50 protein-coding genes and 1 riboswitch (1 of these 51 running past the window's edge) are annotated in these 57671 nt (G+C 50.5%); of the genes, 26 read left to right on the top strand and 24 right to left on the bottom strand.

All coding sequences use genetic code 11. From position 1 onward, the window contains the following. Positions 1-646 carry the start of an envelope stress sensor histidine kinase CpxA gene (gene cpxA, locus GC128_RS17565; protein WP_151995375.1) on the bottom strand. 725 nt of this gene lie to the left of the window's left edge, so the window shows 646 of its 1371 coding nt (coding positions 1-646); the start codon lies at positions 644-646; its stop codon lies off the left edge, out of view. Next, complete coding sequence (cpxR, locus tag GC128_RS17560; protein ID WP_034461436.1) at positions 643-1341, bottom strand: envelope stress response regulator transcription factor CpxR; 699 nt, start codon at positions 1339-1341, stop codon at positions 643-645. The genes cpxA and cpxR overlap by 4 nt, the downstream gene beginning before the upstream one ends. Before the next feature lie 150 nt (positions 1342-1491). On the opposite strand from cpxR, the gene cpxP reads away from it, so the two are divergent. From cpxP to GC128_RS17535, 5 genes are all read left to right on the top strand, one after another. Continuing rightward, the gene (gene cpxP, locus GC128_RS17555) at positions 1492-2004 is read left to right on the top strand and encodes a cell-envelope stress modulator CpxP (protein ID WP_151995374.1); all 513 of its coding nucleotides are present in this window, start codon (positions 1492-1494) and stop codon (positions 2002-2004) included. Between the two features lie 124 nt (positions 2005-2128). After that, positions 2129-3031, top strand: coding sequence for a CDF family cation-efflux transporter FieF (gene fieF, locus GC128_RS17550; protein ID WP_151995373.1), 903 nt, complete (start codon positions 2129-2131; stop codon positions 3029-3031). A 183-nt stretch (positions 3032-3214) separates the two neighbouring features. Next, the gene (pfkA, locus tag GC128_RS17545) at positions 3215-4177 is read left to right on the top strand and encodes a 6-phosphofructokinase (RefSeq protein ID WP_064515054.1); all 963 of its coding nucleotides are present in this window, start codon (positions 3215-3217) and stop codon (positions 4175-4177) included. A 152-nt stretch (positions 4178-4329) separates the two neighbouring features. Beyond that, positions 4330-5319, top strand: coding sequence for a sulfate/thiosulfate ABC transporter substrate-binding protein Sbp (sbp, locus tag GC128_RS17540; RefSeq protein ID WP_151995372.1), 990 nt, complete (start codon positions 4330-4332; stop codon positions 5317-5319). A gap of 93 nt (positions 5320-5412) precedes the next feature. Continuing rightward, positions 5413-6174, top strand: a complete 762-nt coding sequence (locus GC128_RS17535) for a CDP-diacylglycerol diphosphatase (RefSeq protein WP_193216277.1) — start codon at positions 5413-5415, stop codon at positions 6172-6174. Positions 6175-6218: 44 nt separating this feature from the next. Here the strand turns inward: GC128_RS17535 and tpiA are convergent, their stop codons facing one another. Then, positions 6219-6986: a triose-phosphate isomerase gene (gene tpiA / locus GC128_RS17530; RefSeq protein ID WP_151995371.1), complete on the bottom strand. Its 768-nt coding sequence runs from the start codon at positions 6984-6986 to the stop codon at positions 6219-6221. Between the two features lie 109 nt (positions 6987-7095). Beyond that, positions 7096-7662, bottom strand: a complete 567-nt coding sequence (locus GC128_RS17525) for a DUF1454 family protein (protein ID WP_151995423.1) — start codon at positions 7660-7662, stop codon at positions 7096-7098. A 147-nt stretch (positions 7663-7809) separates the two neighbouring features. On the opposite strand from GC128_RS17525, the gene GC128_RS17520 reads away from it, so the two are divergent. Continuing rightward, positions 7810-8229, top strand: a complete 420-nt coding sequence (locus GC128_RS17520; RefSeq protein ID WP_034461428.1) for a DUF805 domain-containing protein — start codon at positions 7810-7812, stop codon at positions 8227-8229. A 2-nt stretch (positions 8230-8231) separates the two neighbouring features. Here GC128_RS17520 and fpr read toward each other — a convergent pair whose 3' ends face one another. The 4 genes from fpr to GC128_RS17500 all read right to left on the bottom strand — a co-directional run bounded on the left by fpr (position 8232) and on the right by GC128_RS17500 (position 12575). Continuing rightward, entirely contained in the window at positions 8232-8978 is a 747-nt protein-coding gene (fpr, locus tag GC128_RS17515; RefSeq protein WP_151995370.1) for a ferredoxin--NADP(+) reductase, read from the bottom strand. A gap of 101 nt (positions 8979-9079) precedes the next feature. Continuing rightward, a complete protein-coding gene (glpX, locus tag GC128_RS17510) occupies positions 9080-10090 on the bottom strand; it encodes a class II fructose-bisphosphatase (RefSeq protein ID WP_151995369.1) in 1011 nt (336 codons plus the stop codon). A gap of 94 nt (positions 10091-10184) precedes the next feature. Then, on the bottom strand, positions 10185-11699 hold the full coding sequence (gene glpK, locus GC128_RS17505; protein WP_151995368.1) for a glycerol kinase GlpK: 1515 nt from the start codon (positions 11697-11699) through the stop codon (positions 10185-10187). 21 nt (positions 11700-11720) lie between these two features. After that, positions 11721-12575 (bottom strand): MIP/aquaporin family protein, encoded by an 855-nt coding sequence (locus GC128_RS17500; protein WP_151995367.1) that lies wholly within the window; start codon positions 12573-12575, stop codon positions 11721-11723. Positions 12576-13019: 444 nt separating this feature from the next. Here GC128_RS17500 and zapB point away from each other — a divergent pair, with 444 nt between their 5' ends. Continuing rightward, a complete protein-coding gene (gene zapB / locus GC128_RS17495) occupies positions 13020-13259 on the top strand; it encodes a septal ring assembly protein ZapB (RefSeq protein WP_034461423.1) in 240 nt (79 codons plus the stop codon). Positions 13260-13509: 250 nt separating this feature from the next. Here zapB and rraA read toward each other — a convergent pair whose 3' ends face one another. The 7 genes from rraA to priA form a co-directional block, all read right to left on the bottom strand. Beyond that, positions 13510-13995 (bottom strand): ribonuclease E activity regulator RraA, encoded by a 486-nt coding sequence (gene rraA, locus GC128_RS17490; RefSeq protein WP_034500052.1) that lies wholly within the window; start codon positions 13993-13995, stop codon positions 13510-13512. A gap of 92 nt (positions 13996-14087) precedes the next feature. Beyond that, the gene (gene menA, locus GC128_RS17485; RefSeq protein ID WP_151995366.1) at positions 14088-15017 is read right to left on the bottom strand and encodes a 1,4-dihydroxy-2-naphthoate polyprenyltransferase; all 930 of its coding nucleotides are present in this window, start codon (positions 15015-15017) and stop codon (positions 14088-14090) included. A gap of 76 nt (positions 15018-15093) precedes the next feature. Next, complete coding sequence (gene hslU, locus GC128_RS17480) at positions 15094-16428, bottom strand: HslU--HslV peptidase ATPase subunit (protein ID WP_151995365.1); 1335 nt, start codon at positions 16426-16428, stop codon at positions 15094-15096. Between the two features lie 9 nt (positions 16429-16437). Beyond that, positions 16438-16968, bottom strand: coding sequence for an ATP-dependent protease subunit HslV (hslV, locus tag GC128_RS17475; protein WP_034461419.1), 531 nt, complete (start codon positions 16966-16968; stop codon positions 16438-16440). A gap of 90 nt (positions 16969-17058) precedes the next feature. Then, positions 17059-18042 (bottom strand): cell division protein FtsN, encoded by a 984-nt coding sequence (ftsN, locus tag GC128_RS17470; RefSeq protein ID WP_151995364.1) that lies wholly within the window; start codon positions 18040-18042, stop codon positions 17059-17061. 89 nt (positions 18043-18131) lie between these two features. After that, positions 18132-19166 (bottom strand): DNA-binding transcriptional regulator CytR, encoded by a 1035-nt coding sequence (gene cytR / locus GC128_RS17465; RefSeq protein WP_151995363.1) that lies wholly within the window; start codon positions 19164-19166, stop codon positions 18132-18134. A gap of 165 nt (positions 19167-19331) precedes the next feature. Further along, positions 19332-21527, bottom strand: a complete 2196-nt coding sequence (priA, locus tag GC128_RS17460) for a primosomal protein N' (RefSeq protein WP_151995362.1) — start codon at positions 21525-21527, stop codon at positions 19332-19334. 208 nt (positions 21528-21735) lie between these two features. Between priA and rpmE the strand changes: the two genes are divergently transcribed. Further along, entirely contained in the window at positions 21736-21951 is a 216-nt protein-coding gene (rpmE, locus tag GC128_RS17455; protein ID WP_124022232.1) for a 50S ribosomal protein L31, read from the top strand. A gap of 190 nt (positions 21952-22141) precedes the next feature. Here rpmE and metJ read toward each other — a convergent pair whose 3' ends face one another. Then, positions 22142-22459, bottom strand: coding sequence for a met regulon transcriptional regulator MetJ (gene metJ / locus GC128_RS17450; protein WP_034461414.1), 318 nt, complete (start codon positions 22457-22459; stop codon positions 22142-22144). A gap of 263 nt (positions 22460-22722) precedes the next feature. On the opposite strand from metJ, the gene metB reads away from it, so the two are divergent. The 4 genes from metB (at position 22723) to katG (ending at position 29863) form a co-directional block, all read left to right on the top strand. Next, complete coding sequence (metB, locus tag GC128_RS17445) at positions 22723-23883, top strand: cystathionine gamma-synthase (protein ID WP_134187637.1); 1161 nt, start codon at positions 22723-22725, stop codon at positions 23881-23883. A gap of 2 nt (positions 23884-23885) precedes the next feature. Continuing rightward, a complete protein-coding gene (locus GC128_RS17440; RefSeq protein WP_151995361.1) occupies positions 23886-26318 on the top strand; it encodes a bifunctional aspartate kinase/homoserine dehydrogenase II in 2433 nt (810 codons plus the stop codon). Positions 26319-26546: 228 nt separating this feature from the next. Beyond that, positions 26547-27437, top strand: a complete 891-nt coding sequence (gene metF, locus GC128_RS17435) for a methylenetetrahydrofolate reductase (RefSeq protein ID WP_134187633.1) — start codon at positions 26547-26549, stop codon at positions 27435-27437. A 245-nt stretch (positions 27438-27682) separates the two neighbouring features. Next, the gene (gene katG, locus GC128_RS17430; RefSeq protein ID WP_151995360.1) at positions 27683-29863 is read left to right on the top strand and encodes a catalase/peroxidase HPI; all 2181 of its coding nucleotides are present in this window, start codon (positions 27683-27685) and stop codon (positions 29861-29863) included. A 52-nt stretch (positions 29864-29915) separates the two neighbouring features. Here katG and gldA read toward each other — a convergent pair whose 3' ends face one another. From gldA to ptsP, 3 genes are read right to left on the bottom strand one after another with little or no spacing between them, the layout of a single operon-like run. Beyond that, complete coding sequence (gene gldA / locus GC128_RS17425; protein ID WP_151995359.1) at positions 29916-31019, bottom strand: bifunctional L-1,2-propanediol dehydrogenase/glycerol dehydrogenase; 1104 nt, start codon at positions 31017-31019, stop codon at positions 29916-29918. A gap of 22 nt (positions 31020-31041) precedes the next feature. After that, a complete protein-coding gene (gene fsa / locus GC128_RS17420; protein WP_151995358.1) occupies positions 31042-31704 on the bottom strand; it encodes a fructose-6-phosphate aldolase in 663 nt (220 codons plus the stop codon). Positions 31705-31725: 21 nt separating this feature from the next. Beyond that, the gene (gene ptsP / locus GC128_RS17415) at positions 31726-34227 is read right to left on the bottom strand and encodes a phosphoenolpyruvate--protein phosphotransferase (protein ID WP_151995357.1); all 2502 of its coding nucleotides are present in this window, start codon (positions 34225-34227) and stop codon (positions 31726-31728) included. 308 nt (positions 34228-34535) lie between these two features. On the opposite strand from ptsP, the gene GC128_RS17410 reads away from it, so the two are divergent. Genes GC128_RS17410 through GC128_RS17390 form a run of 5 tightly spaced genes read left to right on the top strand, consistent with a single transcriptional unit; the run spans position 34536 to position 39495 of the window. After that, a complete protein-coding gene (locus tag GC128_RS17410; protein WP_151995356.1) occupies positions 34536-35618 on the top strand; it encodes a PTS fructose transporter subunit EIIC in 1083 nt (360 codons plus the stop codon). Positions 35619-35640: 22 nt separating this feature from the next. Continuing rightward, positions 35641-35961, top strand: coding sequence for a PTS fructose-like transporter subunit IIB (locus GC128_RS17405; RefSeq protein ID WP_151995355.1), 321 nt, complete (start codon positions 35641-35643; stop codon positions 35959-35961). A 29-nt stretch (positions 35962-35990) separates the two neighbouring features. Next, entirely contained in the window at positions 35991-38288 is a 2298-nt protein-coding gene (locus tag GC128_RS17400; RefSeq protein WP_151995354.1) for a formate C-acetyltransferase, read from the top strand. Continuing rightward, the gene (locus tag GC128_RS17395; RefSeq protein WP_151995353.1) at positions 38254-39129 is read left to right on the top strand and encodes a [formate-C-acetyltransferase]-activating enzyme; all 876 of its coding nucleotides are present in this window, start codon (positions 38254-38256) and stop codon (positions 39127-39129) included. Before GC128_RS17400 ends, GC128_RS17395 begins: the two co-directional genes overlap by 35 nt. A gap of 21 nt (positions 39130-39150) precedes the next feature. Then, a complete protein-coding gene (locus GC128_RS17390) occupies positions 39151-39495 on the top strand; it encodes a PTS fructose-like transporter subunit IIB (RefSeq protein ID WP_151995352.1) in 345 nt (114 codons plus the stop codon). On the opposite strand, the gene GC128_RS17385 is transcribed toward GC128_RS17390, so the two are convergent. The 3 genes from GC128_RS17385 to argE form a co-directional block, all read right to left on the bottom strand. Then, on the bottom strand, positions 39482-40342 hold the full coding sequence (locus GC128_RS17385; protein WP_151995351.1) for an AraC family transcriptional regulator: 861 nt from the start codon (positions 40340-40342) through the stop codon (positions 39482-39484). The two genes, GC128_RS17390 and GC128_RS17385, sit on opposite strands and share 14 nt — an antisense overlap. 115 nt (positions 40343-40457) lie before the next feature. Further along, positions 40458-43109, bottom strand: a complete 2652-nt coding sequence (gene ppc / locus GC128_RS17380) for a phosphoenolpyruvate carboxylase (RefSeq protein ID WP_151995350.1) — start codon at positions 43107-43109, stop codon at positions 40458-40460. 241 nt (positions 43110-43350) lie between these two features. Beyond that, the gene (argE, locus tag GC128_RS17375) at positions 43351-44502 is read right to left on the bottom strand and encodes an acetylornithine deacetylase (RefSeq protein WP_151995349.1); all 1152 of its coding nucleotides are present in this window, start codon (positions 44500-44502) and stop codon (positions 43351-43353) included. A gap of 184 nt (positions 44503-44686) precedes the next feature. On the opposite strand from argE, the gene argC reads away from it, so the two are divergent. The 5 genes from argC to oxyR all read left to right on the top strand — a co-directional run bounded on the left by argC (position 44687) and on the right by oxyR (position 50458). Next, complete coding sequence (gene argC, locus GC128_RS17370; protein ID WP_151995348.1) at positions 44687-45691, top strand: N-acetyl-gamma-glutamyl-phosphate reductase; 1005 nt, start codon at positions 44687-44689, stop codon at positions 45689-45691. A gap of 15 nt (positions 45692-45706) precedes the next feature. Next, positions 45707-46483 (top strand): acetylglutamate kinase, encoded by a 777-nt coding sequence (gene argB / locus GC128_RS17365; RefSeq protein ID WP_120066756.1) that lies wholly within the window; start codon positions 45707-45709, stop codon positions 46481-46483. 30 nt (positions 46484-46513) lie between these two features. After that, positions 46514-47731 (top strand): argininosuccinate synthase, encoded by a 1218-nt coding sequence (locus GC128_RS17360; protein WP_064515111.1) that lies wholly within the window; start codon positions 46514-46516, stop codon positions 47729-47731. Between the two features lie 155 nt (positions 47732-47886). Beyond that, on the top strand, positions 47887-49260 hold the full coding sequence (argH, locus tag GC128_RS17355; protein WP_151995347.1) for an argininosuccinate lyase: 1374 nt from the start codon (positions 47887-47889) through the stop codon (positions 49258-49260). Positions 49261-49531: 271 nt separating this feature from the next. After that, complete coding sequence (gene oxyR, locus GC128_RS17350) at positions 49532-50458, top strand: DNA-binding transcriptional regulator OxyR (protein WP_151995346.1); 927 nt, start codon at positions 49532-49534, stop codon at positions 50456-50458. Here the strand turns inward: oxyR and sthA are convergent. Beyond that, entirely contained in the window at positions 50432-51832 is a 1401-nt protein-coding gene (sthA, locus tag GC128_RS17345) for a Si-specific NAD(P)(+) transhydrogenase (protein WP_034461384.1), read from the bottom strand. The genes oxyR and sthA overlap by 27 nt on opposite strands. A 192-nt stretch (positions 51833-52024) precedes the next feature. On the opposite strand from sthA, the gene fabR reads away from it, so the two are divergent. Together fabR and GC128_RS17335 are read left to right on the top strand one after the other, a co-directional pair. Next, positions 52025-52669, top strand: coding sequence for an HTH-type transcriptional repressor FabR (gene fabR / locus GC128_RS17340; RefSeq protein WP_151995345.1), 645 nt, complete (start codon positions 52025-52027; stop codon positions 52667-52669). Positions 52670-52683: 14 nt separating this feature from the next. After that, positions 52684-53040 (top strand): YijD family membrane protein, encoded by a 357-nt coding sequence (locus tag GC128_RS17335; RefSeq protein WP_151995344.1) that lies wholly within the window; start codon positions 52684-52686, stop codon positions 53038-53040. 45 nt (positions 53041-53085) lie between these two features. On the opposite strand, the gene trmA is transcribed toward GC128_RS17335, so the two are convergent. Further along, on the bottom strand, positions 53086-54186 hold the full coding sequence (trmA, locus tag GC128_RS17330; RefSeq protein WP_151995343.1) for a tRNA (uridine(54)-C5)-methyltransferase TrmA: 1101 nt from the start codon (positions 54184-54186) through the stop codon (positions 53086-53088). Positions 54187-54431: 245 nt separating this feature from the next. Then, positions 54432-54607: riboswitch (cobalamin riboswitch) on the top strand. A 67-nt stretch (positions 54608-54674) separates the two neighbouring features. Here trmA and btuB point away from each other — a divergent pair. After that, on the top strand, positions 54675-56540 hold the full coding sequence (btuB, locus tag GC128_RS17325) for a TonB-dependent vitamin B12 receptor BtuB (RefSeq protein ID WP_151995342.1): 1866 nt from the start codon (positions 54675-54677) through the stop codon (positions 56538-56540). Then, complete coding sequence (gene murI / locus GC128_RS17320) at positions 56485-57351, top strand: glutamate racemase (protein WP_151995341.1); 867 nt, start codon at positions 56485-56487, stop codon at positions 57349-57351. The genes btuB and murI overlap by 56 nt, the downstream gene beginning before the upstream one ends. Positions 57352-57671: the final 320 nt, after the last annotated feature.

The raw sequence follows: 57671 nt of genomic DNA, 5'->3' as shown, positions 1-57671 counted from the left end.
GCGGCCCGGATTCAAGTTCAGGATGCTGACGCAAATTCCCCTGAGCCACTTCATCCGCCGCGTTTTTCAACTTACGTGCCGGTTTTGCCAGGCTCCACGCCAGCCATAACAGCAGCGGCGAACTGACCAACATCGTGACAATGAGTAACAGTAAAGGTCTATCAAACAGCAGGTTAATAAAATCAGACTGGGAATTACTTGCAGGGCGAATCAGGTAGAGCTGGTAGTTATCCTCACCATCACGCACAGCGAATGGCCCCACCAATTCTACACGACCGTATTTTTTCTTTTGCGGATGATCGGCGTTATCAGACTGGCCGATAAAGTTACGAATGATCTGCATTTCATTGCGCTGGGCGCCAATAACTCGCCCTTCGCTGGTCACGAGTAACAAACGCTGACCCGGCGGTGCCCATTTATCAATGGCCCGGAACAAGCGACGCCACCACATCAAGTCATTTGGGGGATCGTTTTCAAGTTCCGCTTCGACATGCTGTTCAATCATGATGCCTTGACGTTGCTCATTCTCCATCAATTCGGTCATTTGACGCGAATCCAGTTTAGGCAGCATCAGCACTAGCATCAGCACTAACGCCAACGTCAACCAGAAGATGGCAAAAATACGCGCGGTAAGGCTACTTATCATGAAGCAGACACCATCAGGTAGCCGCGGCCACGTAATGTTTTAAACCACGGATGACCGTCTTTGCGGTCCGGCAATTTACGACGCAAATTGGAAATATGCATGTCGATTGCGCGGTCGAAAGGTGTCAGGCGTTTACCCAGAACTTCCTGGCTTAAATGTTCGCGTGAAACTACCTGGCCCAGATGCTGCGCCAGCAAATAGAGCAGGGTGAATTCGGTACCGGTCAAATCCAGCGCTTGTCCATCAAAGCTGGCTTCCTGGCGGCCTGGGTTAAGGCTTAAACCGTCAACTTCGACAGTCGGTGAGCCACTGTCACTGTTTTGTTGCTGCTCACTCCAGTGTGAACGACGTAAAATAGCGCGTATACGAGCCACCAGCTCACGATCGTTGAATGGTTTCGGCAGATAGTCATCGGCACCCAGCTCGAGGCCGAGAACGCGATCCAACTCACTTCCTCGCGCTGTTAGCATAATGACTGGGGTCTGGTGTGACTGGCGCAACTCTTTCAATGTATCAATGCCATTTTTCTTTGGCATCATCACGTCGAGCAATAAAAGGTCAATGGTGTCATCAAGAAGTTCCAACGCTTGTTCGCCGTCGTGGGCAACAATTACGTTAAAACCTTCCATGTCGAGCAGTTCCTTTAACAGGGAAGTAAGCTCTCGGTCATCATCAACTAGCAGAATTTTATTCATTGTTAAATTACCTCCGAGGCAGAAATTACGTCATCAAGGCGCGCTAATCTATGACTTTACGTTGTTTTACACCCCCTGACGCTAGTTTGCAGCGGGAATCGTAGACTGAATCTCGTTGAATCGCAGCACAGATGATTTCAGGAGCAAGTGATGCGCAATGTTACCGCTGCCGTCATGGCCTCTACATTGACTCTGATAACCCTGGCGAGCCAAGCCAAAGAGTTACCGGCCAGCGATAACTGGTACCAGGGCGGTGAAGGTTTAGTAAAGCGTAATCACCTCCAGAGCCATATGTTCGATGGGATAAACCTTACCGAACAACAGCGCCAACAAATGCGCGATCTTATGCAACGGGCACGGCATGATAGCCCACCCGTGAATGTAAGCGAAATGGAGACCATGCATAATCTGGTCACCGCAGACAATTTTGATGAAACGGCAGTGCGTGTCCAGGCTGAAAAAATGGCACAAGAACAAGTGACTCGCCAGGTTGAAATGGCGAAAGTACGCAATCAAATGTACCGCTTGTTAAGTCCTGAGCAACAGGCCGTTTTAAATAACAAACACCAACAGCGCATGGATCAATTCCGTGAACTGGCGGACCTGCAACAGATGTCTTCGATGCAGGCACTGAGTAGTAGCAGTAAGCATAGTAACCAGTAACAAACCCTGTTTTCCTTGCCATAGACACCATCCCTGTCTTCCCCGCCTTAACAGGCGGGTTTTTTTTGCCTGAAGGTTCAGATGAATCCGCTATACTAGCCAGCAATCATTTGCTGGAGCCCCTATGAATCAACAATATGGGAAACTGGTCAGCCGTGCAGCAATCGCGGCAACGGTAATGGCATCATTGTTACTTTTGATCAAGATTTTCGCCTGGTGGTATACCGGTTCGGTCAGTATTCTGGCGGCATTGGTGGATTCGCTGGTGGACATTGCTGCGTCGCTGACTAACCTTCTTGTCGTACGTTACTCACTGCAACCGGCGGATGAAGAGCATACCTTTGGCCATGGCAAAGCGGAATCGCTGGCAGCACTCGCGCAAAGTATGTTTATTTCAGGTTCTGCACTATTCCTGTTTTTGACGGGGATCCAACATTTAGCTGAACCGTCACAGATGAAACAACCTTTAGTTGGTGTCGTAGTCACGGTCATTGCATTATTCAGCACGTTAATACTTGTGACCTTCCAGCGCTGGGTCGTGAGAAAGACGCAAAGTCAGGCCGTTCGGGCAGATATGCTTCATTATCAGTCTGATGTTATGATGAACGGAGCAATTCTCGTTGCATTGGCGCTGTCCTGGTATGGCTGGCACCGTGCGGATTCGATCTTTGCTTTAGGTATTGGCGTCTATATTTTATATAACGCGATTCGAATGGGGCATGAAGCCGTACAATCTCTTTTGGACCGTGCATTACCGGATGATGAACGTCAGGCAATTATTGATATCATCAATGCATGGCCAGGGGTCAAAGGGGCGCATGACTTACGTACGCGGCAGTCAGGGCCGACCCGCTTTATTCAAGTCCATATTGAAATGGAAGACAATCTACCACTGGTTCAGGCGCATGTTATCGCCGAACAAGTGGAGCAAGCGATATTGCGTCGCTTCCCTGGGTCAGATGTGATTATTCACCAAGACCCCTGCTCGGTTGTTCCGACGCAGCAACAAGGGCATTTTGAGCTTTAATTTTTCGTTGTAAGGTCAGGCTGAACCGACGTTTTGTGGTTAAGATACCGGCATATGGCCTGACCTGAATCAATTCAGCAAGAAGCGGTTGTTATACTATTTGTAGCAGAGTCGACGCCTCGGCATGCCGCAGGCCGTTTCCGGCAACAGGATTAATTTGCATTCAAAAGTTCAGAGGTAGTCATGATCAAAAAAATTGGTGTGTTGACGAGTGGCGGTGATGCGCCGGGTATGAACGCCGCGATTCGTGGTGTGGTGCGCGCAGCATTGTCGGAAGGTCTGGAAGTCGTAGGTGTTTATGATGGCTATCTCGGCTTGTACGAAGATCGCATGGTGAATCTGGACCGTTATAGCGTGTCCGATATGATTAACCGCGGCGGTACATTCCTGGGTTCCGCTCGTTTCCCGGAGTTTCGTGATGAAAAAATCCGTGAAGTGGCTATCGAGAATCTGAAAAAACGCGGGATTGATGCGCTGGTTGTTATCGGCGGCGATGGTTCCTATATGGGTGCTATGCGTCTGACCGAAATGGGCTTCCCATGCATCGGCCTGCCAGGCACCATTGATAACGACATCAAAGGCACTGATTACACCATCGGTTTCTTCACCGCACTGGAAACAGTCGTAGAAGCCATCGACCGTCTGCGTGACACTTCTTCCTCCCACCAGCGTATTTCTATCGTGGAAGTGATGGGCCGTTACTGTGGCGATCTGACCTTAGCTGCGTCAATTGCGGGTGGCTGTGAGTTTGTTGTCCTGCCAGAAGTTGAGTTCAATCGCGAAGACCTGGTTGAAGAAATCAAAGCGGGTATCGCTAAAGGTAAAAAGCACGCAATCGTGGCGATTACCGAGCACATCTGCGATATCGACGAGCTGGCTCAATATATCGAGACAGAAACCAAACGCGAAACTCGCGCCACCGTTCTGGGCCACATTCAGCGCGGCGGTTCACCGGTTGCTTACGACCGTATTCTGGCTTCCCGCATGGGCGCTTACTCCATCGAACTGCTGCTGCAAGGCCACGGCGGCCGTTGCGTAGGCATTCAGAATGAGAAACTGGTTCACCACGACATCATCGACGCTATCGAAAGTATGAAGCGTCCGTTCAAAGGTGACTGGCTGGATTGCGCAAAGAAACTCTACTAATTCACTATCAGTGAAAATTGAAGCCGGGGAAACCCGGCTTTTTATCGTTTGTTATATGCTCAATAGTTATAGCCAATCTTTTTTTATTCTTTAATGAATGGTTAAAAATCTGGCACGCTGCTTTCATCAAATCTGATTAAAGAGAGCGAACGATGAATAAGTGGGGAGTTGGACTTACATTGCTGTTGGCGTCAACCAGCGTACTGGCAAAAGATATTCAGTTACTTAACGTTTCATACGATCCCACTCGCGAACTTTATGACGAGTACAACAAGGCATTCAGTGCACACTGGAAACAACAAACCGGCGATAACGTCGTTATCCGCCAGTCTCATGGTGGTTCCGGTAAACAAGCCACATCGGTAATCAATGGTATTGAAGCTGATGTCGTAACCTTGGCGCTGGCATATGATGTTGATGCAATTGCTGAGCGTGGCCGTATCGATAAAAACTGGATCAAGCGCCTGCCGGATAACTCCGCGCCTTACACTTCAACCATCGTTTTCCTGGTGCGCAAAGGTAACCCGAAACAAATTCATGACTGGAACGATCTGATTAAACCGGGCGTTTCAGTTATTACCCCGAACCCGAAAAGCTCCGGTGGTGCACGTTGGAACTATCTTGCTGCATGGGGATATGCCCTGCATCACAACAACAACGACCAGGCCAAAGCTCAGGATTTCGTTAAGGCACTGTATAAGAACGTTGAAGTGCTGGATTCTGGCGCGCGTGGTTCAACCAATACCTTCGTTGAGCGTAATATTGGTGATGTGTTGATTGCCTGGGAAAACGAAGCACTGCTGGCAACCAAAGAGCTGGGGAAAGATAAGTTTGAAATTATCACTCCGAGTGAGTCTATTCTGGCTGAACCGACCGTATCAGTAGTCGATAAAGTCGTGGATAAAAAAGGCACTCAGGAAGTGGCAGCGGCTTACCTGAAATACCTCTACTCGCCGGAAGGCCAGGAAATTGCAGCGAAGAATTACTACCGCCCACGTAATGCGGATGTTGCAAAGAAATATGAAAACGCCTTCCCTAAACTGAAGTTGTACACCATTGATGAAGAGTTTGGCGGCTGGACAAAAGCGCAGAAAGAACACTTCTCGAATGGCGGAACCTTCGATCAGATTAGTCAGCGTTAAGTTTAAAGACGGCCCCGTTTGGGGCCGTCTTGCTTTTGAGTTCCCGCCGTTTGCGTTACGCTGAGCAACTCTCTCCAGTCCCCTGAGGTTTCAATGCTGCGGTGTCGACGCACGGTAGTTGTCACTATATTCCTGTTGATTGTTGCCGCTATCGCCTGGTTTAGTCTGCGGCAATACCTGCATCACCCGGATGCGCTCTGGCGTATCGTCAGCCAGCAATGCGTACCCAATCAGCAAAAAAATCAAAACCCCGAACCGTGCGCCAAAGTGAATTTGCCATCGGGATTCGTGCTCCTGAAAGATATTCATGGCCCGCTTCAATACCTGCTGATGCCCACAGCGAAAATGAAAGGGATGGAAAGCCCTGAGCTATTGCAGGCGCAAACCCCCAATTTCTTCTGGCTGGCGTGGCAGCAGCGCGAAATGATGAGTGTTCGCCGTGGGTCGCATGTACCTGATGATGTGGTTTCGCTGACGATAAACTCCACGTCAGGCCGCACTCAAAACCAGCTTCATATTCATATTTCTTGTCTGCGGGCAGATGTGCGTGGGCAGTTGAATCAGTATGCAAATACGCTGAGCAACCAATGGCAGGCATTCCCGGAATCACTAGTCGGAAATCAGTACATCGCCAGAAAAGTCAGCGCCGCTGAATTTTCACAACGTAGCCCGTTTATTATGTTGGCATCTCAGCTTTCACAAGCTCGTGAGCATATGGGCCGTTACAGTCTGGCGATGGCGAAATTGCCAAATGGGGAATGGATAACGTTGGCGACGGAGCGGAATTTACTGCGTCTGAATCTGGCTTCTGCCGAACAGCTACAAGATCACGATTGCGGATTGTTGAAAAAATAAAGGCCCTGCCGGAGCAGAGCCTTAATATTTCTAAGCGAGAATACTTACGCTTGTTTCGCTTCAGCCGCAGCTTTAACGATAACGGCGAAAGCGTCAGCTTTCAGAGATGCGCCGCCAACCAAGGCACCATCGATGTCCGGCTGAGCAAACAGCTCTGCAGCATTTTTGTCGTTTACGGAACCGCCGTACTGGATGATCACTTGTTCAGCAACTTTCGCATCAGCTTTAGCAATGTGGTCACGAATGAATTTGTGAACTGCCTGAGCCTGCGCTGGAGTTGCAGATTTGCCAGTACCGATTGCCCATACTGGTTCGTAAGCGATTACAACGCCTTCGAATGCCGCAGCACCTTGAGTTTTCAGAACTGCGTCAATTTGACGTGCGCAAACTTCTTCAGTTTTGCCAGCTTCGTTTTCTGCTTCAGTTTCACCGATGCACAGTACTGGGATCAGGCCAACTTCTTTCAAAATAGCGAATTTTTTAGCGATCAATTCGTCAGACTCTGCGTGGTATGTACGACGCTCTGAGTGACCGATGATGATGTATTTAGCACCAACATCTTTCAGCATTTCTGCGGAAACTTCGCCAGTGAATGCGCCAGACAGGTTCAGGTCAACGTTCTGAGCACCAAGAATGATGTGGCTGCCAGAAGCGGCGTGTTTAGCCAGATCCAGGTACATTGTTGGAGGAGCGATAGCAACGCCACAGCCAGCAACGCCAGCCAGTTCTTTGCGTAAGCCAGCAATCAGCTCGTGTACCATGTGCTTGCTGCCGTTCAGTTTCCAGTTACCCATCACCAAAGGATGTCGCATCTTAATTCTCCACAAGGTCAAACTAATAAAAGAATCGCTGCCGTTCAGGCAGCATGGTCTGTGAAACAGTATAGAGACTCAACAAGGGAAAGGCTTTGCTTTTTGTCATTTATTCGCCGTTGTTAAGCGTTTCAGATAGCGTCAGCTTAATCGGTTCAACTGCGAAGGTAAGCCCCTTTTCACCGTTATCCGCAACAACATAGCGAATAGCGCCATCAGTTTGCGCGTAATAACGTTTGTTCTTTCCATCGCTGAGTAATTTGGTGAGTTTTGCCACGCTTTGCGGTTTTGAAAGCGACGGGGTAAAAGTGCGAATCAGCGCTGACATGTATTCAGAAGCTTTCGCTCGCGCCGCTTTTTGCTCCGGGCCCTGAATCGGCAACCACGTTATCTGCATCGACTTTATTTTCAACGTACCGCGCTCAAGTGCAGTAGATGCGTAAAGATTTTCGTTTATTTTGCTGGCAGCACGCATCAGGTTTACTTCATCGGCGCTGGAGTCGATAGCGCGGAATTCATTGATCGGCAAAGACGGGTTTTCTGCGGTGAATTTTTCCCGAAACTGCGTAATGTTCATATCAAATGTTGGTGCACCCGCCAGTAAATATGGAGCGGCTTGCAGTGGTGAGGCGGAATCTGAAGGCGGGTCGGCCCAAACCACCGCAGCGGGTAGCATCAGTATAGCCAGAGCTGCAAACAGATGTCTCATTGACAAATTCTCCTGTGAATTCTGCTTCCCGATTAAATCGGCATTCCGTTGGCTTGTCAAAACCCGGCATAGCCAGGGTACACTACGGCGCTAAACAATAAAATGGACCTTACCATGACCATACAGCAATGGCTGTTCTCTTTTAACGGACGTATTGGACGCCGTGACTTCTGGATTTGGATTGGCGTTTGGTTAGTCGCGCTGATCATTCTCTTCACCCTCGCGGGTGCTGAAATTATGCCTTATTCCACCGCCGGTTTCTTCTTATCGGGTTCTTTGATCCCGACTGCTGCTGTGATTGTGAAACGTCTGCACGATCGCAATAAGAAAGGCTGGTGGGCGCTACTGTTTATTCCGGCATGGCTGTTGCTTGCCGGAAATTGGGAAACATTCGGCACATTAGCGCAGTGGGGACTTGGGCGTTTTATCCCAACCTTGATTCTGGTGATGGTCATTATGGACCTGGGTGCATTTGTTGGCACCCAGGGCGAGAATCGCTTTGGTAAAGATACAAGCGAAGTGAAGTACCGCTAACACTACCAGTAGTGTTCAGCTGTCATATGGCCCGGTCGGCGGCGCAAATGTTTGGTCATCTGCCGGGTATCTTTAAGCAGCTGCTGCGTATCACGTACCATCTGCGGGTTGCCGCACAACATCACATGGCTGGTTTCGGTATTCATCGGCAGACCTACAGCCGCTTCCAGTTCACCGCTCTCGATAAGCGCAGGCACGCGTCCGGTCAATGAACCCGGAATTGATTCCCGGCTCACCACGGTCTGAATCCGTAATTTCCCTTCGTATTGCTGCTGAAGTTTTTGCATCAATGGCAAATAACTCAAATCCTGCGCATAACGCACGGCATGCAGCAAAACGATATTCTCGAAACGATCCAGGTCTTTGCCTTCCTGCAAAATCGAAAGATAGGGGCCTAATGCGGTACCTGTCGCCAACATCCATAAAGTCTGACAATCCGGGACTTCATCCAGGACAAAGAACCCTGCCGCTTCGCTGACCAGCGAAATCTCGTCGCCGGGTTGCAATGCGTGTAAACGTGGGCTGAGTTTGCCTTCAGGAACGGTAACCAGGTAAAACTCAAGATTAGGGTCGCTCGGCGCGTTCACGTAGGAATAGGCGCGCTGCACGCGTTCGCCATCAATTTCCATTCCAAGCTTGGTGAATTGCCCTGCGGTGAAAGGGGCGACAGGCGCATGCACAGTGAGACTAAATAGAGCGTCCGTCCAGTTTTCAATCTGGATGACTTTACCTTTGACCCATTCCGCCATGATCTTTCCTCCCCTATGTGTCTATTGCCCTATCTTCACCAGAAAACTGTGAGATTTCCAGCCGGTTAAAGCTGGAAAGCTCATTCAGACAAACGGCAGTCTTAAAGAATATGCGTTTGTACGTCTGGATCTTTGCGGTCGAGATAGTGAATAGATTTGATACGGCGAATAGTGCGCGATTTACCACGAATCAGCAGCGTTTCAGTGGTCGCCATATTCCCTTTACGGGTAATGCCGTCCAGCAAATCACCTTTGGTGATACCGGTCGCGGAGAAAATCACGTTGTCGTTACGCGCCATATCGTCGAGTTTCAATACCACACCCGCTTCAATGCCCATCGCTTTGCAGCGCTCAAGCTCTTTCTGGCCCATCACACGGTTTTCTTCGCTATCGCCTTTGACGTGGTGGCGGGCCAACAGGCGGCCTTGCATGTCGCCATCCAACGCGCGAATAACTGCTGCGGAAATCACGCCCTCAGGTGCGCCGCCGATACCGTACATCACATCGACTTCGCTATCTGGCATGCAGGTCAGAATGGATGCCGCAACATCACCATCAGGGATGGCGAAAACACGCACGCCAAGTTTTTGCAGTTCAGCAATGGTGGCGTCGTGGCGCGGTTTGGCGAGAATGGTCACAGTGAGTTCACTCAGCGGTTTGTTGAGTGCAACAGCAATGTTATAGAGGTTTTCAGCCAACGGCAGATTGAGGTCGATAATGCCTTTAGCACCAGGGCCAACAATCAGTTTTTCCATGTACATGTCAGGTGCGTTCAGGAAACTGCCTTTATCGCCAACTGCTAAAACGGCCAGCGCGTTGGCCTGGCCCATTGCCGTCATGCGCGTGCCTTCAATCGGGTCAACGGCGATATCTACAGCGTCGCCCTGTCCGGTCCCGACTTTTTCGCCAATGTAGAGCATCGGTGCTTCGTCGATTTCCCCTTCACCAATCACAATCTGGCCGTCAATATTGACCTGATTAAGCATGATACGCATGGCGTGAACGGCTGCGCCATCCGCCGTATTTTTATCGCCACGGCCCAACCATTTATAACCAGCCAGTGCTGCAGCTTCGGTTACGCGGGAAAATTCAATCGCAAGTTCTCGTCTCATCACACACTCATTTAAGAAGCAGAATTGCGACCGAGTTTAGCACAGGCGGGAGGGGGGATCCCCTCTCGGCATGGAGAGGGGAAGGGTGAGGCAATTAACTTTCGTCGTGGTCTTCCCACGCAAGCGCACGCTTAACGGCTTTTTTCCAGCCAGCGTAACGGACGTTACGTTCGGTTGTTTCGATACCCGGACGGAACTCTTTCTCGATAACTGCTTTCTCGCTTACTTCATCCAGATTCTGCCAGAAACCAACGGCCAGGCCTGCAAGATAAGCAGCACCTAACGCTGTGACCTCACGCACTTCCGGGCGCTCAACGCGGGTGCCTAAAATATCCGCCTGGAATTGCATCAGGAAGTTATTTGCGACAGCTCCGCCGTCTACGCGCAGAGCGTGCAGGCGAATATCAGCGTCAGCCTGCATCGCTTCCAGCACATCACGCGTTTGGTAAGCGATGGATTCAAGTGTTGCGCGGATAATATGGTTTGCATTGACGCCACGAGTCAGACCGAAGATTGCGCCACGGGCATACGGGTCCCAGTAAGGAGCGCCCAGACCGGTAAACGCAGGGACGACATATACTCCGTTGGTGTCTTTCACTTTCGTTGCAAAGTACTCGGAATCAGTCGCGTCGCTAATCAGTTTCATCTCATCGCGTAGCCACTGGATAGACGCGCCGCCCATGAATACCGCACCTTCCAGCGCATAGTTAACTTCACCGCGTGGGCCGCAAGCAATAGTCGTCAGCAAGCCATGAGTAGATTTAACCGCCTGAGTACCGGTGTTCATCAACATAAAGCAGCCGGTGCCGTAGGTGTTTTTCGCCATCCCTTCTTTTACACACAGCTGGCCGAAGAGTGCCGCCTGCTGGTCACCGGCGATCCCAGCGATAGGAATACGCGTACCGCCTTTACCACCGATGTTAGTCTGGCCGTAAACTTCGGAGGATTTACGCACTTCTGGCAGCATCGCACGTGGGATATCCAGCGCTTCGAGCATGCGGTCATCCCAGGTGAGATCGTGGATGTTAAACAACATGGTACGGGAGGCGTTGGTGTAGTCAGTAACGTGCACGCGCCCTTGAGTCATTTTCCAGATAAGCCAGGTATCGACCGTACCAAACAGCAATTCGCCACGGCGAGCCCGCTCACGTGAGCCTTCAACGTGGTCAAGAATCCACTTCACTTTGGTACCAGAGAAATACGGGTCAACGACCAGGCCGGTTGCTGATTTGATGTACTCTTCCAGGCCGTCGCGTTTGAGTTGTTCGCAGATCTCTGCGGTACGACGGCACTGCCAGACGATGGCGTTATAAATTGGTTTGCCGGTCTCTTTTTCCCAGACAATCGCAGTTTCACGCTGGTTGGTGATACCAATCGCGGCAATTTGGTCTGAATTAATATCGGCTTTAGCCAGCACTTCGACAAGCGTGGAACTTTGTGTTGCCCAAATCTCCATTGGGTCGTGCTCTACCCATCCTGCTTTTGGGTAAATTTGCTGAAATTCGCGCTGTGAAACGCTGACTACGTTGGCATCGTGATCCAGGATGACGGCGCGGGAACTGGTTGTACCCTGGTCAAGTGCGACGATATATTTTTTTTCGTGAGTCATAATCTTGTCCTGAAGTCAGTCTTACAAAGAAGCATTTTGCTGTGTGGAAGCCTCGGATTTTTTATCCTCTTCAACAACACAAACATCACAAGGTAAATGGTGGCCAATCAACTTACGGTAGCCAAACGCGCCAAGGGCTGCACCGACTATCGGGCCAAATACAGGCACCATGAAGTAAGGAATATCGCGGCCACCGGTGAAAGCGACGTCGCCCCAGCCAGCTAACCAGGCGAAAAGTTTCGGGCCAAAGTCACGTGCTGGATTCATCGCAAATCCGGTCAACGGCCCCATTGAAGCACCGATTACCGCAATCAGTAAGCCAATCAGCAATGGTGCTAACGGGCCACGCGGGATGCCATTGCCATCGTCAGTCAGCGCCAGAATAACGCCCATCAGAATGGCTGTGATCACCATCTCTACGGCAAACGCCTGCACCAGATTGATGTGTGGGTTAGGGTAGGTTGAGAAGATACCTGCCAAATCCAGGCTTTCCACGCTGCCGCGTACCATGTGGTGCGTCTGCTCGTAATCGAGGAATAAATTGTAATACAGGCCATAGACCAAAGCTGCGGCACAGAACGCACCTGCAACTTGCGAAAGAATAAACGGCACCACTTTACGTTTATCGAAGCAGGCGAACAGGCAAAGTGCGATAGTCACCGCCGGGTTAAGATGTGCGCCGGAAACTCCTGCAGTCAGGTAGATAGCCATCGCTACTCCCAAACCCCAGATGATACTGATTTCCCACTGCCCGAAGCTTGCGCCCGCGACTTTTAAGGCGGCGACACATCCGACACCAAAGAAAATCAACAACGCGGTACCCATGAACTCGGCGATGCACTGACCTTTCAAGGTTGATGGAGCTGTCTGACTCATAGTAGGGTCCTGAAGGCAAAATTAATGATTATTGTTTGTTCGGGCTTCCCTGCCGCGCAGGTGCCATGTAGGCATAGTGTTAATTTATCGTTAACGAACATAAACGAGAAATATCGAACTTTAAATTTGTGTTGTTCGTCATAAAAATGAGCGGTTTCGCGCTGAAATGTGCGCATTATCACCCAGAAAAGACAACGCAAACGCTCATGGAAGTATTCAATGGGTTAACAAATAGTGATTTTAGCGCTCATGGTCATTCGGCATATGCTGAAAAACGTTATGTTATGCAAAGAGCGCTTGAACTCGCTGGACACGGCTACTCACGCTACTTACAATCGAGACACGCTGCGTGGAGCGCATATATTCATAAGGTGTCATCGGGGAACATCCGGGACGGGGATTTAGAAATCCATCAACGCCTTGCAATTCAGAAGAGGTTCAGAAATGTCATTTGAAGTGTTTGAGAAACTGGAAGCAAAAGTACAGCAGGCGATTGATACCATTACCCTGCTGCAAATGGAAATTGAAGAGCTGAAAGAGACCAACAATAATTTGTCTCAGCAAGTTCAGCAGTCTCAGAGCAACCATGAAGAACTAGTGCGCGAAAACAATTCTCTGAAAGAACAGCAGCACGTTTGGCAGGATCGTCTGCATGCGCTGCTGGGTAAGATGGAAGAAGTGTAATACCCGTCATACTCAAGCTGCAGGGGCGTTGGCTGCTTTCGTTCACCCCAGTTACTTACTTTAGTAAGCTCCTGGGGATTCACTCAATTGCCGCGTTACTCGGCAGAGCCTCGCCCCGGTGGGGCCAGCGCAAGCGCTGTTCAAAAGGCTGAAGCCTTTTGTCCTGCAACTTGAATTATTTAGGGTATTGATTTATTCGACCAGAAAAAGAACGGGCGCCTTAGGGCGCCCGTTTTGTTATTCGATTGGGTTATTCAATATCGAGGGGATCTTCGGAAAGGATGATGCCGGTGTTATCTGCATAAAGATGGTCACCGGAGAAGAAGGTCACGCCACCAAAGTTAACGCGCACATCACTTTCGCCAACGCCAACTCCTGCTGAACCTACCGGAATGGCGGCAATTGCCTGAATACCAATATCCAGTTCTTCCAGGTCATCGACCTGGCGTACAGCACCGTATACGACGATGCCTTCCCACTCATTTTGAGTCGCCAGACGGGCAAGTTCTGCATCAATCAAAGCACGGCGAACAGAGCCGCCACCATCGATTACCAGCACTCGGCCACGGCCATTTTGTTCGAGCAGATCATACAACAATCCGTTGTCCTCGAAACATTTCACCGTGATGATTTGCCCGCCAAAGGACGACCGCCCACCGAAGTTGGAAAACAGCGGTTCAACGACGTTGACATCTTCCTGATAGATGTCGCAAAGCTCGGAAGTATCATATTTCATAGGATTAAGGTTCTGTTGCTGCATGAGTTGTCAGTATATCGCTTAATCTCAACTGTTGGCAAAATCATCAATTGTTAATTGATATTTGTCAGCTAAAACGACACCGTACTGAGCACAACTCCTACCGCAAACAACAAGTTAGTCAGCAATGCAGCTTTAACGGTTCGTTCGAGCATTGGGCGCATGGCGACTGGCTCCATCTCGCGCAGTACGAAACGCGCCTGCTTAATCAGTAGTGGTGCTGCAAGCACAAACAGCCATCCCCAGAGGCTTTGCAGCCACACCAGGTTAAATACCGCCAGGCACGCCAGCGCCCCCATTAACAGGCAAGCATGATAGCGACGGGCAAGCACTGGGCCCAGGCGCACAGCCAGCGTGTTCTTACCGTTCTCACGGTCACTGTCGATATCGCGTAAATTATTGATGTTCAGCACAGCTGTTGCCAGTAATCCGCAAGCTGTCGCGGGTAAAAACACTAACGGCGCGAGAGCATGAGCCTGCAGATACCAGGTACCAGCCACACTTAACCAACCAAAGAAGACCAGTACTGAAATGTCCCCAAGCCCCATGTAACCATACGGACGAGTTCCCACGGTGTAGGTAATAGCCGCGATGATAGCCAGCAAACCGAGCACCAGGAATCCGAGAAAATCTGCCAGCGTACGGCAAGCAACCGCGACCAGCGCCAGGCCAGAAACGCAGATTAATACCACTGTGATAATCAGCGCCTTTTTCATCTGCGCTTGGGTAATCACGCCTTTTTGCATTCCGCGCAATGGCCCGATTCTGTCTTCTTTGTCGCTGCCTTTTACCGCATCACCGTAGTCATTCGCCAGGTTTGAGAGGATTTGCAGTAACCCGGCAGTCAGCAGTGCCAGCAATGCAATAGCGGGGTTGAACACGCCTTGCCAGAAAGCCAGCGCGGATCCACAGACGATAGAGGCAAATGCCAGTGGTAATGTGCGTGGGCGCAAGCTTTCAAGCCAGGCTTGAGTCGTGCTTACAGAGTGCGATTCGCTCATAGTTCTCTCTGTTAGATATAAAAAAATGGAGGGCATAAGCCCTCCATTTCAAATGAAGAAAATACGTTGAGCGGGATTATAGGATAAAACGGCTCAAGTCTTCATCTGCTACCAACTCATCCAGATGTTTGCTGACATATTCGCCGTCAATCAGGATGGATTGGCCGTTCATTTCGCTGGCATCGTAAGAGATATCTTCAACCAGGCGTTCTAACACAGTGTGCAGACGACGCGCCCCGATGTTTTCGGTGGACTCGTTCACTTGCCATGCGGCCTGAGCAATGCGGCGAATACCGTCTTCGGTAAAGTCGATATTCACGCCTTCGGTGCCTAGCAGCGCTTTGTACTGCACGGTGATAGACGCGTTTGGCTCAGTCAGAATGCGTTCGAAATCTTCAACAGTCAGTGCCTGAAGTTCCACACGAATTGGCAGACGACCCTGCAATTCTGGGATCAGATCTGACGGACTTGCGACCTGGAAGGCACCAGATGCGATAAACAGAATGTGGTCAGTTTTGACCATACCGTGTTTAGTCGAAACGGTACAGCCTTCAACCAGCGGCAGTAAGTCACGCTGAACGCCTTCGCGGGAAACGTCCGGACCGGAACTGTTGCCACCGCGCTTACAGATTTTGTCGATCTCATCAATAAACACGATGCCGTGTTGCTCGACGGCATCAATGGCGTCTTGCTTTAGCTCTTCTGGGTTCACAAGCTTCGCGGCTTCTTCTTCAATCAGAAGTTTCATCGCCTCTTTGATTTTCAGCTTGCGTGGTTTTTGCTTCTGGCCGCCCAGGTTCTGGAACATAGACTGCAACTGGCTGGTCATTTCTTCCATGCCAGGAGGAGCCATGATTTCAACGCCCATCGGTGCTGCTGCCAGATCGATTTCAATTTCTTTATCGTCTAACTGGCCTTCACGCAATTTTTTACGGAAAGACTGACGCGCTGTAGATGGCTCAGGTGCCGTTTCGTTTTGACCCCAGTTATTCTTAGCTGGTGGAATCAGCACATCAAGAATGCGCTCTTCGGCCATTTCTTCGGCACGGTAGCGGTTTTTCTCGATCGATTGCAGGCGAACCATTTTCATCGCGGAATCGGTCAGATCGCGGATGATAGAATCCACTTCTTTACCAACATAGCCAACTTCGGTGAATTTAGTCGCTTCAACTTTGATAAACGGTGCGTTAGCAAGTTTTGCCAGGCGGCGGGCGATTTCGGTTTTACCCACGCCAGTTGGGCCGATCATCAAAATGTTTTTTGGCGTAACTTCATGACGCAGCTCTTCATCAAGCTGCATACGGCGCCAGCGGTTACGCAGCGCAATCGCCACGGAACGCTTGGCATTGTCCTGGCCAATGATGTGTTTGTTCAGTTCGCTGACAATTTCGCGTGGAGTCATTTCAGACATGGGGATTCCTTACGCCTTAGACGCTAATTCTTCAATAGTATGGAAATGGTTGGTGTAGATGCAGATATCACCGGCAATCCCCAGCGATTTCTCTACGATGTCACGAGCACCCAGTTCGGTATTTTCAAGAAGGGCGCGTGCCGCTGCCTGGGCATACGGGCCACCGGAACCAATTGCAATCAGGTCATCTTCTGGCTGAATGACATCACCATTGCCGGTAATGATAAGAGATGCATTTTCATCGGCGACGGCAAGCAACGCTTCGAGTTTGCGCAGCATGCGATCGGTACGCCAGTCTTTTGCCAGTTCAACCGCAGCTTTAACCAGGTGGCCCTGATGCATTTCTAGCTTGCGCTCAAACAGTTCGAATAGGGTAAAGGCATCTGCAGTACCGCCAGCAAAACCGGCAATCACTTTATCGTTATACAAACGACGTACTTTTTTTACGTTGCCTTTCATTACGGTGTTGCCGAGCGTGGCCTGACCATCACCACCGATTACGACATGGCCGTTACGGCGCACACTTACTATTGTTGTCACGAGCAGACCCCTTATTACATAAACTGAATAAGTACCCCGATATTATATCGGGGTCGAATGCAATTATAGATGGGGGGGATTTTGGGGGTTTCAACCCCCAGCGCCAAGACGAATACAGTTAGAGTGGCCTGCCATCTTCAACTGACTAATCGTACCGTCAGCTTTCTCTTTGCCCTTGATTGGGCCAATGACGACTCGGTTCCAGCCATTGTTGGTGGTAATGCGTGAATCAAAACCTTCGAAAGCAAGTTGCGCCCGGACAGTTTCTGCCTGTTCGGCACCCTTGAAGGAGCCACACTGTACCATCCAGCGTTTTTCGTCTTTTGGCTTGTCTTGAGTGGTCGGTGCCGCTTTCGCTACTTCTTCACGCGTGACCGGCGCTGCTTTCGGCTGCGTCTCAGGCTGTGCTGCACGCTGCTGAGTATTATGCGGCGGCGTTTGCAACAAATCCTGATAAGGCTGCGCGTTTGATGTCGTTGTACGCGGTTGCTGCTGCACGGTACGTGGCTGTGTTACAGGCTGCGACTGCTGCTGAACGGCACGCGGTTGTGGGGCAACTTGTTGAGCGGTGAACTGCTGCTGTTGCGTTTGCTGCTGAATAATTTTTTGGCGCTGTAAGGTGCTCTGACGCTGTTCCGGCGTTTGCTCATTCCACGGTACTTCGTTCAACTGAGTAGGTTGCTGGCGCATATCGGCCTGCATCTGTTCCAGTAACTGGCGCTGTTCGCTGGTGAGCTGATCTTTATTCTGCACTTCACCCCCGGCAGAAGGTTCGGTTGGGGCACGCACACCCGTCTGGCGATTTTCCAGTTCTTTGATATAACGCCAGCGCTCTTCCGGTTTAGGTGGCAGACCATTTCCTGCGACTTTGTGGCCAGGCAGGGTTTCGCTTTCATCTTTTTTATGATGAGTAATGAAGTAGAGAGCACCAATAAAGGTCACCAGAACGGCGGCCGCAATTGCGACCATTGTCGGCGAGACAGATGGTAGACTGCGTTGCTTGCTGCGGGTGTTACTTTTCTTACGCCGCGTACCTGCCGATTGCCCGCGGCGTACATAATCTCGTTGTGCCACTATTGATTCGCTATATTTTATTCGTTTATCAGCCCGCCATGTTACTTAATGGATATCCCTTTGACCAGAATCCAGTGTCCTAAAGCGGGTCATTTTCTACTGCCAGGTGCGCTGGTGGAGCCTCGTTCAATGAGTTCACAGTCCAGCAAACGCGAACCACTACTCACGGTGTGCCCGTTAAGTTGATCCAATAACAACAGCATAGCTTCCCTCCCGATATCAAAACGGGGTTGCGCTACGGTGGTGAGCGGTGGGTCACAGAACTGAGAAAGTGCGATGTCATCAAAGCCCATAATCGATAAGTCTTCCGGCACGCGTAAGCCATTTCGCTTGGCCTGAGACAGTGCGCCCAGCGCCATCACATCGCTATGGCAGAACACCGCAGTCGGCGGATTGGGCAGGGCCATCAGCTGCGACAATGCAGCGGCACCGGCTTCATAAGTGAAGTTACCACGCGCAATGTAGTGCGGATCGATTACTGCCCCCGTACGACGTAATGCCTGGACATACCCCTGCAAGCGATAGTGACAAAGCGGCATCTCTTCCGGGCCAGCAATACAGGCAATTTTTTGATGGCCGAGCTGCTGTAAATAATAAACGGCGTTAAATGCGGCCGTAAGATTATCAATATGAACCGTAGGCAATTCCAGCTCAGGAGCAAATTCGTTTGCCATTACCATCGGCGGCAAATTGCGTTGTTCTTCAATACTGGCATCAAAGGGAAGGCGTGAGCCGAGCAACAACATGCCATCAATCTGCTTGGTGATAATCAGATTAATGAAGGTTTTTTCTTGCTGATTTTGGTGGGCGCAATCGCCAATCAGCACCAGGTAGCCTTGGTCTGCCGCCGTCACTTCGATACCGCGGATGATTTCGCTAAAGAAGGGGTCGCAGATATCCGGAACAATAACCAGAATGGTGCGTGACTCATTACGCTTTAAATTTCGCCCCAGAGAATGGGGTAAATAACCTACGGCGATGGCCGCTTGTTCTACACGATTACGAGTGCTTTGCGATACTTTGTCCGGGTTCATTAACGCCCTGGACACTGTTGCCGTTGAGACTTTCGCCTGAACAGCAACATCTTTCATAGTTGCATTGGCAACCTGATTCTTCGGCTTCAACTTCTTCTCCTCGCGTGCACTGTACAGGTGCTGACAACGTCCGTGGTGTCTGACCATGTCCACATTCTTAGCAGAAATTGATGTTCGTTGGTTACAGTTATTTCATTAAAAGTGTGATGGTTGTTGAAATTTTCGATCCGCTTCGCATAACCACAGGGCTTTGTGCTAGCCGTCAATTGGATCAACATCCAGCGTCCACTTCACTTTGCGTGATTCCGGTAAAGTATTGACCAGCTTCAACGAATGACTGACCAGGCGTTGCAGGCGTGCGCGCGAAGGGTGTTGCAGCAGAATTTGCCAACGGAAACGCCCACCGCGTTTAGGCTGTAAGCATGGCACCGGACCCATAACCCAGAGCTGATCATCTCGTAACGGGCTGGACTCAAGAAGGTTTCGTAACTGCTGCAAGAAGAGCGGCGCCTGATGGTTATTTTGGTCTTCTGCGCGGAACATGATGTGGCTGGTAAACGGCGGCAAGAACACCGTCTGGCGCTCTTTCAGTGCCTGGCTTGCGAAATCGTCATAACCTTTGGTGAGCAGCGTTTGTAATAAAGGGTGCTCAGGATGGTGAGTTTGCAGCATGACTTCGCCTTGTTTACCGGCGCGCCCTGCGCGGCCAGACACCTGGACATAAAGCTGTGCAAAACGCTCCGCTGCGCGAAAGTCAGCCGAAAACAGTGCGCCATCAACATCCAGCAAAGCCACCAGAGTCACATCCGGGAAGTGGTGGCCTTTTGCGAGCATCTGCGTACCAATCAGAATCCGAGCACCGCCGCGATGGACTTCCGCCAGTTGCTGCTCAAGCGCGCCTTTGCGGCTGGTGGTGTCGCGGTCAATACGCGAAATCGGTACACCCGGAAATGCAGGCTCAAGGCTGTGCTCAAGCTGCTCTGTTCCCATACCAACCGGAACCAGGTTGGTGGAACCACAATGCGGACATTGCTGGGGAATCGCTCTTTGGCTGTCGCAATGGTGGCAACGTAAATGACGCTGGCCCTGATGATAGGTGTAGTAGTGGTCGCAGCGCGGGCACTCCGCTATCCAGCCGCATTCATGGCACAGCAGAGCGGGAGCAAACCCGCGGCGGTTAAGAAACAGGATCACCTGGTTGTCAGCTTTAAGATGCTGGCCAATTTTTTTGATAAGCGCAGGCGCCAGGCCGGATTTCAGTTGCTGGCCTTTTAAGTCAACCACTTGCTGTGTTGCCGGGCGCGCATTACCGGCGCGTTTTGTCAGTCGTAGCTGGCGATATTTCCCCAGTTGAACATTGTGCAATGTTTCAAGGGCGGGGGTTGCTGAGCCGAGGATGATGGGAATATCTTCCGCATGTGCGCGGTACACGGCTAAATCACGAGCGTGATAACGCCAGCCTTCATGCTGCTTGTAAGAGCTGTCGTGCTCTTCATCTATAACAATGACGCCAAGTCGGCAAAACGGTGTGAACAGAGACGAGCGGGTGCCAATCACAATCGCGGCTTCGCCGCTGCGGGCTTTTAACCACACAGCAAGACGTTCACTGTCATTAAGTCCGGAGTGCAGCACTTCGACCGGCGCGTTAAAACGCTCACGGAAACGGGCGATGGTTTGCGGCGTCAGGCCAATTTCAGGTACCAGAACCAGCGCTTGTTTGCCTTGTGCCAGCACGTTTTCCAACACGCTAAGATAAACTTCCGTTTTACCCGAGCCGGTAATCCCCGCCAGCAGCCAGACGGCGAAATTGTCGACAGAACTATGAATGGCCCCAATGGCGGTGGCCTGCTCGGTGTTCAGGCGTAAACGCTCGCCTTCAACGGAATAGCTATCGCGCCAGTCCGTCGTCGCAGGGGCGGCACTTTTCAGGTCACATAAACCTTTGGCCCGCAGCGCTTGTAACCCAGGCTCGCTGATTTCCATTTCGCTCACCTGGTGACGCCAGATGATATTTTGCCGTACCGCTGCCAGCGCTTGTTGTTGTTTAGGGGCGCGTTTCAGGCTGTTAAGGTCAACCGCTTTACCTTCTTCGGTGGCAAACCAGTACCACAACGGCGCGTGGTGCGCGGGTTTTCCTTCGCGCAGCAACCCAGGGAGCGCATGGAAAAGCACATCGCCGATGGGATGATGATAATACTCGGCGGCCCACAGCAGAACGCGCCATAGCGAATCTGGAAACAACGACGCGCCATCCAGAACTTCTGCTACCGGTTTTAGCTCATTGAGAGGTAATTCACTTTGTTCGCTAACCGCGACAACAATGCCAACTGCCTGGCGTTTACCGAACGGCACCATGACGCGACAGCCTGATGCCACCTGCATTCCAGCGGGAACGAGGTAGTCAAAAGTACGGGCGAGAGGAACGGGTAAAGCGACATGGGCGACAGGCATTAATACATCCAGGCTGATAAAAATGACGAGATAGTGTACACTGTGTGTTCCAGAAAATGCGGATCAGTTTGCATACTCTGGCGGGGTTCTGTATGATTCGCCGCCTTTGATGCGCAGTTTTTGGTATCAAAAAACCTAATTTATCAACTTCGCGTGGTGTCTGGCGTTAGGGCTGGAAGAGCGACGCGGCCTTATACAGAGGTTTTCCATGAAAAAGAATATTCACCCGAACTACGCAGAAGTTACTGCAAACTGCTCATGCGGTAATTCTATCAAGATTCGCTCTACCGTGGGTCATGATCTGAACCTGGACGTATGTGGCGAATGCCACCCGTTCTACACTGGCAAGCAGCGTGATGTTGCTACCGGTGGCCGCGTTGACCGCTTCAACAAGCGTTTCAGCGTTCCAGGCGCGAAGAAGTAATTCGCTGCACGGTAGTAAGAAAAAGGCGCCTAACGGCGCCTTTTTTGTATCTGTTACTTTCTTATAACCGCTAGCATTCGAGTTTCTGCAAGGCGGCAAATGAAAGAGTCCCCAGGAGCTTACACTAGTAAGTGACTGGGGCGATTGAGTGCAGCCAACGCCGCAGCAACTTGAAGGATAACGGTTAGAGCTAGTATTCCCACGTCTCTGGATCAATCCCCAACTCGCGCATAATCACTTTCGCCGCTTCAGGAATCTCATCGCTACGCTCTTTGCGCAGATCTGCATCATTTGGCAGTGGTTGGCCGGTAAACGCATGCAGGAATGCTTCGCACAGGAGCTCACTGTTTGTTGCGTGACGCAGGTTATTCACCTGGCGACGGGTACGCTCATCGGTGAGGATTTTTAACACCTTCAGAGGAATGGACACCGTAATTTTTTTTACTTGCTCACTCTTCTTCCCGTGCTCAGCGTAAGGGCTGATATATTCGCCGCTCCATTCAGCCATGAGATACTTAATCCTCTTAATCAATGTATTTAGGCCTCCACCGGTAATATGCGCGGCAGAAGCGATTATCTGGTCGTAGTGTAAGCGTTTATTGATTCGCGGTCTGCGACGCTATCACCCTAAAGCGTATAATTTTAACGGCTATTGCGTGTTTGCTCAATCTATACGCAAAGAAGTTTAGATGTCCAGATGTATTGACGTCTAACTCGGCAGTGTTTACTCTGGTACCTGACCTTTATTCGACCAGCAAGGATTCGAGAGCCATGACGCGCAAACAGGCAACTATCGCAGTACGTAGCGGTTTGAACGATGACGAGCAATACGGCTGCGTTGTACCGCCAATCCATCTCTCCAGTACTTATAATTTCACCGGGTTTAACGAACCGCGCGCGCATGACTATTCGCGTCGTGGCAATCCTACGCGTGATGTTGTTCAGCGCGCACTGGCAGAGCTGGAAGGCGGAGCGGGCGCAGTGCTGACGAATACCGGTATGTCGGCAATCCATCTGGTAACCACCGTTTACCTTAAGCCTGGAGACCTGTTAGTGGCTCCGCATGACTGTTACGGCGGTAGCTACCGTTTGTTTGATAGCCTGGCAAAGCGCGGCGCATATCGCGTTTTGTTTGTCGATCAAGGAGATGAAGCGGCTTTAACTGCGGCACTTAACGAAAAACCAAAACTCGTGCTGGTCGAAAGCCCAAGTAATCCCTTGTTACGAGTGGTAGATATTGCGAAAATCTGCGCCGCCGCGCGTGAAGTAGGGGCAATTAGTGTGGTGGATAACACCTTCTTGAGCCCGGCTTTGCAAAACCCGCTGGCATTGGGTGCGGATTTAGTTCTGCACTCATGTACCAAATACCTGAATGGTCACTCAGATGTTGTTGCGGGTGTCGTGATTGCGAAAGATGCCGAAACTGTCACTGAGCTTGCCTGGTGGGCAAATAACATTGGCGTGACTGGCGGTGCTTTCGATAGTTATTTGCTATTGCGCGGTTTGCGCACGCTTTCACCACGTATGGAAGTGGCGCAACGTAATGCACAGGCGATTGTTGATTTCCTGCAAACTCAACCGCTGGTGAAAAAGCTGTATCATCCTTCGTTGCCTGAAAACCAGGGCCATGAAATTGCTGCTCGTCAGCAAAAAGGTTTTGGCGCGATGCTAAGTTTTGAATTTAATGGCGACGAGCAAACGCTGCGTCGATTCCTGAGTAGCCTGACTCTCTTCACCCTGGCGGAATCGCTGGGTGGAGTAGAAAGTTTGATTTCACACGCGGCGACGATGACCCACGCGGGCATGGCGCCAGAAGCGCGTGCTGCAGCGGGGATCTCTGAAACCTTGTTGCGTATTTCGACTGGCATTGAAGATAGCGAAGATTTAATTGCTGACCTGGAAAATGCGTTCCGGGTTGCAGCCGAGGGGTAAGCATGAGTGTTTCAGCACCAGCAGGGGCGTCGGGTCGTCAGCTGCATAAATTTGGTGGCAGTAGTCTGGCAGATGTGAAGTGCTATTTGCGCGTTGCGGGGATCATGGCCGAGTATTCAAAACCCGGCGACATGATGGTTGTTTCCGCTGCGGGTAGCACAACTAACCAGTTGATTAACTGGTTAAAATTAAGCCAAAGCGATCGCCTTTCTGCCCATCAGGTTCAGCAAGCACTGCGCCGTTATCAGAGCGAGCTGATTAGTGGCCTTGTTACGCCTGATGTTGCTGATGCTTTAATCGGTCAATTTATTCACGATCTTGAGCGTCTGGCGGGTTTGCTGGATGGCAAAATGACCGACGCAGTGTATTCCGAAGTTGTAGGCCATGGTGAAATTTGGTCTGCACGCCTGATGTCTGCGGTGCTGAATCAGTTAGGTCACCCGGCTGCATGGTTGGATGCACGCGAGTTTATGCGTGCAGAACGTGCAGCCCAGCCACAAGTTAATGAAGGTTTATCCTGGCCACTGCTGCAAGAGCTGATGGCGCAGCACCCGAACAAACGCCTCGTGGTTACCGGTTTTATCTGCCGTAACGACGCGGGCGAAACGGTTCTGCTGGGCCGTAACGGTTCTGACTATTCCGCAACTCAAATTGGTGCACTGGCTGGGGTTTCCCGCGTGACCATCTGGAGTGACGTTGCCGGGGTTTACAGCGCTGACCCACGTAAAGTGAAAGATGCTTGCTTGTTGCCGCTGCTGCGCCTGGATGAAGCCAGTGAACTGGCCCGTCTTGCCGCCCCAGTGCTGCACGCTCGTACTTTGCAGCCTGTTTCCGGTAGCGATATCGATCTGCAATTACGCTGTAGCTATTCACCAGAACAAGGGTCAACTCGTATCGAACGAGTGTTGGCTTCTGGTACTGGTGCACGAATCGTTACCAGCCACGATGATGTTTGCCTGATCGAACTTCAGGTTGCTCCACAGCAAGATTTCAAGCTGGCTCACAAAGAGCTGGATACCCTGCTAAACCGCGCCCAGATTCGCCCTTTGTCGATTGGCGTTCATCCTGACCGTAATCTGCTTCAGCTTTGCTACACCTCTGAAGTTGCTGGCAGCGCACTACAAACTCTCCAGGAAGCAACTCTCCCGGGCGAATTACGTCTGCGTGAAGGTTTAGCTCTGGTGGCAATGGTTGGTGCGGGCGTTTGCCGTAACCCACTACACAGCCATCGTTTTTGGCAGCAACTGAAAGATCAGCCTGTTGAGTTTATCTGGCAGTCCGAAGATGGTATCAGCCTGGTTGCGGTACTACGTGTTGGACCAACAGAAAACCTCATTAAGGGTCTGCATAAGTCACTGTTCCGTGCTGAAAAACGTATTGGTCTGGTTCTGTTCGGCAAAGGGAACATTGGTTCACGCTGGCTGGAGCTGTTTGCCCGCGAGCAAGAAACTATCTCTGCACGAACCGGTTTTGAATTCGTGCTTGCAGGCGTAGTAGATAGCAGCCGCAGCTTGTTGAATTATGAAGGTCTGGATGCCAGCCGGGCTCTCGCTTTCTTCAATGACGAAGCGGTAGAACAGGATGAAGAATCACTATTCCAGTGGATGCGTGCGCATCCCTATGATGATTTGGTGGTTCTGGATGTGACTGCGAGTGAACAACTGGCCGATCAATACCTCGATTTTGCCAGCCACGGTTTCCACGTTATCAGCGCCAATAAACTTGCGGGCGCCAGTAATAGTCAGAAATACCGTGAAATTCGTAATGCTTTTACCAAAACAGGTCGCCACTGGCTGTATAACGCCACCGTGGGCGCCGGCTTGCCGGTAAACCATACCGTTCGTGATTTACGCGAAAGCGGCGACTCCATTCTGGCTATCAGCGGTATTTTCTCCGGTACGCTTTCATGGTTGTTCCTGCAATTCGATGGCACCGTACCATTTACCGAGTTGGTGGACCAGGCCTGGCAGCAAGGGCTAACGGAACCCGATCCACGCGTCGATCTCTCCGGAAAAGACGTGATGCGCAAGCTGGTGATCCTGGCTCGTGAAGCAGGCTACGACATCGAGCCGGATCAGGTTCGTGTTGAGTCGCTGGTAACAAACGGCAGTGAAACGGGCTCAATTGACCATTTCTTTGAAAATGGTGACGAACTGAATGACCAAATGCTTCAGCGTTTTGAAGCGGCTCAGGAAATGGGTCTGGTTCTGCGTTATGTCGCGCGTTTCGATGCGAATGGTAAAGCGCGTGTCGGTGTGGAAGCTGTGCGCACCGAGCATCCACTGGCTTCGCTGCTACCGTGCGACAACGTGTTCGCTATCGAAAGCCGTTGGTATCGCGATAACCCGCTGGTTATCCGTGGGCCAGGTGCTGGTCGTGACGTAACAGCTGGCGCTATCCAGTCGGATCTCAATCGCCTGGCGCAATTGCTATAACTCGCTGAAACACAAAAATATCGAGGCCAGCTATTGCTGGCCTTTTTTTATTCTTTTTAATCGAACATGAGGAAAATTCAATTTGGGTGAGAATTCCTCATTTATTGTGTTGAATTTTCAGTTGACGGAATCATGCTTTTCCTTCATCTTGCTATCTGGACGTCTAAACGTCTGGATAGCAACAAAACACAACATCACATAATAAAATGCGATTAATGAGGTAAGGGTATGAGCTTTTTTCACGCCAACCAGCGGGAAGCACTAAATCAGAGTCTGGCCGAAGTCGCCGGGCAAATTAACGTTTCCTTTGAGTTTTTCCCGCCGCGCACCAGTGAAATGGAACAGACCCTGTGGAGCTCAATTGATCGACTGAGTAGCCTGAAACCTAAATTTGTCTCCGTAACTTACGGCGCAAACTCCGGTGAGCGTGACCGTACCCATAGCATCATCAAAGGTATTAAAGACCGTACAGGTCTGGAAGCTGCGCCGCATCTGACTTGTATTGATGCCACTCCCGACGAGTTACGTACTATTGCGCAGGATTACTGGAATAGCGGTATCCGTCATATCGTCGCTCTGCGCGGTGACTTACCTCCAGGTGGTGGCAAGCCAGATATGTATGCTTCTGATCTGGTCACACTGCTTAAAGATGTCGGTGACTTTGATATTTCCGTCGCGGCTTACCCGGAAGTTCACCCGGAAGCGAAAAGTGCACAGGCTGATTTGATTAACCTGAAGCGCAAGATTGATGCTGGTGCAAACCGCGCAATCACACAGTTCTTCTTCGATGTGGAAAGTTACCTGCGCTTCCGTGACCGTTGCGCCGCTGCGGGTATCGACGTCGAAATCGTGCCAGGTATTTTGCCAGTGAGTAACTACAAACAGGCGCATAAGTTCGCGACCATGACCAACGTGCGTGTTCCACACTGGATGGCACAAATGTTTGAAGGGCTGGATAACGACGCAGAAACTCGCAAAATGGTCGGTGCCAATATTGCGATGGATATGGTGAAAATCCTCAGCCGCGAAGGCGTGAAAGACTTCCATTTCTATACGCTTAACCGTGCTGAAATGAGCTATGCAATTTGTCACACGCTGGGTGTTCGCCCGGCGGTATGATTCAGAAAATGGCCCGCAAGGGCCATAATTTCCCCGCAGTTCAGTCACTTCTTCTTGCAATTATCCCCTTATTTTAAATGGTTATTTAGTAAAATTTACGCCGCTATCAACGTTTCTACACAAAACCTTTGTTACCTTGCTTAAAGACCGGAAGGAAATAACTATCAAATCTGTAGTTTTTTTCATCTATAACTTATCTGCAGAGCTGTATATCCTGGTATTAAAATAGTGAAGGGAGCAGGAAGATGAGCACAAACGAAAACGATCATAATACGTTGTCCGCAGGGAAGTGCCCGTTTCATCAGGGCAGTCATGATGTGAGTGCAGGAGCCGGAACAAGCACGCGGGACTGGTGGCCGAAACAACTCCGTGTTGATCTCCTCAATCAGCATTCAAACCGCTCTAACCCCCTCGGCGAAGATTTTGATTACCGCAAAGAATTCAGCAAACTCGATTATTCTGCGCTGAAAGGCGACCTAAAAGCATTACTAACTGATTCCCAGCCATGGTGGCCTGCCGATTGGGGCAGCTACGCCGGGCTATTTATTCGTATGGCCTGGCATGGTGCCGGCACTTACCGTTCCCTGGACGGACGTGGTGGCGCAGGTCGTGGTCAGCAACGCTTTGCTCCACTTAACTCCTGGCCAGATAACGTAAGCCTTGATAAAGCTCGCCGCCTGCTGTGGCCTATCAAACAGAAATACGGCCAGAAAATATCCTGGGCTGACCTGTTTATACTGGCGGGTAACGTAGCGCTGGAAAACTCCGGCTTCCGCACCTTTGGTTTTGGTGCCGGACGTGAAGATGTTTGGGAGCCAGATCTGGATGTGAACTGGGGTAATGAAAAAGCCTGGTTGGAACATCGCGACCCGGAGACACTTGCTAAACGTCCATTGGCCGCGACCGAGATGGGGCTGATTTATGTTAACCCTGAAGGGCCAAACGCCAGCGGTGAACCACTCTCTGCCGCTGCTGCCATTCGTGCTACTTTCGGCAATATGGGGATGAACGACGAAGAGACTGTAGCGCTTATCGCTGGCGGTCATACGTTGGGCAAAACTCACGGTGCAGCAGAAGCAACCCATGTGGGTGTTGACCCGGAAGCGGCACCGATTGAAGCGCAAGGCTTAGGTTGGACGAGCAGCTACGGCAGTGGTGCCGGTGCTGATGCAATTACATCTGGTCTGGAAGTCGTCTGGTCACAAACACCAACCCAGTGGAGTAACTATTTCTTCGAGAACCTGTTCAAATTTGAATGGGTACAGACACGCAGCCCTGCTGGTGCAATTCAGTTTGAAGCGGTCGATGCACCTGAAATTATTCCTGATCCGTTTGATCCATCGAAAAAACGTAAACCGACAATGTTGGTCACCGACCTGACGCTGCGTTTCGATCCGGAATTCGAGAAAATTTCCCGTCGCTTCCTCAATGATCCACAAGCTTTCAATGAAGCTTTTGCTCGCGCATGGTTCAAATTGACCCACCGCGATATGGGGCCAATTGCGCGTTACATCGGCCCGGAAGTGCCAAAAGAAGAACTGATTTGGCAGGACCCGTTGCCGAAAGCGACATTCAGCCCAACGCCTGCTGATATCGATCACCTGAAAGCAGAAATTGCCCATTCTGGCCTTTCTGTCAGTGAATTGATTTCTGTAGCCTGGGCGTCGGCGTCGACTTTCCGTGGCGGCGATAAACGTGGCGGAGCCAATGGCGCACGCCTGGCACTGGTACCTCAGCGCAACTGGGATGTGAATGCTTTAGCTGTTCGTGCATTGCCTGCATTAGAAGCAATTCAGAAAGCGTCTGGTAAAGCGTCACTGGCCGATATCATCGTGCTGGCGGGTGTTGTGGGTGTTGAACAGGCGGCGGAAGCTGCTGGTATCAGCGTTCGCGTGCCGTTTATTCCTGGGCGTGTTGATGCTAGCCAGGATCAGACCGATGTCGAGATGTTCAACCTGATGGAGCCTGTAGCCGATGGGTTCCGTAACTACCGCGCTCGTGTGGATGCGGCGACAACAGAATCCCTGCTGATTGATAAAGCACAGCAACTTACGCTGACTGCACCGGAACTCACCGTTTTGGTTGGTGGTATGCGTGTGCTGGGTGCGAATTTTGATGGCGGCAAGCATGGCGTATTCACCGAGCGTTTAGGTGTGCTCAGTAACGATTTCTTTGTCAACCTGCTGGATATGGGCACGGAATGGAAGGCGACTGATGACTCTTCAGAACTGTTTGAAGGCCGCTGCCGTCAAACTGGCGAAGTGAAGCAGACAGCGACACGCGCGGATCTGGTCTTCGGTTCCAACTCTGTGCTGCGTGCACTGGCGGAAGTTTATGCCTGCGGTGACGCTAAAGAGAAGTTTGTGAAAGACTTCGTTGCGGCATGGGTGAAAGTGATGAATCTGGATCGCTTCGACCTGAAGTAAGGCGTTATCTGACGTAAAAATCCCCGCAGATGCGGGGATTTTTTTAACTACGTTATTCCCACTCTTGCAAGAAGCGCTGGCCGTACTGGTCGGCAACTAAAAGCGCCGCATAAACCTCATCCGGCGTTGCACCGCCAGGCATGTTATGGATAGTTTCGCCTTCTGCACAAGATGCCTGAGCCACAATGCGCATTTTTGCTGGAACGTCTTGTTTGATATCAAGTTGTGCCAGGGTGATTGGGAGCCCGACGGAGTGACACAGCGCCGCTACGGTTTCAATCTCTTCTAGTGGCGCGTTTTCCAGAACTAACTGGGTCAGCGTACCGAAAGCGACTTTTTCACCGTGATAATAGTGATGTGCGTCTGGAATTGCCGTCAGACCGTTATGCACTGCGTGTGCAGCGGCCAGGCCTCCACTTTCAAAGCCGACACCGCTCAAGTAAGTGTTGGCTTCAATGACGCACTCAAGAGCAGAAGTGACTACATGCTGCTCTGCGGCCAGCATCGCTTTTTCACCCTGTTCAATTAACGTGTTAAAGCAAAGTTCAGCCAGCGCTAGCGCTGCCTGGGTGCATTTTCCCCCGGCCATAGTGGTAGCACCGCTACGTGAACAGGCACGCGCCTCAAACCAGGTTGCCAATGCGTCGCCGATTCCGGCAGCTAACAGGCGTGCAGGTGCACCTGCGACGATTTTAGTATCAACAATCACTATATTTGGGTTGTTCGGCAACATCAGGTAACGATCAAACTCACCTTCATCGGTATAAATAACAGAGAGCGCGCTGCATGGCGCATCGGTAGAGGCGATAGTGGGTGCGATGGCAACAGGCAAACCCATAAAATGCGCCAGTGCTTTGGCGGTATCGAGCGTTTTACCGCCCCCGATACCGAGCACTGCACCACACTGTGTTTGTTCTGCAATACTGCGCAGCCGGTCGATCTCATTTTGCGAGCATTCGCCGCCAAAAGGTGCAATTTCGAATCCCAGTCCGGCATCTTTAAAGCTTGTTACTATTGCGGACTCGGCAAATCCTAAGACAAATTTGTCTCCGACGACTAGCCAGCGCTCAGCCAGTGGTTTGATATAGTGGCCGAGGCGGGAAATAACCTCAGCGCCCTGAATGTACTTACCCGGTGACTGTATTATGCGATCCATTCACTGCCTCCTTTTGTGTCCGTTACAGGCTCAGGCGACCGAACGCCTTCTGCCAGTCTTCTTCAAACTTCACCACAGCCGATTCTACCGCTGGCGCAGCCAAAAATTGCTGGGCGACATCAAGGGGAAGCGTGATGGATTCGCATCCTGCCAGTAAACAATCCAGTGCCTGACGCGGTGTTTTAAAGCTGGCGGCCAGAACTTTGCTGTCAGGAGTGTGAAGCTCAAGCAAAGCTTGCAGCTCCTGAACCATGCGAATGCCATCCCCACCTTGCGCATCAACGCGGTTAACATATGGAGCAACGTACTCAGCTCCGGCGAGAGCAGCTAACAATCCCTGAGCAGCGCTATAAACAGCTGTTCCCAGCGTAGGAATACCCAAAGCAGTTAGCTGCTTAATCGCCGCCAGACCCTCAAAAGTAACGGGAATTTTTACCACCAGACCCGGAACGCACTCTCTGAGTTTCTGCGCCTCTGCAACCATTCCATCTGCGCTGCGGCTCATCACCTGTGCAAACAGACGGCCTTCTTTACCCACTGCATTTTGCAGACGCGGCAGTACGTCCCATATAGATTCGCCATTGGCGGCGATAATACTCGGATTGGTTGTCACTCCCTGTAATGGGAAGATTCGCGCCAGACGTTCTACTTCCGCAACGTTTGCTGTATCGAGATAAAGCTCCATCAATTTTTCCTCTTGGGTGGGTTACAGTTCCAGTTCACGGGCTAGCAGAACCGCGATGGCTTCGCCATTTGTGGCATTTACCAAGGAGTCACGGAATTCTGCATGCATGATGCGGCGCGCAAGGCGGGAGAAAATTCGCATATGCTGGTCGCCTGCCGCATGCTTATTTAGCGTCAACATAATGATAAATTGTGCCTCATCGTCTCCCCACTGAACGGGGGCAGGGAGCCGAGCGACGCTAATCGTCGATTGTTCGATATGTTCTGATTTACTGTGCGGAATAGCGAAGCTAAAGCCCAGACCTGTCGAAAACACGGCTTCCCGCGCCCATAAATCGGCCTCAAGTTTGCGTGGGTAACGACAGCGCCCAGCGATAAGTAGGTTATCGGTCATTCCCTTAATGACCTCTTCTTTGCTGCCCCAGTTGTTATCAAGGGAGATGCACTGAGTTGTGATCAACGGTGCATCCTGCTGAGTCATACGGAATTGCGCCAATAAGTGTTCGACTTCAAGAGAAGTGCGACACGCCATCGCCTGATTAAGCAACTGGCGACAGGCTCGGCTGTCGAGCTGGGCCAGACGTGCCTTTGTTGCGGGTATGGATGGTGCACTCATGCTGATTTCATCAAGTCCCAGACCCACAAGCAGAGGCAAAACTGAGCCTTTTGCTCCCAGCTCGCCACATAGCCCAATCCATTTCCCCTGGCGATGCACTGCCTGCACGGCGTAATCCAGAGCACGTAAGAAAGCAGGGTTCAGGCTGTTGTAATGACGGGTGACCTTCGCATTGTCACGGTCAACGGCCAGTAGATATTGCGTCAGGTCGTTGCTGCCAATACTAAAGAAATCAATTTCTTCGCAGCATTGGTCGATGATGAACATCACCGATGGCACTTCAAGCATGATGCCTAAGGAGATTTTTTCATCAAATGGGATATGTTTGCTGCGTAGTGACTGCTTCACTTCCGCGAGTTGATCTTTAACCCACAAGATCTCTTCCATTGAGGAGATCATCGGGATCATGATTTTTAACGATCCATGTGCAGATGCCCGCAAAATTGAGCGCAACTGAATGTGGAAAAGTGACAGGTATTCCTGATAAATACGTACGGCGCGATAGCCGAGGAATGGATTGTTTTCTGCAGGGATATTCAGGTAATCCACCGGCTTGTCGCCGCCGATATCTATTGTGCGCACAATAATGCTGCGCCCGTTTGCCCCTTCCAACGCCTGACAATAAATGTTGTAAAGCTCATCCTCGGAAGGGGCATGAGCGCGGTCCATGTATAGCATTTCAGTCCGAAACAGGCCCACAGCCTCTGCTCCGTTATTAAATGCCGGAGCCGACTCAACGCAATGAGCAATGTTTGCTGCCACTTCCAGACGAAGACCATCAGCAGTACGTCCTTGTTGGTTGAGCCAGACTTTTTGCTGACTGCGTAGGACTTGCTGCACATAAGCTTCTTGCTGGTAATAGCGTTTTACCGCTTCGCTAAGATTTACCACGACCAAACCAAGATCACCGTCAATCTGCACTGTTTGTTGCAACCACGGCGTGAGTGCGTCGATATCAACGCCCACCAAAGTTGGAATATTAAATGATCGAGCAAGAATGACCGTGTGAGAGGTGGTTCCGCCACTACGTAACAGGAGACCTTTGAGTAGGGTTTTATCCAGCTCAAGAAACTGGCTCGGCGTAATTTCATCAGCTAAACAGATAGCGGCTTGCTGAAGCTTGCCAGGTGCTGGGAAGCGCTGTTCCCCATAGATATGTTGCAGTAGTTGGAAACAGACATCCCGAACATCAAGCACACGCTCTTCCAGATAAGCACTGCCTGACTGGGAAAATTGATTACAAAAGTGTTCTGCTGTTTTTACCACAGCAGCGGCACAGCTGGCACCATTATGGATATGTTCCAGAAGCAGAGTGCGCAATGAAGCATCGCTTGCCAAAGAACGGTGAGCTTCAAGAATAGCGCTCGCTGTGCCGTCATTTCCTAGTAACTGGAGATTAATGGTTTTCAGTAATTTTTCGAGCCCACTCTCAAGTTTCTCCTGCTCTTCATCAATATTTCCTGCCGCCGGTAACTCTCCCAGTTTGTTTAAATCGAGGGAAGCGAGTTGTATCAGTGTGCCACTGGCACTTCCGCCACAAACCGGATTTGCATGAAACAGCGTGGGATTCAGGCGTGCGAGGGATTCAGGAATCGGTGCAGTTTCACTATTGTGCGTTTCTGGTAGAGGAGCATCACAGTGAGGGAATTCGTCCTGCATGAAAACGGAAAGCCTGTTGAAGGCTCCTTCTTCATCACTGCCTGCGATCAGTAACTGGCAGTCGTCTCCTTTTAACGTCCCCGTACCAATAAGTGCCAATGCACTCTTGGCATTTCCACGGCGCTCTGTGCGCAAGTTAATCCATTCAACAGTCGAAGAAAACTGATTGCACAGTGTTTCAACATGACTGGCTGGGCGGGCATGTACCCCGTTGGGTAAGTCACAACGGAAATTTATAACCAGTGCCATAGACGTTCTCCTGAGCTAACTCTCAACAATGGCTACAGGATAAGAGCCCTTCATCGGGAGTCGCCACGGGACAAAACTGTCAAAAGCTGGACAAATGTATTGTCTGGTTTTATTTGCGAGATATCTCACAAAACCAGCCTTAGTTAATAGTGAGGCCATTAACTCTAACTTTTGAGACGGATCTCATTTTTCCTTAAGCATTACAAAAATCCAGTAAATGGCATTTTTGTCCACTGTCTGCCAACGACGGGATTGCCTATTGTGTCCCCAATATTCAGGACATGAGCCGCTTAGGCCAGGAGTGCTTTATGAAAGAGTTGGTCCAGATCCTCAAAAATACGCGGCAGCATCTAATGACAGGCGTGTCGCATATGATTCCATTCGTGGTTGCAGGCGGTATTTTGCTGGCTGTTTCCGTCATGCTGTATGGCAAAGGCGCGGTACCAGATGCGTTCAACGATCCCAACCTGAAAAAACTATTCGATATTGGCGTGGCTGGTTTAACGCTGATGGTGCCTTTCCTTGCGGCTTACATCGGTTATTCCATTGCAGAACGCGCGGCGCTGGCGCCTTGTGCGATTGGTGCCTGGGTCGGTAACAGTTTTGGTGCTGGTTTCTTCGGGGCGATTATTGCGGGGATCATCGGTGGCATTGTTGTCTTCTACCTCAAGAGAATCCCCGTACCAAAAATACTGCGCTCGGTGATGCCTATCTTTGTCATTCCTATTATTGGCACTTTTATTACTGCGGGCATCATGATGTGGGGTCTGGGCGAACCTGTCGGTACATTAACCAGCAATCTAACCCATTGGTTACAAGGGATGCAGCAAGGCAGCATCGTTGTTCTGGCGGTGATTATGGGGCTGATGTTGGCGTTTGATATGGGCGGCCCGGTTAACAAAGTTGCTTATGCTTTTATGCTGATTTGCGTAGCACAGGGCGTGTATAGCGTAGTGGCTATTGCTGCTGTCGGTATTGCTGTTCCACCTCTGGGTCTTGGCCTGGCAACGCTCATGAACCGTAAAAACTTTACCGGAGAAGAGCGTGAAGCGGGTAAAGCGGCGGTGGTTATGGGCTGTGTTGGTGTGACTGAAGGGGCTATTCCATTCGCTGCTGCGGACCCGTTACGCGTTATTCCTTCCATCATGCTGGGTTCTGTATGCGGAACGGTTACCGCTGCGTTGATGGGAGCACAATGCTACGCAGGTTGGGGTGGGTTAATCGTGCTACCGGTTGTTGAAGGCAAGTTTGGTTTTATCGTGGCGTTATTGGTAGGCGCGGTTGTTACGGCAGTTAGCGTGAACCTGTTGAAAACCTTTGCCCGTAAAAAACAACCTGATATGCCAGCGAAAGCGGAAGATGATTTGGATCTGGATTTTGAAATTAACTGATTGAGCCGAAAAGGAATTAACCATGACTAAGATTATTGCTGTTACCGCTTGCCCATCAGGTGTTGCACATACTTATATGGCTGCCGAAGCACTGGAAAGTGCAGCCAAAGCAAAAGGCTGGGAAGTGAAGGTGGAAACCCAGGGTTCTATTGGTCTTGAAAATGAACTGAGTGCCGCAGATGTTGCCAGTGCTGATATGGTGATTTTGACCAAAGATATTGGCATCAAAATGGAAGAGCGCTTTGCCGGCAAAACCATTGTGCGTGTCAACATTAGCGATGCGGTGAAACGTGCTGACGCCATCATGAGCAAAATTGAAGCTCATCTGGCGCAAATCGCCTGAGCCTTTGAATGACCAGTAAGGAACACATCATGACTCATCGTATCGAACGCCTGAAATTAGCACTGTTTGCCCAGCCGCGAGAAATTTCGCTGGAACGCGCCATGTTGTATACCGCTAGCCACCGTACAACAGAAGGTGAACATATGTTGTTACGCCGCGCTAAGGCAACAGCATCCATTCTGGATAATGTGCAGATAGCGATTCGTGATGATGAGTTGATCGCGGGTAATCGAACCGTGAAACCGCGTGCCGGGATTATGTCACCGGAGATGGACCCTTACTGGCTGCTTAAAGAGTTGGAGCAGTTTTCGACTCGCCCACAAGACCGTTTTGAGATTAGTGAGAAGGATAAAGAGCTATACCGCGAACAGCTTTATCCTTACTGGGAAAAACGCTCAATGAAAGACTTCATCAATAGCCAGATGACGGATGAAGTCAAAGCGGCAGTAAAAACGCAAATTTTTAGCGTCAACCAGACCGATAAAGGGCAGGGGCATATCATTATTGATTACCCGCGTCTGCTGCAAAATGGGTTGGGTAAGTTGGTGGTGGAATTGCGTGAGCATTGCCAGCAAGCACCAGGAAATCACTTCTATCAAGCGGCATTGATATTACTGGAAGCTTCACAGCGACATATCTTGCGCTATGCCGAGCTGGCTGAGACGTTGGCTACAGAATGCACAGACACCTGTCGTCGCGATGAGTTACAGAAAATCGCCGAGATTTCTCGCCACAACGCAGTTTCCGGACCAGAAGATTTCTGGCAGGCATGTCAGCTGTTTTGGTACATGAATATCATTTTGCAGTATGAATCCAACGCCAGTTCACTATCGCTTGGCCGATTTGATCAGTACATGCTGCCATTTTATCAGGCCTCGCTTAATCGCGGCGAAAGTCCGGCATTCCTACGCGAACTGTTGGAATCGCTGTGGGTGAAATGTAACGACATCGTCCTGCTGCGTTCCACCAGTAGCGCCCGTTATTTCGCCGGCTTCCCAACGGGATACACCATTTTGCTTGGTGGTCTTACGGAAAATGGGCGTAGCGCGGTAAATGTACTCTCCTTCTTGTGTCTGGATGCCTACCAGAGTATTCAACTGCCGCAGCCGAATCTTGGGGTGCGCGTGAATGAACTGATTGACCGCCCCTTCTTGCTAAAAACAGCTGAAACTGTGCGGCTGGGAACCGGGATTCCACAAATTTTTAATGACGAAGTTGTGGTGCCTGCTTTCCTTAATCGGGGAGTGTCGCTTGAGGATGCTCGTGATTACGCCGTTGTTGGATGTGTGGAGCTATCAATTCCTGGGAGAACCTACGGTTTGCATGATATTGCCATGTTCAATCTTTTGAAGGTCATGGAAATTGTGCTGCTGGAGAACGAAGGGAACAGCGAACTGGATTATCAGAATTTGTTGCAGCAAATCCGTGACAAAATCCGCCACTACATCAAGCTGATGGTTGAGGGCAGTAACATTTGTGATATCGGCCACCGTGATTGGGCGCCTGTTCCGCTGCTTTCATCGTTTATCGATGATTGTCTTTCCCATGGTAAAGACATTACTGAGGGTGGTGCCCGTTATAATTTCTCTGGTGTTCAAGGGATAGGTATCGCTAACTTGAGTGATTCGCTATATGCCCTAAATGGCATGGTGTTTGAACAGCAACGCTTAAGTTTTGATGAGCTTCTGGCGGTATTGAAAGAGAATTTTGCTACCCCTGAAGGGGAAAAAATACGCGCACGGTTGATGAACCGTTTCGAGAAGTACGGCAACGATATTGATGAAGTAGACAACATTAGTGCTGATCTGCTGCGTTTCTACTGTAAAGAGATAGAGAAGTATCGTAATCCACGCGGCGGATATTTTACTCCAGGCTCTTACACCGTTTCAGCCCATGTGCCATTGGGAGCCGTCGTCGGCGCCACTCCTGACGGGCGTTATGCGGGTGAGCAATTGGCTGATGGTGGTTTATCTCCAATGCTGGGCCAGGACTGTCAGGGGCCAACGGCGGTGCTGAAATCGGTCAGTAAATTGGATAATTATTTACTCTCCAACGGTACGTTGTTGAACGTCAAATTCACTCCCAGCACGCTGGAAGGTGATGCTGGGCTTCATAAACTGGCAGATTTCATTGGCGCGTTCACGAAGCTTAAATTGCAGCATATTCAATTCAACGTCGTGAATGCCGAAACCCTTCGTGAGGCTCAACTACGCCCGCAGGATTTCGCTGGATTGGTAGTTCGGGTTGCGGGATACAGCGCCTTCTTTGTTGAGCTGTCGAAGGAGATTCAGGATGACATTATCCGCCGTACAGCGCATCAACTGTGAAGTTATTGAAGACGATGCAATAAAAGCACGGATCTTCAATATTCAGCGCTACTCTCTAAATGATGGTCATGGAATCCGTACAGTAGTTTTTTTTAAAGGTTGCCCACATTACTGTCCATGGTGCGCTAACCCGGAGTCTATCTCCGGGAAAATTGAAACCGTAAGACGATTGTCAAAGTGTCTGCATTGCTCAGCCTGTCTGAATGATGCAGATGAATGCCCTTCTGGCGCCATGGAAAGAATCGGTCACGATTACTCTCTGGCTCAGCTGGAAAAAGAGGTGCTTAAAGACGACGTTTTCTTCCGTTCTTCAGGTGGTGGAGTAACGCTTTCTGGCGGGGAAGTTTTGATGCAGGCCGCTTTTGCTACGCGATTTTTAGAACGTCTAAAATTGTTAGGTATTCATACCGCTATTGAGACGGCCGGTGATGCCGCTCCTGAGAAACTTCTTGCTCTGGCAAAGCAGTGTGATGAAGTGTTGTTCGATGTGAAGATTATGGACAGTGAAAAGGCAAAATCAGTGCTGAACATCAACCAGCCCAGGGTTCTGAAGAACCTAAAGATGCTGGTGGAGTCTGGAATTCATGTGATTCCACGGGTTCCGCTGATACCCGGCTACACTCTTGAAAGAGGTAATATGTTGGAGATCTTGAAGTTCCTGGCTCCATTAAAACTTACCGATCTTCATTTACTTCCATTCCATCAGTACGGTGAGCCGAAATATCAGTTACTGGGTCGGTCATGGAATATGAAGGGTATTGCGCCACCTGGCGTATCAGATATCGCCCCGTTGCAACAGATGGCAGAAAATGCCGGTTTCCGTGTGACAATGGGTGGCTAGCCTTAATGGAGGAGCGTGAGGATGACTCGACATCTGGTTGCAGTAACGGCATGTGTCAGCGGTGTCGCTCACACCTATATGGCTGCCGAACGGCTCGAAAAACTCTGCCAGCAAGAAAAATGGTCAGTAAAAATAGAGACTCAGGGAGCGCTGGGAATTGAAAACGAACTGACCCAAATGGATATTGAGCAAGCCGATGTAGTATTGCTAATTACTGATATTGAACTGGCGGGAGCAACACGCTTCACTCATTGCCGTTGCGTACAAACCGGTATTAATGCATTCCTTCGGGAGCCGCAAAAAACGATGTCCGCAGTGCGACGAATCTTTGGTACTCCGCAACACACACACATCATTCTGAATTGATTGATTTTTCGGTCAACTGGCTATGATATTGGCGTCGATATTCAGACGGTGATCTGTCCGTATTCTTTCTAAACAGGCGGCAAAAATAGTTACTGTCGATAAATCCGCAGGCGTGAGCCACTTCCTTAACTTTCAGATCGTAGCGTTTAAGCAACGTTTTGGCATGTTCGAGGCGGGTGTAGTTAAGGTATTCATTAAAGCCCACTGCACCAGTTTTCTGGAACAGGTGTGAAAGATAGTTGGGTGAGATGTAAAACGCCTGCGCGACGGATTCTCTGGTCAGTGGCTCGGCATATTTTTCATCAATATATTCACGTACAGCTTCGAATAATGCCTGGCTGCGAGATGCTGTCTGGATCTGGCTGCCAAGCAGGTCAGTGCAATGGCTGAGAATACTGCTGACGATAAACCGCGCCGTTTGCTGATCGTGAGGCTGCATCACTAGTTCGTTAAGCGCCTGTAGCAAAAATGAGCCGATTCGTGGCCCGCGGCGAGCAACGTTCTGTTTGCCTAGTGTTTTAAAAGCCACACCATCCCATTGCAGAATGCTGAACCCAAGCTGCTGCTTACCAAACAAAATACTTAACGTTGTAACTGGCGTATTCCATTGTGGGTTATTCCAGCACTTTGCCGGAACGTAAAGCACATCATGTTGCTCAAGCCTGGCGGGCATACCTGCGTCACAGGCATCCATTAAAACACCATCCAACACCACTTCAATCCTTGGGAAATCAACCTGATATGCAAGCTCCGATGGGGCAACCTGGTTATCAGCAAACCAGATGTGCTGAATGCCCGATGGGCTGTTCAGCAGGCGTGAAAGAATTTGGCTTACGTCGTAATTCATGGTGGGCCGCAGCGGGTTAATAGGGATAAGTTATGGTGCCACATTGGTACTGTTTTGCGCATCAGTAAAAACAAAAAACCTCGCCGTAGCGAGGTTTGAATGAGGAATGAAGTCGTTAGCCAGTGTTACGCATACCTGCTGCAACACCTGCAATCGTCACCATCAATGCTTGTTCTACACGGGCATCTGGCTCTTCGCCCTTCTCTTCAGACTTGCGTGAACGATGCAGCAATTCGGCCTGCAACACGTTCAATGGGTCGGTGTAGATGTTACGTAGCTGGATGGACTCGGCAATCCATGGCAGGTCAGCCATCAGGTGCGAATCGTTGGCGATATCCAGAACCACTTTGATGTCAGCTTCCAGTTGGTCACGCAACTGTGTGCCAAGACCCCACAGTTCTGGTTTCACCAGGCGCTGGTCGTAGTATTCCGCAAGCCACAGGTCAGCTTTGGCGAACACCATTTCTAGCATGCCGAGGCGTGTAGAGAAGAATGGCCAGTCGCGGCACATGGTTTCCAGCACGTCTTGTTTGCCATCTTCCACCACTTTTTGTAGCGCAGCGCCGGCACCCAGCCAGGCTGGCAGCATCAGGCGGTTTTGCGTCCAGGCGAAGATCCATGGGATAGCACGCAGAGACTCAACGCCACCGTTAGGTTTACGCTTCGCAGGGCGTGAGCCCAGCGGCAGTTTACCCAGTTCCAGCTCCGGTGTTGCCGAACGGAAGTACGGCACGAAGTCTTCATTTTCGCGGATATATCCACGGTACATATCACAGGAGGTCACTGACAGATCCTCCATGATATGTTTCCACTCTTTCTTCGGCTCTGGCGGCGGCAGAAGGTTGGCTTCCAGAATCGCGCTGGTGTAGAGCGACAGGCTGCTGATGGTGATTTCGGGCAGGCCGTATTTAAAGCGAATCATCTCGCCTTGCTCGGTCACACGCAGACCACCTTTCAGGCTGCCCGGTGGTTGAGAAAGCAGAGCAGCGTGCGCAGGCGCACCGCCACGGCCAATAGAACCACCGCGTCCGTGGAACAGCGTCAGGGTGATTCCGGCTTTCTCGCAGGTTTTGATCAGTGCGTCCTGAGCCTGGTATTGCGCCCAGGATGCCGCCATCACGCCTGCATCTTTCGCAGAGTCAGAATAGCCAATCATGACCATCTGTTTGCCCTGAATAAAGCCGCGATACCAGTCGATGTTCAGCAACTGAGTCATGACGTCATCGGCGTTGTTCAGGTCGTCGAGCGTTTCAAATAGTGGTGCAACAGGCAGAGCGAAAGTACAGCCAGCTTCTTTGAGTAGCAGATGAACGGCCAGCACGTCAGAAGGCGTTTTCGCCATGGAGATAACATACGCAGCGATAGAACCACGCGGTGCTTCGGCAACCACTTTGCAGGTTTCCAGCACTTCGCGGGTGTCATCGCTCGGCTCCCACTGGCGTGGCAGCAGAGGGCGTTTTGAATTCAGCTCGCGGATAAGGAACGCTTGTTTGTCGGCTTCAGACCAGCTTTCGTAATCGCCAATGCCCAGGTAACGCGTCATTTCGCCGAGTGCTTCGGTATGACGAGTACTTTCCTGGCGCACATCAATGCGTACTAATGGCACGCCGAAGCTTTTCACGCGGCGCAGGGTATCAAGCAACTGACCGTTGGCGATAATGCCCATTCCGCACGCTTGCAGCGACTGGTAACACGCATAGAGCGGGTCCCAAAGCTGTTCGTTTTGGGTTAACAAACCTTCAGGTTTTGGCAGACGCTGGCCTTTCAGGCGAGCTTCCAGCCAGGCTTGTGTCGCCAATAATTGCTGACGAACGCCTTTCATGATGCAGCGATACGGTTCTTGTGCAGCGTCTGGGCCAGCCAGTTCACTCAGCTCAGGCGTACATTCCACCATCGAGAGTTCGGAAATCAGCACCTGAATATCGCGCAGGAACAGGTCGGTTGCTTTCCAGCGGCTTAGCAGCAGAACGTGACGGGTAATATCAGCAGTCACGTTCGGGTTGCCGTCGCGGTCGCCCCCCATCCATGAAGTGAAACGTACCGGAACAAAATCCACCGGCAGTTTGTAATTCAGGTTGTCTTCTAGTTGCTCGTTGAGCTCCCGCAGGTAGTTTGGAACCCCTTCCCACAGGCTGTTTTCTACTACCGCAAAGCCCCATTTTGCTTCATCTACAGGGGAAGGGCGGTGCTTACGGATTTCATCGGTGTGCCATGCCTGAGCGACCAGTTGGCGCAGACGGCGCATAATCTGGTTGCGCTCATAATCGGCGATGTCGCTGTGGTCGAGTTGCTTGAGGCAGCTATTTACTTCAACCAGTTTGTGAATCAGGGTGCGACGGGTGATTTCGGTTGGGTGTGCGGTCAGAACTAATTCCAGTGACAGAGACTCAACAGCATCACGAATGGCGGCTTCACTAAGGTCCGGCTGGTTTTTTAATTTTTGGAGTGTCTTAGCGATAACTTCGGGATTGCTGGCGGCTTCGCCATTGGCTGAAATGCTGTGATATTGCTCGGCGGTGTTGGCCAGATTCAAGAATTGGCTGAATGCACGGGCTACAGGGAGTAGTTCATCGTTAGACAGGTTCTGTAACGTGGTTAGCAGCTCCTGGCGGTTTGCCTCATTGCCAGCCCGTGAAGACTTTGACAATTTGCGGATTGTTTCTACGCGGTCAAGAATGTTTTCACCTAACGCATCCTTGATGGTATCCCCGAGCAACTTGCCGAGCATACTGACATTACTTCGCAAAGCGGAATACTGTTCGTTCATATGACCCCAGACACCCTATCCAATCTAATATGTAATTTAATTTCACCCGTGAAGGTTCAACACCGTCTTTATAAAGCCACGTAAGTCTGATTTCGTCAATTGCTACGAAATCGTTTCAGCAAACGAATAAATTGCGCTAATTCATGAAATTTAATTACTAACTTCGTAGATAAGCGTTTCTTATGAGGATCCGCTAAAAAGTAGCTTAAAAAGGGGGCAAAACCCCCATACACGCTATTTTTCAATGCCAGCAAAAATGATGCACTACCTGAGTAATCAGTTTGCGAGTTGGCTCGATAAAACGTGTTTCGATGTATTCATCCGGCTGGTGCGCCTGGTTGATGGAACCAGGGCCAAGTACCAATGTCGGGCAAAGAGTCTGAATAAATGGCGCTTCGGTGCAGTAGTTCACCACTTCCGTTTGCGCGCCGAGTAATTTCTCAACCACTTGCACCAACTGATGATCTTTGGCGCATTCATAGCCAGGAATTGGCGGGTGTAGTTCAGAAATCGTCAGGCGACCCGGCCATTTCTGGCTCACCGGTTCCAGCGCTTCGTTAAGCAAACCGTTTAGATCGTTTAATGTCAGCCCCGGCAGCGGGCGAATATCCATATGCAGTTCGCAACAGGCACAAATACGGTTGGCTGCATCGCCACCGCTGATATGACCGAGGTTTAGCGTTGGATACGGCACGGTGAAAGCATCGTGATGGTAACGCTCTTTCAGGGTGTTCTTCAGCGACATGATATGGCCAATTGCATCGTGCATCAGCTCGATAGCATTTACGCCGCGGGCAGGATCGCTGGAGTGGCCGGACTGGCCAAGAATACGAATCGCATTAGAGATATGGCCTTTATGTGCGCGGACTGGCTGCAAAGAGGTTGGTTCACCAATGATGGCGCAGTCCGGACGAATATGGGTTGTCTCAGAGAAATAGCGAGCGCCCGTCATCGTCGTTTCTTCATCAGCTGTTGCCAGAATATAGAGTGGCTTTTTAAGCTTCGTCACATCGACATCACGCAATGAATCAAGAATAAAGGCAAAGAACCCTTTCATGTCGGCTGTGCCGAGACCGTACAGCTTGTTTTCGTGTTCGGTCAGCGTGAACGGGTCGCGTGTCCAGCGGCCATCATCAAACGGCACCGTATCGGTATGCCCTGCCAGCAGTAAGCCACCAGCACCGTTTCCGGTACTCGCCAGCATATTGAATTTATTGCGCGTACCAGGAACCGGTTGTACTTCTACATTGAAGCCCAGGTCGCGGAACCATCCAGCCAATAAATTGATTAAAGACTCATTGCTCTGATCCAACGCGCTGTCGGTGGCGCTGATGGAAGGAGTCGCGATCAACGCGCGGTAAATCTCGATAAAAGGAGGTAATTTCATCTTCACTGTTGACAGGCCTTAGCTCGGGTTGGTATACATAATCATGCAGTTATATTGAATAAAAATACAATATTAGCTGCCGTAAGGGAACCCCAGGTTCCGGTGGATTTAACCACGTAATTATACGTTGGGTGATGGCTTACCAGCTGGCACCTTTAGCAGACACAACCTAAGAAGGTGTACAGCCGAGATGTTGAATACGCTGATTGTTGGTGCCAGCGGTTATGCAGGCGCAGAGCTTGTGAACTATTTGAATCGCCATCCTCATATGAACATAACCGCATTGATGGTTTCAGCGCAAAGTAATGACGCAGGAAAATTGATATCTGAATTGCATCCGCAATTAAAAGGTATTGTCGACATGCCGTTACAGGCGATGTCGGATATCAGCGAATTTACTGACGGTGTCGATGTTGTGTTCCTCGCAACTGCCCATGAAGTGAGCCACGATCTGGCGCCACAATTCCTGGCAAAAGGCTGTGTCGTTATCGACCTTTCTGGTGCATTCCGCGTTAACGATGCTGAGTTCTATCAGCGCTATTACGGTTTTACCCATCAACATCCGGAACTGCTGGAGCAGGCGGTGTATGGCCTTGCTGAATGGCAGAGCGACAAACTGAAAGAAACCAGTTTGATCTCAGTCCCTGGCTGCTATCCGACTGCGGCGCAACTGGCGTTAAAACCGCTGATTGATGCCGGGTTGCTGGATTTGACGCAGTGGCCAGTGATTAACGCAACCAGCGGTGTTAGTGGAGCAGGGCGTAAGGCCGCGATTTCCAACAGTTTCTGCGAAGTCAGCTTGCAACCGTATGGCATTTTTAATCATCGCCATCATCCAGAAATTTCGACGCATCTTGGTACTCCGGTGATTTTCACACCTCACCTGGGCAATTTCCCGCGTGGGATTCTGGAAACCATTACCTGCCGCCTGAATGTGGGTGTGACGCAGCAGCAAGTTGCCGATGCTTTTAACCAGGCATATCAAGATAAACCACTGGTACGTCTGTATGACAAAGGCGTGCCGGCACTGAAAAATGTGGTTGGGTTACCATTCTGCGATATCGGTTTTGCGGTGCAGGGTGAACATCTGATTGTCGTCGCCACGGAAGACAATCTTCTGAAAGGCGCATCAGCTCAGGCTGTGCAATGCCTGAATATTCGTTTTGGCTTTGCCGAAACGCAGTCTCTTATTTAATTGATGCCGGGTGACATGATGAATCCATTAATTATCAAATTAGGCGGCGTACTGCTCGATAGCGAAGAAGCGCTCGAGCGCCTGTTTACGGCGCTGGTGAACTATCGCGAATCCCACCAACGCCCGCTGGTGATTGTGCACGGTGGCGGTTGCCTGGTGGACGAGTTGATGAAAAAGCTCTCGTTGCCAGTGACAAAGAAAAACGGCCTGCGTGTCACGCCTGCTGACCAGATTGACATTATTACCGGTGCCCTGGCGGGTACGGCGAACAAAACCTTGTTGGCGTGGGCGAAAAAGCATGGCATCAATGGTGTCGGTCTTTGCCTCGGTGATGGCGACAGTGTGACGGTCACAAAACTGGATGAAGAACTGGGCCATGTGGGGCTTGCAAAACCGGGTTCGGCTAAGCTGATTACCACGCTTTTAGATTCTGGTTTCCTGCCGATTGTCAGCTCTATTGGCGTCACTGCTGAAGGTGAGTTGATGAACGTGAATGCTGATCAGGCGGCGACCGCTTTGGCCGCAACGCTTGGTGCAGATTTGATTCTGCTGTCAGATGTCAGCGGTATTCTGGATGGCAAAGGGCAACGTATTGCAGAAATGACGGCGGCGAAAGCTGAGCAGTTAATCGCTCAGGGCATTATTACCGACGGCATGATAGTGAAAGTTAACGCGGCGCTGGATGCAGCACGCACGCTGGGTCGCCCGGTGGATATCGCATCCTGGCGCCATGCGGAACAGTTACCATCATTATTTAACGGTGTAGCCATTGGCACCCGGATCTTAGCTTAATTTTAAAATAAGTTTTTGAAGGATAAGACAATGCAAAATCACGGCATCAAAAAAATCGTTCTCGCATACTCTGGCGGCCTTGATACTTCAGCCATTATTCCCTGGCTGAAAGAAAACTACGGCGGCTGTGAAGTGGTCGCATGTGTGGTGGATATCGGCCAGGACCGTGAAGACCTGAAAGGCGTTGAGCAAAAAGCACTGCGTTCCGGTGCAACTGAATGCTACGTCGTCGATGCGCGTGAAGAGTTCATTAGTGATTACGTTTACCCAGTATTGCAGACCGGCGCACTGTACGAAGGCACCTATTTACTGGGTACTTCTATGGCGCGTCCGCTTATCGCTAAAGCGCTGGTGGATGTGGCAAACAAAGTGGGCGCAGATGCGCTGTGCCACGGTGCGACCGGGAAAGGTAACGACCAGGTGCGTTTCGAATCAGCATGGGCGGCACTGGCTCCACATCTGAAAGTGGTTGCGCCATGGCGTGAGTGGAACCTGCGTTCCCGTGAAGCACTGCTTGATTACTTGAAAGAGCGTGACATTCCAACTACCGCTTCTCTTGAGAAAATCTACAGCCGTGACGAAAACGCATGGCACATCTCAACAGAAGGCGGCGTGCTGGAAAGCCCGTGGAATGCTCCGAACAAAGATTGCTGGGTCTGGACTGTTGATCCTAAAGAAGCGCCAGATCAGGCTGAAGAAGTTACCGTTACGGTTAAAAAAGGCAAAGTCGTTGCCGTAAACGGCGAAGCGATGACTCCGTTCCAGTGCCTGGAAACCTTGAACAAGATTGGTTCTAAGCACGGCATCGGTCGTATTGATATCGTCGAAAACCGTCTGGTAGGGATTAAATCCCGTGGCTGCTACGAAACTCCAGGGGGCACCATCATGATGGCTGCACTGCGCGGTGTTGAGCAGTTGGTTCTGGATCGCGATAGCTTCAAATGGCGCGAGCAGTTGGGCCTGGAAATGTCTTACGTGGTTTACGACGGTCGCTGGTTCGCACCACTGCGTAAATCTCTGCAGGCTTCTGCGGAATCACTGGCAGAAGAAGTGAACGGTGAAGTGATTATTGAGCTGTATAAAGGCCATGTCACTGCGAAGCAGAAAAAATCTCCGAACAGCCTGTATAGCGAAGAGTTCGCAACGTTCGGCGAAGATGAAGTGTATGACCACAGCCACGCGGGCGGCTTTATCCGTCTGTTCTCGTTGTCGTCACGTATTCGTGCTTTAAACGAACTTAAGAAGTAATCAGGCTATCTTACTTGTCATTTTGAACCCGGGCAGTGCTCGGAATCCTCACGTACTTCATGTACGCTCCGGTTCCTGTGCGCTGGCCGTGTCCAAACTGCCTTCGACGATAACGCCTGACGGTAGTCGAATCATTTAATTAATGGAGCATCAATATGGCACTTTGGGGTGGACGTTTTACTCAGGCAGCAGACCAACGTTTCAAATCGTTCAATGATTCATTGCGCTTTGATTACCGACTGGCTGAGCAAGATATTGTGGGTTCTGTCGCCTGGTCCAAAGCGCTGGTTACCGTTGGTGTTCTGACTGTTGCTGAGCAGCAGGAGCTTGAGCAGGCACTGAATTTCCTGTTGGAAGAAGTGCAGGCCAATCCGCAAGCGATCCTTGAGAGCGATGCGGAAGATATTCACAGTTGGGTGGAAGGCAAACTGATTGATAAAGTCGGTGCGCTGGGTAAAAAACTCCACACTGGCCGTAGCCGTAATGACCAGGTCGCCACTGACCTTAAACTGTGGTGCAAAATGCAAATCAGTGAATTGTTGGGGGTGACTCGCCAACTGCAACATGCGCTGGTTGAAACCGCTGAGAATAACCAGGATGCAGTCATGCCGGGTTATACGCACCTGCAACGTGCACAGCCGGTAACTTTTGCACACTGGTGCCTGGCTTACGTTGAAATGCTGGCGCGTGATGAAAGCCGTTTGCAGAGCACGCTGGAGCGCCTCGACGTTAGCCCGCTGGGCAGCGGCGCACTGGCTGGTACAGCCTATGAAATCGACCGTGAGCAACTTGCTGGCTGGTTAGGTTTTGCATCTGCGACGCGCAATAGCCTGGATAGCGTCTCTGACCGTGACCATGTGCTTGAACTGCTTTCTGACGCGTCCATCGGTATGGTTCACCTGTCCCGTTTCGCAGAAGACCTGATTTTCTTCAATACCGGGGAAGCTGGGTTTGTTGAGTTGTCTGACCGCGTGACCTCTGGCTCTTCCTTGATGCCACAGAAGAAAAACCCGGATGCGCTCGAGCTTATCCGTGGCAAATGTGGCCGTGTGCAGGGTGCTCTGACGGGTATGATGATGACCCTGAAAGGGCTGCCGCTGGCGTATAACAAAGATATGCAGGAAGACAAAGAAGGTCTGTTCGACGCGCTTGATACCTGGATGGATTGCTTGCATATGTCCGTTCTGGTGCTCGATGGTATTCAGGTTAAACGCCCGCGCTGCAAAGAAGCTGCCGAGCAGGGTTATGCCAACGCAACTGAACTGGCTGATTACCTGGTAGCGAAAGGCGTACCGTTCCGTGAAGCGCACCATATTGTGGGTGAAGCGGTCGTAGAAGCGATTCGCCAGGGCAAAGCGCTGGAAGCATTGCCGCTTGCTGATTTGCAGAAATTCAGTGCCACAATCGGTGATGATGTTTATCCCATTTTGTCATTGCAATCATGCCTGGATAAGCGCTCAGCCAAAGGCGGCGTTTCTCCTCAGCAGGTAGCATTGGCGATTAGCGATGCGAAGCAGCGCCTGGTGTAAACGTTTTGCAGGATAAAATGAGCCTGGCCTTGTGCCGGGCTTTTTTTGTATCTAACGGATAAAAAAAGAGCGGACATAATGTCCGCTAAATGATTCACGTTGGCTTCAGTACTTTGTTCGGAGAACAGGGGGTTTCCCTACAACACAACCGCGATCCATGGATGGTTTGTGCTGTTGATGGCTATTATTCAATATGAATGGTTGATAGGGATAATCGTTCGTTGCTATGATTTCTATCGCCATGGGCTATCATGGCGACGGAGGATAGAGAATGAATATTCGTGATCTAGAATACCTGGTGGCGCTGGCTGAGCATCGTCACTTTCGTCGGGCAGCGGACGCCTGCCATGTCAGTCAGCCAACACTGAGCGGTCAAATACGTAAACTTGAAGATGAACTCGGCGTGATGCTGCTTGAACGCACCAGCCGTAAAGTGTTGTTCACTCAGGCGGGTTTGTTGCTGGTGGACCAAGCTCGCACAGTGCTGCGAGAAGTTAAAGTCCTAAAAGAGATGGCGAGTCAGCAGGGCGAGGCGATGTCCGGGCCGCTGCACATTGGCTTGATCCCAACCGTTGGGCCTTATCTGCTGCCGCAGATTATCCCGATGCTGCATAAAACTTTTCCCAAACTAGAAATGTACCTGCACGAGGCGCAGACCCATCAGCTATTAGCGCAGCTTGATAGTGGGAAACTCGACTGTGCGATTCTCGCTTTGGTGAAAGAGAGCGAAGCCTTTATTGAAGTGCCGCTGTTTGATGAGCCAATGATGCTGGCGATTTACCAGGACCACCCGTGGGCGGACCGTGATCGCGTGCCATTATCGGATCTTGCGGGTGAAAAACTGCTGATGCTGGAAGACGGGCACTGTCTGCGCGATCAGGCACTGGGTTTCTGCTTTGAAGCGGGCGCTGAAGAAGACACGCATTTCCGTGCAACCAGCCTTGAAACGCTGCGTAACATGGTGGCAGCCGGAAGTGGGATAACATTGTTACCTGCGCTGGCAGTTCCAAACGAGCGCTGTCGTGACGGCGTGGTTTACCTGCCATGTTATAAACCCGAGCCGCGTCGTACTATCGGCCTGGTTTATCGTCCGGGTTCTCCACTGCGTGGTCGCTATGAGCAACTAGCAGAGGCCATCCGTACACATATGGATGGCCATTTTGAGCCAGAGTTAAAACAAGCGGTTCAAGCCGTTTAAAGCCGCTACCCGATAGGCTTCCGCCATGGTCGGGTAGTTGAAGGTGGTGTTAACAAAGTACTCGATCGTGTTACCACCACCTTTCTGCTCCATAATCGCCTGGCCGATGTGAATAATTTCGGCCGCGCGTTCACCAAAGCAGTGGATCCCTAAAATCTCTTTCGTCTCACGATGGAAGAGAATTTTTAGCGTGCCCACGTTCATACCGACAATTTGCGCTCGAGCGAGATGCTTGAACTGTGCGCGACCCACTTCATACGGTACCTTCATCGACGTTAACTGCTGTTCGGTTTTCCCGACGGAACTGATTTCCGGAATGGTATAAATACCGGTTGGAATATCTTCAATCAGATGCGCCGTTGCTTCGCCTTTCACCAGGGCTTGGGCCGCGATTCTGCCCTGATCGTAAGCCGCTGATGCCAGGCTCGGGTAACCAATCACATCGCCAACGGCATAAATATGCGGCTGTGCGGTCTGGTACATGCTGTTGACCTTCAACAGACCACGGCCATCGGCTTCCAGTCCTACATTTTCCAGTGACAGCGAATCGGTATTACCCGTGCGCCCATTCGCATAAAGCAGGCAGTCAGCCTTCACTTTTTTACCAGATTTTAGCGAGACAATGACGCCATCTTCCACGCCTTCGATGTTCTCAAACTCTTCGTTGTGGCGAATAACGACGCCGCTATTCCAGAAATGGTAAGAGAGCGAGTCGGACATCTCCTGATCGAGAAACGCCAACAGGCGATCGCGAGTATTAATCAAATCAACCTTGACGTTCATGCCACGGAAAATCGACGCATACTCGCAACCAATCACCCCTGCGCCATAAATAATGACGTGGCGGGGTTCGTGATGCAGGTTAAGAATGGAATCGCTGTCGTACACACGCGGATGGCTGAAATCGACTTCTGGTGGACGATAAGGGCGCGAGCCACAAGCAATAATGAACTTCTCGGCGGTGATCATCTCCACCGAACCATCGTGACATTCCAGCGAGATAGTATGTGCATCTACAAAGCGTGCATCGCCCTGCAACATCTCGCAGCGGTTACGCTCATAAAAGCTCTGGCGCATGCGAGTTTGTTGGTTAATGACGCTATCAGCGTGATTAAGAATATCGGCGAAGGAAGAACGGAGGAGATGTGTGTGGTCGCTATATAAAGGATTTTGGTTAAATTCGATAATGCGGCTGACTGCGTGGCGCAGCGCTTTTGAGGGGATGGTTCCCCAGTGAGTGCAACCGCCACCCACGTTATGGTAGCGCTCAACAACGGCTACCCTTGCTCCGAGTTTCACCAGCCCCATTGCGGCACCTTCGCCGCCAGGACCGGAACCAATTACTATTGCGTCATAATCGTAGGTGTGTGACATGGTAAGGCTTACCTGTTCTTATACATAAAAGCAACACAATGGTAACATCAACAGCGGGATAACCCAATTATCCTTGTGCTTTTTGCTGCGTTACGCGAGGCGGCTCGCGTAAACAATCATTCACAATCCTGTATAAAACCAGTTAAGTTATTCTCTGGTATAGTGCGAGTTCGATTAAGAGATTCAGGCAATATGATGGGTGTAAGAGCGCAACAAAAAGAAAGAACCAGGCGTTCTCTGGTCGAAGCCGCGTTTAGCCAGTTAAGTGCTGAACGAAGTTTTGCCAGCCTGAGTTTGCGCGAAGTCGCCCGTGAGGCTGGTATAGCGCCAACATCGTTTTATCGCCACTTTCGTGATGTTGACGAACTGGGTTTAACAATGGTTGATGAAAGCGGCCTGATGCTGCGCCAGTTAATGCGCCAGGCTCGCCAGCGAATTGCCAAAGGCGGGAGCGTAATTCGTACTTCTGTCTCAACATTTATGGAATTTATCGGTAATAATCCCAACGCATTTCGTTTGTTGTTACGTGAGCGTTCTGGAACGTCTGCCGCATTTCGTGCCGCTGTTGCCCGTGAAATTCAGCACTTTATTGCGGAACTTGCTGACTATCTGGAACTCGAAAATCGCATGCCGCGCAGTTTTACTGAAGCGCAGGCGGAAGCGATGGTTACGATTGTCTTTAGTGCTGGTGCCGAAGCGCTGGACGTTGATGCCGATCAGCGTCGTCAGCTTGAAGAGCGCCTGGTACTTCAGTTACGCATGATTTCAAAAGGTGCGTACTACTGGTATCGCCGGGAGCAAGAGAAAGTAGCATTAGCTCAAATATCTTCAGAGTGAGTAAAGGAAGAGCAATGAAACAGTTACAAGAGAGAGGTACGCTCGGGCTGGCGTTTATTGCAGGCCTGGCAATTAACGGAACGTTTGCCGCGCTATTTAGCTCGGTTGTGCCGTTTTCCATTTTCCCGATGATCACGCTGGTGCTGACGGTGTACTGCTTGCATCAACGTTATCTGAACCGCACGATGCCAGTTGGCCTGCCAAGTATTGCTGCGGCGTGCTTTGTGCTGGGTGTCTTGTTATATAGCGCCGTTGTGCGGGCTGAGTATCCGGCGATTGGCTCTAACTTCTTGCCTGCGGTGCTTTCAGTCGCATTGTTGTTCTGGATTGGTTTCAAAGTTCGCGCCCGTAAAGCGCAGGTAACTGAATAGTATTCTTAGCCAGAAATAAAAACGGACGCCGAGGCGTCCGTTTTGCTATTTGCGTGTCAGCCACACACCGCATTCCATATGATGCGTATACGGGAACTGGTCGAAGAGCGCCAGGCGCGAAATATTATGGGTTTCGTTTAATACTTCCAGATTCTCGCATAGGGTCTGCGGGTTGCAAGAAATATAGAGAATACGTGGGTATGCCTGCACCATCTTCACTGTGTCTGCATCCAGGCCGCTACGCGGTGGATCGACGAAAATGGTTTCGCACTGATAGCCTTTAAGGTCGATACCTTCCAGACGCCTGAACTCGCGCACGCCATTCATTGCCTGAGTAAAATCTTCAGCCGCCATACGTATAATTTGCACGTTTTCAATTTCATTCGCCGCAATGTTGTACTGCGCAGCAGCAACAGATGGTTTGGCGATTTCAGTCGCCAGTACGCGGTTAAAGTTACGCGCCAGTGCCAGCGAGAAGTTACCGTTACCACAGTACAATTCCAGCAGATCGCCCCTGGAACCCTGAGTTGCATCCAGTGCCCATTCCAGCATATGAACATTCATCGCGGCATTCGGCTGAGTAAAACTGTTCTCAACCTGGCGATAAATCATCTCTTTACCGGCAACGGTTAAACGCTCATCGATGAAATCCTGATCTAACTCGATTTTGGTCTTTGTAGCACGGCCAATTAAATGAACGTTGAAACCCTGAGCACGCAGGTTATCGCGCAATGCTTCAGCGTGTTGCTGCCACTCTTCACCCAACTTGCGATGATAAAGCAACGAAACCACAGCCTGATTGCTCATGGTAGTCAGATAATCAATCTGGAAAAGCTTAAAACGCAGAGCGGGAATATCGCGCACACCATCGAGCATTGCTGGCATTAGTGCGTTGATAAGTTCACTTGCTGCCGGGAAACTATTAACCCGAATACGTTGCTTGGTTTCCTGGTCAAACATGATGTGGTACAGGTCGTCTTCATCGTGCCAGATGCGGAATTCAGCGCGCATCCGGTAATGGCTGACCGGTGAACGGAACACCTCCGGCGCGGGAGCTGCAAAAGGGGCCATCATGCTTTGCAAGCGGGCGACTTTTTCGGCCAGTTGCGCGTCGTAAAGTTCTATCGGGAGATGTTCTGGAGTCATGAGTTGCTACCTGTTAGTAAAGTCAAACTACGCGGCGATTGTAGGGATTAGGCTCGTGATGTCCAGCGCTGTTGCATTTTGATGCTTATAGACAAGCTTATTAACAAAATCGTAGCATAGCGCTTCCGGCCTTTTTATAAGTTATACCCGAGAAACTTCGAGATGCAGGTAGGCGGCAAACGAGCAAATCCCGATGAGCTTACTGAAGTAAGTGATTCGGGTGAGTGAGTGTAGCCAACACCCCTGCATTTTGAAGGGCGACGGGTATAAAGGGAACCCAGTGTAATTCTGGGGCTGACGCGCAGCGGTAAGGAAGAGCGGGATGAGTGCCAGGTGCAGACACTGCTTATAGAAGTGGGAAGTCATCATCCAGAAGTGAACGCCTCCAAGCCCGAAGACCTGCCGGTATACGTCGCAATCTGCATAACTATCGCGTGCTATCGGTTATGTCTGCGGCATCCTTGATTTAAAAGCGGATGCTTATATAAATGAAGTTAAAAAAACTTTCGCTGCTTACGGCGTTGTCCGTAACGGCTTTTTCTGGCTGGGCGCAAGACAGCAATTCCGAAGAAAACCTGGTGGTGACGGCAAATCGTTTTCAGCAACCGGTTAATACGGTGCTGGCTCCGACTTCGATTGTAACGCGTGAGGATATCGACAAGTGGCAGGCTAAATCTCTTGTTGATGTTATGTCGCGTTTACCTGGTGTGGATATTGCGCAAAGCGGGGGATTGGGCACGTCATCTTCTACTTTTATACGTGGTACTGAATCTCGTCATGTACTGGTACTGATCGATGGTATTCCATTGAATAATGCTGGCATTAGCAACGTTGCAGATTTAAGTCAGATCCCCGTCTCGTTGGTACAACGCATTGAATACATTCGCGGCCCGCGCTCGGCGTTGTATGGCTCGGATGCAATTGGTGGTGTGATCAATATCATCACTGGTAGAGATGAACCGGGTGGGGAAATTTCAGCAGGTATAGGCTCAAAGGGTTATCAAAGCTACGATGGCTCCTTCCAGCAAGTATTTGATAAAACGAAAATCACTCTGGGTGGCAACTATACCTATACGCATGGATTTGATATCGCTGCGCAGGACGCACCTCGCCAGCCCGATCATGACGGTTTCATGAGCAAGTCACTTTTTGGTTCTGTTGAACAAAATATAACTGATAGCTTGAGCAGTTTTGTCCGCGGTTTTGGCTATGATAACCGCACAGCGTATGACGGTTATGAGCACTACGACGCTAATTTTATGGTGGATGGCACGCCAGATACCCGCCAGCTTTATAGCCAGAGCTGGGATACTGGGTTACGTTACAAGCAAGGGAGTTATCAGTCACAACTGGTCGCAGGTTACGGTCGCAGTAAAGACCAGAACTATGATCCGAGTAAAGGCCGCTATTCTCCCTCCGCAACTATGGATGATGTAAAACAGTATACGGCTCAGTGGCTGAATACATTTTCCGTGGGCCACGGCAATATTGGTGTGGGAGTTGATTGGCAGAAACAGAAAACTCAAGCAGGAACGGGCTACCTGGTCAACGGCTACGAACAGCACAATACTGGTGTGTTCTTTTCTGCAATGCAGCAGTTTGACAAAGTAACTCTGGAAGCAGCTGCGCGGAATGATGATAACTCCAACTTTGGTAACCACAGCACTTGGCAAACTAGCGCTGCGTGGGAGTTCATCGACGGATATCGAGTTGTTGGTTCTTACGGAACGGCTTTTAAAGCAGCGACTATGAGTCAAATCCATAGCGCGAGTTACGGCAACCCGGATCTCAAGCCTGAAGAAAGTAAGCAGTGGGAAGGTGGTTTTGAAGGACTGACCGGTCCGGTTAACTGGCGTGTGACGGGATATCGCAACGATATCGACAACTTGATTGATAGTGCGAGTGCCTACCCCTATCGTTTTTACAATATTGGTGAAGCACGTATTAAAGGTGTTGAAGCGACGGCACAGTTTGATACTGGCCTACTGGGGCACCAAATTTCCTATGATTATGTTGACCCGCGTAATACAAAAACGGATGAAGTGCTGGCTCGACGTTCTAAACAGCAGTTGAAGTATCAACTTGATTGGCAGCTTTGGGATCTAGACTGGAATGTTGCTTACCGTTATCTGGGTATCCGTTATGACGTCTCATATGATCCAGACACTCAGACCTCCGAGCGAGTTAAATTGGGTGGTGTGAGCCTATGGGATATTGCAGCTTCATATCCAGTAACCTCTCATCTCACCGTTCGTGGTAGAATCGCCAACCTGTTCGATAAAGATTACGAGACGGTCTATGGCTATCAAACCCCAGGACGGGAATACTACCTCACTGGCAGCTATACCTTCTAATACACATCCCACCGTACTGGTTTTTGACTCCGGTGTCGGTGGGCTTTCTGTGTATGACGAAGTCCGGCAGCTTTTGCCTGACCTGCACTATATATATGCTTTCGATAACGTAGCATTTCCCTACGGCGAGAAAAGCGAAGAATTCATTGTTGAGCGCGTAGTTGAAATTGTTACTGCGGTTCAGGAACGTTACCCGCTCGCACTCGCCATCATCGCCTGCAATACGGCGAGTACTGTTTCGCTTCCTGCCCTCCGTGAGAAATTTGCTTTCCCTGTTGTAGGCGTTGTTCCAGCTATTAAGCCTGCTGCACGTCTGACGACTAATGGAGTGGTGGGCCTATTGGCGACTCGCGGTACAGTTCGCCGTCCTTATACGCACGAACTGGTCGCACGCTTTGCGTCGGAATGCAAAATCGAAATGCTTGGCTCGGCAGAGCTGGTGGAATTAGCAGAAGCCAAGTTGCACGGTCATCCTGTTGATCTCGAGGAACTGCGCAAGATTCTTCGCCCATGGCTACGAATGAAAGAGCCGCCGGATACCGTAGTATTAGGTTGCACCCATTTCCCTCTATTAGAAGAAGAGTTGCTGGAAGTCCTGCCGGAAGGAACTCGGTTGATAGATTCAGGCGCTGCAATTGCTCGCCGTACGGTATGGCTTTTAGAACATGAATCTCCGAATGCATTATCTGCAGATGAGAATATTGCGTTCTGCATGGGGCTCACGCCAGAGATTGCTCAATTAGCACCCGTTTTGCAGCGTTATGGCTTCCCAAGGCTTGAAAAACTAGCTGTTTGCAGCGAATTTGAATAAAAAAGAGACGGTTGAAATAAAAATTGAAAATAGGGGTTGTCAGCTTCCAGAAAATCCCTATACTGCGCCTCCACTGACACGGCACAACGGCTTACAAACCGGCCCGTCAGCCAGATGAAAAGCGAAAATAAACGCTTGACTCTGAAAGAGGAAAGCGTAATATACGCCACCTCGAGTTAGCAAGCGAAAGCGCCTAACTCACTGCTCTTTAACAATTTATCAGACAATCTGTGTGGGCACTCGCAGGATTGATATCTCAGATACCTTCGGGTATCAAAAAAATATCAAGTCTTGAAGAGTGACCAAGCAGTAATTCATTT

Origin of the sequence: Buttiauxella massiliensis (genome assembly GCF_902500225.1) — a bacterium.
Lineage (GTDB): Bacteria > Pseudomonadota > Gammaproteobacteria > Enterobacterales > Enterobacteriaceae > Buttiauxella > Buttiauxella massiliensis.
This window is presented reverse-complemented; position numbering and strand designations above follow the sequence as displayed.

Excerpts from the sequence above, each read along its gene's own strand:
- pfkA (WP_064515054.1), top strand. The coding sequence starts at position 3,215 with ATGATCAAAAAAATTGGTGTGTTGACGAGTGGCGGTGATGCGCCGGGT.
- GC128_RS17500 (WP_151995367.1), bottom strand. The coding sequence starts at position 12,575 with ATGAGTCAGACAGCTCCATCAACCTTGAAAGGTCAGTGCATCGCCGAG.
- sthA (WP_034461384.1), bottom strand. The coding sequence starts at position 51,832 with ATGTCACACACCTACGATTATGACGCAATAGTAATTGGTTCCGGTCCT.
- tpiA (WP_151995371.1), bottom strand. The coding sequence starts at position 6,986 with ATGCGACATCCTTTGGTGATGGGTAACTGGAAACTGAACGGCAGCAAG.
- fpr (WP_151995370.1), bottom strand. The coding sequence starts at position 8,978 with ATGGCGGAATGGGTCAAAGGTAAAGTCATCCAGATTGAAAACTGGACG.
- btuB (WP_151995342.1), top strand. The coding sequence starts at position 54,675 with ATGAAGTTAAAAAAACTTTCGCTGCTTACGGCGTTGTCCGTAACGGCT.
- GC128_RS17395 (WP_151995353.1), top strand. The coding sequence starts at position 38,254 with ATGACATTATCCGCCGTACAGCGCATCAACTGTGAAGTTATTGAAGAC.
- GC128_RS17400 (WP_151995354.1), top strand. The coding sequence starts at position 35,991 with ATGACTCATCGTATCGAACGCCTGAAATTAGCACTGTTTGCCCAGCCG.
- katG (WP_151995360.1), top strand. The coding sequence starts at position 27,683 with ATGAGCACAAACGAAAACGATCATAATACGTTGTCCGCAGGGAAGTGC.
- argH (WP_151995347.1), top strand. The coding sequence starts at position 47,887 with ATGGCACTTTGGGGTGGACGTTTTACTCAGGCAGCAGACCAACGTTTC.
- trmA (WP_151995343.1), bottom strand. The coding sequence starts at position 54,186 with ATGACTCCAGAACATCTCCCGATAGAACTTTACGACGCGCAACTGGCC.
- GC128_RS17405 (WP_151995355.1), top strand. The coding sequence starts at position 35,641 with ATGACTAAGATTATTGCTGTTACCGCTTGCCCATCAGGTGTTGCACAT.
- metB (WP_134187637.1), top strand. The coding sequence starts at position 22,723 with ATGACGCGCAAACAGGCAACTATCGCAGTACGTAGCGGTTTGAACGAT.
- zapB (WP_034461423.1), top strand. The coding sequence starts at position 13,020 with ATGTCATTTGAAGTGTTTGAGAAACTGGAAGCAAAAGTACAGCAGGCG.
- rpmE (WP_124022232.1), top strand. The coding sequence starts at position 21,736 with ATGAAAAAGAATATTCACCCGAACTACGCAGAAGTTACTGCAAACTGC.
- GC128_RS17440 (WP_151995361.1), top strand. The coding sequence starts at position 23,886 with ATGAGTGTTTCAGCACCAGCAGGGGCGTCGGGTCGTCAGCTGCATAAA.
- hslU (WP_151995365.1), bottom strand. The coding sequence starts at position 16,428 with ATGTCTGAAATGACTCCACGCGAAATTGTCAGCGAACTGAACAAACAC.
- GC128_RS17390 (WP_151995352.1), top strand. The coding sequence starts at position 39,151 with ATGACTCGACATCTGGTTGCAGTAACGGCATGTGTCAGCGGTGTCGCT.
- metJ (WP_034461414.1), bottom strand. The coding sequence starts at position 22,459 with ATGGCTGAATGGAGCGGCGAATATATCAGCCCTTACGCTGAGCACGGG.
- metF (WP_134187633.1), top strand. The coding sequence starts at position 26,547 with ATGAGCTTTTTTCACGCCAACCAGCGGGAAGCACTAAATCAGAGTCTG.
- ptsP (WP_151995357.1), bottom strand. The coding sequence starts at position 34,227 with ATGGCACTGGTTATAAATTTCCGTTGTGACTTACCCAACGGGGTACAT.
- murI (WP_151995341.1), top strand. The coding sequence starts at position 56,485 with ATGGCTATCAAACCCCAGGACGGGAATACTACCTCACTGGCAGCTATA.
- GC128_RS17335 (WP_151995344.1), top strand. The coding sequence starts at position 52,684 with ATGAAACAGTTACAAGAGAGAGGTACGCTCGGGCTGGCGTTTATTGCA.
- GC128_RS17410 (WP_151995356.1), top strand. The coding sequence starts at position 34,536 with ATGAAAGAGTTGGTCCAGATCCTCAAAAATACGCGGCAGCATCTAATG.
- glpX (WP_151995369.1), bottom strand. The coding sequence starts at position 10,090 with ATGAGACGAGAACTTGCGATTGAATTTTCCCGCGTAACCGAAGCTGCA.
- GC128_RS17535 (WP_193216277.1), top strand. The coding sequence starts at position 5,413 with ATGCTGCGGTGTCGACGCACGGTAGTTGTCACTATATTCCTGTTGATT.
- fieF (WP_151995373.1), top strand. The coding sequence starts at position 2,129 with ATGAATCAACAATATGGGAAACTGGTCAGCCGTGCAGCAATCGCGGCA.
- oxyR (WP_151995346.1), top strand. The coding sequence starts at position 49,532 with ATGAATATTCGTGATCTAGAATACCTGGTGGCGCTGGCTGAGCATCGT.
- cpxP (WP_151995374.1), top strand. The coding sequence starts at position 1,492 with ATGCGCAATGTTACCGCTGCCGTCATGGCCTCTACATTGACTCTGATA.
- fabR (WP_151995345.1), top strand. The coding sequence starts at position 52,025 with ATGATGGGTGTAAGAGCGCAACAAAAAGAAAGAACCAGGCGTTCTCTG.
- fsa (WP_151995358.1), bottom strand. The coding sequence starts at position 31,704 with ATGGAGCTTTATCTCGATACAGCAAACGTTGCGGAAGTAGAACGTCTG.
- cpxR (WP_034461436.1), bottom strand. The coding sequence starts at position 1,341 with ATGAATAAAATTCTGCTAGTTGATGATGACCGAGAGCTTACTTCCCTG.
- GC128_RS17520 (WP_034461428.1), top strand. The coding sequence starts at position 7,810 with ATGACCATACAGCAATGGCTGTTCTCTTTTAACGGACGTATTGGACGC.
- GC128_RS17360 (WP_064515111.1), top strand. The coding sequence starts at position 46,514 with ATGCAAAATCACGGCATCAAAAAAATCGTTCTCGCATACTCTGGCGGC.
- rraA (WP_034500052.1), bottom strand. The coding sequence starts at position 13,995 with ATGAAATATGATACTTCCGAGCTTTGCGACATCTATCAGGAAGATGTC.
- priA (WP_151995362.1), bottom strand. The coding sequence starts at position 21,527 with ATGCCTGTCGCCCATGTCGCTTTACCCGTTCCTCTCGCCCGTACTTTT.
- menA (WP_151995366.1), bottom strand. The coding sequence starts at position 15,017 with ATGAGCGAATCGCACTCTGTAAGCACGACTCAAGCCTGGCTTGAAAGC.
- sbp (WP_151995372.1), top strand. The coding sequence starts at position 4,330 with ATGAATAAGTGGGGAGTTGGACTTACATTGCTGTTGGCGTCAACCAGC.
- GC128_RS17385 (WP_151995351.1), bottom strand. The coding sequence starts at position 40,342 with ATGAATTACGACGTAAGCCAAATTCTTTCACGCCTGCTGAACAGCCCA.
- gldA (WP_151995359.1), bottom strand. The coding sequence starts at position 31,019 with ATGGATCGCATAATACAGTCACCGGGTAAGTACATTCAGGGCGCTGAG.
- argC (WP_151995348.1), top strand. The coding sequence starts at position 44,687 with ATGTTGAATACGCTGATTGTTGGTGCCAGCGGTTATGCAGGCGCAGAG.
- GC128_RS17525 (WP_151995423.1), bottom strand. The coding sequence starts at position 7,662 with ATGCTACCCGCTGCGGTGGTTTGGGCCGACCCGCCTTCAGATTCCGCC.
- glpK (WP_151995368.1), bottom strand. The coding sequence starts at position 11,699 with ATGACTCACGAAAAAAAATATATCGTCGCACTTGACCAGGGTACAACC.
- argB (WP_120066756.1), top strand. The coding sequence starts at position 45,707 with ATGATGAATCCATTAATTATCAAATTAGGCGGCGTACTGCTCGATAGC.
- ppc (WP_151995350.1), bottom strand. The coding sequence starts at position 43,109 with ATGAACGAACAGTATTCCGCTTTGCGAAGTAATGTCAGTATGCTCGGC.